This is a genomic window from Loktanella sp. 3ANDIMAR09, from assembly GCF_001420005.1.
GTDB lineage: Bacteria > Pseudomonadota > Alphaproteobacteria > Rhodobacterales > Rhodobacteraceae > Loktanella.
On sequence record NZ_LJAK01000005.1, the window covers coordinates 170,976 to 228,646 of the forward strand.

Sequence of the window (57,671 nt, forward strand, 5' to 3'; positions counted from 1 at the left end):
CCGCCCGCCGTCGCGCAGAAGAGTTGCGCCGGGACGTGGACCTTGGGATTGATCCTCTCCAGCGGCGCACAGACAAAATGAATGAACCGACCGTTCAGGATTTGCACGACCGCTACGTCTCGGATCACCTGCCAAAGAAGTCACAGGCTTCCATCGTTGGCGATTTGCAGATGTGGAAGAAGTCGATCCTGCCCGATCTCGCCCGCCGCAAGCTGTCGGACCTGACGTTCAACGAGATCGATGCGCTGCATCGCAAGATCACGCGGCGCGCACCCATCCAAGCCAACCGCACAATCGCATTACTGCGTAAGGCATTTAATCTGGCGATGCGCTGGGGCTGGATGAAAGCCAATCCGGCGGTTGGGATCGAAGCAAACCCGGAAAACAGTCGCACCAGGTATCTGAATGAGGACGAAATCAACCGCTTGCTTGCCGCACTCAAGTCGAACCCAAGCCGTACGTCCTGCGATGCGATCCTGTTCATGCTTCTGACAGGCTGTCGGCGCGGTGAAGCATTCAAAGCAACATGGGACCAATTTGATGCCGACCTTCGAATCTGGACCAAACCCGCCGCCACGACGAAACAACGTAAACTGCACCGCGTTCCAGTTTCGTCTGCTGTGACGGAACTGCTCAAGGCACGGCAGGATCGAAGCACTTCCCCGTTCATCTTTGCCTCCCATACAGGGCAAGCGCTGACAGATATAAAGAAGACATGGACCCGCATCTGCGAAACTGCCGAACTCACCGATTTCCGGCTGCACGATCTGCGCCACACGTTTGCCAGCCTGCTTGTCTCGAACGGTCAGACCCTTCCGATCATCGGCGCAATGCTCGGTCATACACAGACGCAGACAACGGCGCGCTATGCGCATCTTTTCGATGATTCTCTGTTGAATGCGGCAGAAGTCGCCTCAGGCGCGATCTATCGGTGAGACATAGAGAGACAAGCGATGCCAATTGCAGCCAAAAGCATTTTGTTGTTGACGCTTGGGCAATGAGGCAGAATATTTTCAAATACTGACACCTCAGAAAATTCAAAACACACGCTCACACGACAAAACTTCCAATCTCTAAAAACCTCTCAAAATACCACAACGCTCTGTCACGCCTAAAAAAACGCAAGACGTAAAATCTAAGCGCTCAACACAAAATCAGAAAGTCAGTCCCGTGAAACCCACACCTTTTTAGTGTGGCGTTGGCTGCTTTGCATCTGACGCCAATGTCAAACGCAAAGGAGTCGTAATGACTGATCTGCCGTCCTCGGACGAATTTTTCACGAAGCTACAAGCTGCGGCCTATCTCGGCCTGAGCACCCGCACGCTTGATCGCCGCAATGCAGAACGCACCGGGCCTCCCCGCGTCAAGCACGGCAACAAGATTGGCTACTTCAAAACGTCGCTGATCCAATGGCTCAAGTCCCATGAAGTACGACCTTGAAACGTCTCGCGCCAGCGAGCGCGCGCCGCGCTGCCCTTGGGTAGCGGGCGTGGCGCGGGGCCGCTGGCGTTTGCGCCAATGGGGGGTCTTTGTAGCACCCCCCTCCCGAAATACATCAATGAAAGAAACGACATGAAACCGATATATTGCGGCTTCGACGGCCTCGAATTTGCTGTCAAAGCCATCATCCCTACAGCGCTGGACGCTGCGTTAGCTAAAACAAAAGCAAGCGCGAAAGAGTTTCGTCAAGATCAATGTTATATCGCCAACGATGTCTGGCTCGTTGTAAAGGAAAGCGGTGCGCGCGGCGGCTACGCCTATTCGTGTTCTGAGGCCAACTCCGGAAACTGGTTCTTCAAGAAACCATCGCCCGGTGATGCTTGGGGTGTCCGCTTCTCTGCAGCATCAAGTGCTCTCGCTCTGCATGGCCTTGAAGGACTACGTTTGCGATGCGATGCGGTTCTCAAGGCACTTGGCATTCATGCACCTGTCGAGGCTTACAGCCCGTCCCGCGTCGATTTTGCAATCGACTTCCTCGCACCAGACTTCGCTGTATCCCCCAAAAACTTTGTGTTGCGGTATTCAAACACTGGCACAAGCTCCCACGACATTTTTGAAGACCGCAAGACGAACGGTCGGTCTGGCCGCACGACCTCTGTGACAGTTGGCAAGATGCCAGGGCGGCAAGCCATTATCTATGATAAGCGCGAAGAGGTCATTGTTCACCGCAAGCATGAATGGCCCGCGATCTGGGGCAGAATGATTGATGGTCCACACGCGCCGCCGCTGGACCTGACGGAGCGCGCAACCTCGCAAATTTGGCGTGTTGAACTCAGATCCGGGAAAAGACACCTCAAAGATGATTGGGCCATCAATAGTTGGGCTTCTCTCTACCAAATGCTGCCCCGCGTTTTTGAAAAATTGATGGATGATCTAAGCTACTGCGCACCAACCGCAGACACCAACCGATCTCGCTGGCCGGAACACGACATCTGGAAGGCGGTCCGCAAAGCTGTTGCAAACGACCTGTTCACCCACATCCCAAACTTGTCGCCCGAAGACTACACAGAGGTGAAACGCGCCCAAAAGCTTGACGAGTTGGAGACGCAAAAGCTTGGCCTCAGCATATCTATCGCCGCTATCGAAGGCTGTTACGCGGAGAAGTTTGAGGCTGCGCTTACGGCCAGTGCCGCAAATATGGTCCGACGTGCGAACACAGACAAGCGCAGCCTTCATGCTCGCCTAGACGAAGCAAGGATCAAGTATGCTTATCTGAGGGACTAAGAAATACCGCACGCTTGGATAAGACCCTAGCGTGCGCGTCACGTTCGGCCCTAAGCAGAATTTGAGGGAAGCCGAGGGCAAAGTCGGCAGACCACCTGAAGCGGCTGTTGCATTCAAGCAAAGCGAGCGGCTAATTCAGCCATTTTGGAAGGCTAAGTCTGGAAAACTATCCGTACCGATGTTACCATTTTCTGGAAAAAACGACCGTTAGTAAGGCTGCGCTCTAAAGCCTTGTCGTGGACGAGCAACGCCAGTCAGAAAGATACTTGATCCAATGCATATTGAGAAAATTGTCGTCAACGGCCTCCTAGGTGTGGAAGGAGAGCGAATTATCGACGTAAATAGAGATCTTAACATTCTAACCGGAAGAAACGGTTCTGGAAAAACTACCCTAATGAAATTAGCTTGGTTTATCATGAGCGGCAACATAATACTCGCATTGCGAGAAGTTGATTTCCAAACATGCGAGATTTTCACGAGTGAGTATCGCTGTAAGGTAATTAGAACAGGTCCGGTTCATTGTGTCGTTGAGCTAACTCACGATCAAACGGAGTACCTTTTTGAAGATGATGGAGATGAACATAACCCGTTTGCAGAGGCTGCCGAAGATAAAGCCAATCCTGTAATTGAGAGTATTGGCAGTAGCGTCTTCTTCCCGACTTTCCGCCGCATCGAAGGTGGCTTCTCCATGCAAAAGAAATCCACTCGTGTGTCAACTCGTACTCCAAGTCGAACGAAATCAGATATTGATGAAGCTCTTAGTAGGCTTTCGAGCACACTTGGCAATGAGGAGCACATCTTTGTATCTGCCATTTCAACTCAAGACATTGTTCAGCTTTTGCTGAAAAGATTCGCAACATTTTCGGAGGAGATTAACTCGTTTCAGACCAAAGTTTCAAAAGGAGTAATTGAAAAAATTAGGCACTACGAAGAAACTGGATCGAACCCTGTTGACGCTAGAGACTTGCTGTCTGAAACACGGAACGAAATAGAAAGTATCGAAGTCTTTCGAAAAGAGAGGATGCAGCCATTGGACGCTGTGCGTGAATTGATAGAAAAGCTTTTTCAGCACTCAGGGATCTTTTTTGGGCCTCGTTTGAATTTTGGCGACGCCGCCGAGGCTGTCAATAGCGATGTTTTGTCTGCGGGTGAGAAGCAGATGCTTAGCTTTATCTGCTACAATGCCTTTCATAAAGATGCAGTATTTTTTATCGACGAACCCGAGCTTAGTCTACATGTCGATTGGCAGCGCCAGCTCTTCAGTATTTTGGAGAGCCAAGGATCAAACAATCAATTTATTATCGCCACTCACTCTCCGTTTATATACGGAAAGTACCCAGATAAAGAGGTGGTTATTGGCTTCGACAGAGGTGAGTGAGTGTGAATAGTAAACTGCCACGCCCGACCGTTGATGAGCTGTTCCAATTACTCAAGCGAACTTCACTTCCGACTGTTCTTGTAGAGGGAGTGGATGATATTATCTTCTACCGTAAGATTGAAGAGGATCTAGCGCATCTCGGCTTGGACGTTCTGCCCGCTGGAAACAAAGAATCGGTGATAAAGCTTAAAGGAATGTTGAATGGTCTAACAAATGTTAGATTTGTTTTTGTTGTCGATAAAGATTTATGGATTCACGAGCCTAACACAGATTATCAAGGAGATAATACGCTCGTTCAGACCGATGGATACTCTGTAGAGAATGACCTTTTTTGCGATGGTGAGCTCGAAAACCTTATGAGTCTTGAAGAGAAAGAGCGCTTCTATAACGACATCACGAAATTCTTGGATTGGTATGCGCTGTCGGTTAGCCGTGTACTGAGGGGCAAAGACAGTGCTTTCCGCACCCATCCGAATAAGGTGCTTGATGATCCTGATTTCTATTTAAACGAAACGAAGTTACGGGAGGGGGAAGTTTATCCTGTTGGTTTGCGAGAGGAAATTGAGCGAGATTTCAAGCGTATGCTTCGTGGAAAGTCACTTATCGCAATTTTGCAAAGACAACTTTCAAGAAAAAATAGAGAAGTTAAGTTTAGCGGCAAGCAGCTTATTGCCTTCGGTGGCGCGCGGAGAGGCACCAATTTCATGCGATTAAGGGACTCCATTTCTCATGTTTTTAAATTATAACACGTCGCGGGGGAACGCCGGGGATATTAGAAAGGCAAATGCTTCTATTTTATTCCCTTAATTCCCGAGGTGCGTATTGCGATGCTTGGCAAGAATATCGGCGACGAATGGGAGCCTCTAATCATCACAGCGTTCAATTTAGAGAGCTGATCATCGCGTTATCTTGCTGTACTGTATGTAAGACTAGCCAGCGGATAAGCTGTCTGCGTCCTGTGCTACATCCCCCCAAATTCTCATGGCGACTGTGCGTCAACTTCGGCTAGCGGTCGATCAGGCATTAACCGCATACTTCAGTTTGCGGCGCACAGCTGCCGATAATTCGATGTGCAGCGAAGGTTCGGAATCCGCCCATCGTGTCGATCGAGCTGGCCCCGGTTTTGGTTTTCGGCTGAATGTCCGCTTTCGCGGTGTGGTCGAAATGCTTTCGCGGCCGCGGCGAACGGCAGCTCTCCGCCACAACATCAATCTTCACGCAACTTCAACAAAACTCGGTTTCTGGAATAATAGTCGAATCCCGCTTGCCCAGACATGCAACACGGACCGCAATCGACACGCACTTCCGCCAGGTAGCCGCATAAATTTCGCTCGCGGTGCATCACGATGGCGATTTACCCACAATGAATGCCTACGGACACCAGCCGGACACAGAGGTGCATCACTCTGGCGACAACGGCACCGCATCAGCTAAGCTATTGTTTTCATTTGATGATTTGGTGCCCCCACACGGACTCGAACCGCGGACCTACTGATTACAAATCAGTTGCTCTACCAGCTGAGCTATAGGGGCCGGTGGACCCTTGGGTCACCGTTGGCGTTGCTATAAAAACGCACGTCGGAAAACGCAAGCCCGCTTTGTGCCAAATCAGCGGTTTGCGCGCGCAAGAAGCAGCACCGCGCACAGGCCCACCCCGCAGATGATCAGCGCGGCCGGGGCGGCCCCTGAAATATCCTCGAGCGATGCCTTGGCGTAGACCCGCGTGGACAGGGTATCGTGACGATAGAGCATAAGTGTCGCAGGCAATTCCTTGACCGCGTCGACGAATGTCAGCAGCAGGGCTGACCCGATGCTGGCGCTGATCAGGGGCACATGCACGCGGGCCAGCGTCTGTCCTGCGGATTTCCCCAGCGAGCGTGCGGCCATCGGCAGACTGGCCGGAATGCGCCCCAGGGCTGCGTCAGCGCTCCCCTCCGAAATGGCAAAGAATCGCACCACATAGGCCAGAACGACCACGCCTGCGCTGCCTGTCAGCATCAGGCCCGGATCGGTCCCGGTCACCGCCAGGACCAGATCGGCCAGCCGGTTGTCGAAGGCCGCCAGCGGCACCAGAATGCCAAGGGCCAGCACCGCGCCGGGTGCCGCATATCCCAGCGCCGTGACAGGCAACAGCAACTGCGGCAGACGGCGGCCCGACAGACGTGTGCCATAGACCATGAAAACCCCGCCCAACACGGCCAGAACCGCAGCGCTGCCGCAAATGATCAACGTGCGCGTCATCGCCTGTGCGAGGCCGGGTGCGGCCCATTCAGCGGCATTCATCGCATGGGATGCGATCACGCTGACCGGCAGGACAAAACCCACCAGCACCGGAATGGTGCAGATCACTGTTGCCACCCAGGCCCGCCAGCCGTGCAGGGCCACGGGTTCAACCGGGCGCACATTGCGCGCCCCGGCGGCAAAGCGGGCGCGCCTGCGGCTTTTCTTTTCCAGCGTGACCAGCAGCACGATCACGGTCAGGATAACACAGGCAATCTGCGCAGCACCCCCCAGGTTTCCGCCCTGCCGCCAGACCGAAAAGATACCGGTCGTCAGCGTCTGCACCGCAAAGTAATCCACGGTGCCGAAATCGTTGACCGTTTCCATCATCACCACGGCCACCCCCGCCGCGATCGCTGGCCGCGCGAGCGGCAGGCCCACCCGGCCAAACCGCCCCCACGGCCCCACGCCCAATGCGCGGGCGACCTCGTATCCCGCACCCGATTGTTCGCGAAATGCAGCACGGGTCAGCAAGTAGACATAAGGATAAAGCGAGGCACCGATCACCACCACCGCCGCCCAGCGGGTGCGGATCTGGGGAAACCAGTAATCGCGCGACGTGGCCCAGCCGAATGTGTCGCGCAATGTGGTCTGGACAGGCCCTGCGTAATCCAGCAGATCCACCAGCGCATAGGCCCCCACATAAGCCGGCACCGCCAGCGGCATCAGCAGCGCCCATTGCAGCCAGCCACGTCCGGGAAACCGGTACATGACCACCAGCCAGGCACAGGCCGTACCGACAATACCCGTCAGCAACCCCGTGCCTGCCATCAGCAACCCCGTGTTCGTCAGGTAGCGCGGCAAGGTGGTGCGCAACAGATGCGGCCAGATGTTTTCGGTTGGGTTCAGCGCAAACCAGACGACGGCCACCAGCGGCGCAATCACGATCAATGCGATCACCAGCGCACCGACCGACCACAGGTTGACCCCGCGGCGGACCGGACGGCCCGGCTGTGACAATATCTGAGCAGTTTGGTCGGACATGCCTTGCGCTAACCGATAGCTGTTTCGCTGTCCAGATTTCCCGTTATATTGCGACAAACCGTCCAGAACTGAAAACAGGCTCTTTTATGGAAATCGCCCTGCACCTTGGCGCAAATTGCACGGACGAAGACCGCTTGATCCGCACGATCCTGAAAAACGGTGCCATCCTCAAGGAGCATGATATCGCGGCCCCCGGGCCGGGCAAATACCGCAGGCTGCTGCGCGAGACGATCCAGAACCTCAACGGTCTGCCCCCTGCCCCCGATACCCGTCAGATCATGCTGGATTCGATCCTGTCCGACGAAACGCCGGACCGCATGGTGCTGAGCAACTCGAATTTCATCTGCATTCCCAACCGCATTTTCGAAGCCGGCGTGCTGTATGCGCAGACCGAATTCAAGCTGCGGGGGATGTTGCAGCTGTTTCCGCAGGATGACCTCGATATCTTTCTTGCCATTCGCGACCCGGCGACCTTTTTGCCCGATGCGTTCCGCAAGTCGAAGTCCGAAACCTTTGACGAATTCATGGCCGGCAAGGACCCGTTCGACATCCGCTGGTCCGACATGATCGAACGCATCCTCCAGGTGGCACCGCATCTGACACTGACGGTCTGGTGCAACGAAGATACGCCACTGATCTGGGACGAGATCGTGCTCGCGCTGACCGGGTTGCCGCAGGACACCAAGATCAACGGCGCGCATGACCTGCTGGCCACGATCATGTCGAACGAGGGCATGAACCGCTACATCAACTACCTCAACGCCCATCCGCCCAAGACATTGTCCCAGAAACGAAGGGTCATCGCGGCGTTTCTGGACAAATACGCGCTGGATGAGGAAATCGAGGAAACCGTCGATCTGCCGGGCATGACCGCCGAGGACATCCAAGAGCTGAGCGACCTCTACGAAGAAGACGTCCAGAGGATCGCCGCCATGAACGGCGTGCGTTTCATCGGAGTCTGACCGGGGCCACGAGGCACCAGCGACCTGTCCCTGCATGACTGAAAAAAAGGGCGCCACAGGGGCGCCCTTTGAGGTTCGTCGATCAGGCTCGATTGGTTCACCGCTCGGAATGTTTTATGCCTGCGGCCCGATCTACGTCCGCGTCCGGTCAAACCGAAGCGGAACGCTGAAGCCCCGAATTTTCGCAGAAAATTCGGGGCTCCCTAAACTTTAGCTACAGCCGGATGTCCCGCCGCAGGTGTTGCACTTCATGCAGGTGCCGTTGCGCACCAGCGTGTAGTTGCCGCATTCGCCGCAGGGGTCACCCTCGTAGCCCTGCATCTTGGCCTTGTCGCGGGCCGAAATCGCCGTGGCGACTGCGGCGCTGCTGCTGGCCTGCCCCATCGCGGAGGCAACCTTGGCCGTCATCTCGGGCACCAGCGTCTGCAGTGCGGCGACGGTGTCGTCCATGGCGGATTGACCGCCCTGCAGCACCACCAGTTCCTGCGGCATCCGCTTGCGCAGATAACCGGTCGAGCTGATCTGCTTGAGCACCTCCAGGCTGCGGCTGGCAGCGGACTCGGTCGGCGTCTGCACGTTGGTCACACCTTCCTCGACACCACGGCCGATGTCGTCGAATGCCGCACCCTCTGGTTTGACATGCGCCAGATCGGTCCGGTCGAGGTAGGACACGGCCAGTTCGCGGAAGATGTAATCCAGGATTGAGGTCGCATTCTTGATGCTGTCGTTACCCTGCACCATGCCGGCGGGTTCGAATTTCGTGAACGTGAATGCGTCCACGAATTCCTCCAGCGGCACGCCGTATTGCAGGCCCACGGACACGGCGATGGCAAAGTTGTTCATCATCGCGCGGAAGCCGGCACCTTCCTTGTGCATGTCGATAAAGATCTCGCCCAGCTTGCCGTCCTCGTATTCACCGGTTCGCAGATAGACCTTGTGACCACCGACGATTGCCTTTTGGGTGTAACCCTTGCGGCGCTCCGGCATCTTTTCGCGGTGCGACTTGATGATCTCCTTGACGATGATCTTTTCGACGATCTTTTCGGCCAGCACCGCAGCCTTTTCGTGATGCGTGCCGGTTTCCAGGATCTCGGCGGCCTCGTCGTCGTCCTCGACCAGCGATGCGGCGAGTGGTTGGCTCAGCTTCGATCCGTCACGATAGAGCGCGTTGGCCTTGATCCCCAGCGACCACGACAGCTCGTAGGCCTTTTGACAGTCCACGATGGTGGCGTCGTTGGGCATGTTGATCGTCTTGGAAATCGCACCCGAGATGAACGACTGGGCGGCGGCCATCATGTGGATGTGGCTGTCGACGCTCAGGTAGCGTTTGCCGATCTTGCCGCAGGGGTTGGCGCAGTCGAACACGCTGTAGTGCTCTTCTTTCAGGTGGGGTGCACCTTCCAGCGTCATGGTCCCGCAGACATGGGCGTTGGCCGCGTCGATCTCGGCCTTGGAGAACCCAAGGTGGCGCAGCAGGTCAAAGGTCGGATCGTTCAGCTTGTCCGCCGGGATGCCAAGTGTGCCGGTGCAGAAATCCTCGCCCAGCGTCCATTGGTTGAACACGAACCGGATGTCGAACGCGGCCTTCAGCGCGCCTTCGATCTTGTCGATTTCAGCCTGACCAAAGCCGTGACCGACCAGCGACGTGTGGTTGATCCCCGGTGCCTGACCGATGGACCCGTGACCCACGGCATAGGCAATGATTTCTTCGATCTGGCTGGTGCGGTAGCCCAGCTTTTCCAGCGCGGCGGGCACCGACTGGTTGATGATCTTGAAATAGCCGCCACCGGCCAGTTTCTTGAATTTCACCAGCGCAAAGTCGGGCTCGATCCCCGTGGTGTCGCAATCCATGACCAGACCGATGGTGCCGGTGGGTGCGATCACGCTGACCTGTGCGTTGCGGTAGCCGTGCTTTTCACCCAGCTCCAGCGCCGTGTCCCAGGCCTCCATGGCCAGTTTCGGCAGGCGGGCGTCGGGGCAGGACTTGCGGTCCAGCGGGACCGGCTTGATGTCCAGCCCCTCGTAGCCGACCAGCTTGCCCTTGGCGGCGTTGCGGTGGTTGCGGATGACACGCAGCATGTGCTGTGCGTTCTTGGCGTAGCCGGGAAATGCACCCAACTCTCCGGCCATTTCGGCCGAGGTCGCGTAGGACACGCCGGTCAGGATCGCAGTCAGCGCACCCGCCATCGCGCGGCCTTCGTCACTGTCGTAGCCCAGACCCATGTTCATCAGCAGACCGCCGATGTTGGCATAGCCCAGACCCAGCGTGCGGAAGTCATAGGACCGCTGCGCGATTTCCTTGGACGGGAATTGTGCCATCAGCACGCTGATTTCGAGTGTGATGGTCCACAGACGCGTGGCGTGGATATAGTCCTCGGCTTGGAATTCGCCGTTTTCATAGAACGTCAGCAGGTTCATGGACGCCAGGTTACAAGCGGTATCGTCCAGGAACATGTATTCCGAACAGGGGTTCGAGCCGCGGATCGGGCCATCCTCCGGGCAGGTGTGCCAGGCGTTGACGGTGTCGTGGTACTGGATGCCGGGATCGGCGCAGGCCCATGCGGCATGGCCAACCTGTTCCCACAGATCGCGGGCCTTGATGATCTTGGCGACCTCGCCGTTGCGACGGTTGATCAGTTTCCAGTCGTCGTCGTTTTCAACAGCCTTGAGGAAGGCGTCGGTCACGCGGATGGAGTTGTTCGAGTTCTGGCCGGACACGGAGGAATAGGCCTCGGAATCCCAGTCGGTGTCATAGGTCGGGAATTCGATGCTGGTGTGGCCCTGCTTTGCGTAGTCCAGCACGCGCTTGACGTATGTTTCCGGGATCGCCACCTTTTTCGCAGCTTTTACAGCGGCTTGCAGGGCGGGGTTCACCTTGGGGTCATAGGCGTCCTCGGCCTTGCCGTCCCATGCCTTGATCGCCGCAAAGATCGCATTCAGCTTTTCTTCGTGCATCTTGGACCCGGCGACGATGCTGGCGACCTTCTGCTCTTCCAGCACCTTCCAGTTGATGAATTCCTCGATATCGGGGTGGTCGGCGTCGACGATCACCATCTTGGCCGCGCGACGTGTGGTGCCGCCCGATTTGATGGCACCTGCGGCGCGGTCACCGATTTTCAGGAAACCCATCAGGCCGGAGGATTTGCCACCACCCGACAGCGCCTCGCCCTCGCCGCGCAGGGACGAGAAGTTGGTGCCGGTGCCAGAGCCGTATTTGAACAGACGGGCCTCGCGGACCCACAGATCCATGATACCGCCTTCGTTCACCAGATCGTCACCAACAGACTGGATGAAACAGGCATGCGGCTGCGGATGCTCGTAGCTGGAGGCGGATTTGGTCAGTTCCTTGGTTTCGAAATCGACGTAGTAGTGCCCCTGTGCCGGGCCGTCGATGCCGTAGGCCCAATGCAGGCCCGTGTTGAACCACTGCGGGCTGTTGGGTGCGGCGCGCTGGGTGGCCAGCATGTGACGCATTTCGTCGAAATAGGCGCGCGCGTCCTCTTCGGTGGTGAAATAGCCACCCTTCCAGCCCCAATAGGTCCAGGCCCCTGCCAGACGGTCAAAGACCTGCTTGGCGCTGGTTTCGCCGCCAAAGGTCGCGTCGTCAGCCGGAACGGAACGCCACAGGAATGCGGGCACGCCCTTTTCCTTGACCTTTTTCACGGCTGACGGGACACCCGCCTTGCGGAAATATTTCTGGGCAATGACATCGGACGCAACCTGGGACCATGCCTTGGGAATTTCGCAGCCTTCGAGTTTGAAAACCACTGTGCCGTCCGGATTGCGAATCTCGGATGTGGCGCTCTTGAAGGCGATATCCGCGTAGGCGTCCTGTCCCTGGGTCGTAAAGTTGCGTTCAATTTTCATGGTCGATCCCTTTGTGCCCTGCCGCGCTGCGGCCCTGTCTCAATTCGTGTGCGCCCGCGTCTGCGGGTCCGTTCAGCCGATGCGTCAAAACGGGCTTGGCCAGGTTTCCACCTGGCTCTCACGCTTAACGCTTACCGCTTAAACTGCACATGCTGGACACTACATCTAGTGCGATTGGTGTCAGCCCGCACAACCTGACGTATATGGGGGGAGAGGGTCAACGGATTTATTTACACAAAATCAGCTTTTTCCTGATTGACCAAAAGCCAAAGCCGGAGGCGAAAAACAGCCCACCGATTCATGCGCGGCTTGTCCACAATTTCATCCACCGAACGGCTCGAAACTCCGTCAGGGTTTACGGTGACTTAGGGTCAGTGGTTAACGCAATGTTTACTTCTGCTGCCCACGAATCGCGCAATTTGGATACAACGGGGTGTCCGTGCAAATGGGCCACACACAAGATGATGTGTCATCCCCCGCGGGGGGAGAATCGGGACCGGGTGTCGCGACCCTGATCATTTTGTGTGGATGTTGGTCGGGGCGATAGGATTCGAACCTACGACCCTCTGTTCCCAAAACAGATGCGCTACCAGGCTGCGCTACGCCCCGAACCGTCGCCACCCATAAGGGAGGCCACGACGATTGAAAAGCCCGAAATTACGGATCGCAGGGTGCCACGGGATCGGGACCGATCGCTGGATGCTGCAACACGTCGCCCGCATCGATCCCCAACCGCTGTGCAAGCCCACCGTTGATTTCCAGGACATACTTGATGTTGTCCCCACCAAAGATGGGTGTTTCGTCCAAAGGCACCGCCTGCGGATGGATATGGCTGATCGTGCCATCCTCGGCCGCAAAGATCATGTCGAGCGAAATCAGCGTGTTGCGCATCCAGAAACTGGCCGGTTGCGGCGCATCATAGACAAAGATCATGCCTTCCATCGTGCCCATTTCGGCGACATTCATCAGCCCTTGCGCGCGTTCGGCGTCGTCATCCGCGACATCCACGGCGAACCGTGCGCGACCGAAATCACCCAGCACGGTGACAACGGCGGGATCGCAGCTTGCGGCGATGGCCCCTGTCGCCGGCATCAGCGCCAGCGCCACGATCGTCAGTGTCAGTCGCATCAGATATCCTCGCCCAGGTCCCAAGATTTAATTTCGACCGCCATGCGGCCGCGTTCGCCCTGCATGACCCTGATCGCGATCGCCTCTCCGGCAGTCAGTTCAGCCAGGCCACAGCGGCGCACCACCTCGACATGTACGAAAATATCATCGCGCGCACCAAACACGTTTGCGAAACCGAACCCCTTGGACTTGTCGAACCATTTGACCCGCGCCGGCAGCAGGGGCATCTGCGCGCGCGCGTCATCGGTCAGATGTTCCAGATCATCGAGGGGCGCACCGCCACCGCCGGCGGGAGGTGTGATCGACAGAATCCGTTCGGCCTGATCCCCGCGCGGGGTGCTGACCACGGTCATCCGCACGGCGCTGCCCTCGGAAATAGAGGCCTGCCCGTAGTTGCGCAGCACGTTCGAATGCAACAGCACGTCGGGGCCGCCACTGTCGCGGACCACGAATCCGAACCCCTTGCCCGGATCGAACCATTTGACGGTGCCCGTCATCTCCTCGCCGGTCTTGTCGACCTCCATCAGACACACTCCTGTTTCATGCCGCGCAGCATCTAAGGGAAAAGCCGTTGGATCTGCCATTCCGACGTCAACGCGGGCCGCCGCCAGGTGAACCGGTCGTGCAGGCGATGCGCGCCATCGGCCCAGAATTCGATTTCAAGCGGACGCAAACGGTAGCCACCCCAGAACGGGGGCCGGTCGGGATCATCACCCTGCGCCTGCGTCGCGGCGGCAACCCTGTCCATCAAGGCCTGACGGGATGCCACCGGTTGCGACTGCGCGGACGCCCAGGCCCCGATGCGACTGTTCAGGTCGCGACTGCGGTAATAGGCATCGGCCTGCGCGCCATCCTCGCGGGTGACCAGACCACGCACCCGGATCTGACGGCGCAGGGATTTCCAGTGCATCACGAACGCCGCCCGCCCGCTGGCGTCCAGCTCTTGCGCCTTGGTGCCTTCGTAATTGGTATAAAAGACAAAGGCGTCGTCCTCGATCTGCTTGAGCAGAACTACCCGCACATTGGGCATGCCTGTCGAATCGACCGTCGATAATGCAATGGCGTTGGGATCGTTGATCTCGGTCGCTTCGGCCTCGGACAGCCACCGCCGGGTCAGATCGAACGGATCATCGCCCGCAAAAATACCGTCCCGGTCAGTCATCGCAACGCTCCACCCTTCAAAACGCGCCCATCACATGGCCGCGGACAACGTTTTCGCCTTTGCGGCAATACTTGTCCAGCGCCCGTTCATCACCTAAACGGAACAGACGTTTCGAATTTGCGCAAGGGTGCCCAGCATGACCTCTACTTTGATGGCAGGAAAACGAGGCCTCATCATGGGTCTGGCCAACGACAAATCCATCGCCTGGGGCATCGCCAAGGCACTGGCCGATGCGGGCGCGGAACTCGCGTTTTCCTATCAGGGCGAGGCGTTGAAAAAACGTGTCGCACCGCTGGCAGAACAAGTCGGGTCCGACATCGTGCTGCCCTGTGATGTGGGCGACATGGACAGCGTGGACGCGATGTTCAACCAGCTTGGCGAACGCTGGGACAAGATGGATTTCATCGTCCATGCCATCGGGTTTTCGGACAAGAACGAATTGCGTGGCCGCTACGTCGACACCTCGCGCCAGAACTTTCTGACATCAATGGACATCTCGGTCTACTCGTTTACCGCCGTGGTGCAGCGCGCGGAAAAGATGATGACCGACGGCGGGTCGTGCCTCACGCTGTCCTACTATGGCGCGGAAAAGGTCATGCCGCATTACAACGTGATGGGTGTCGCCAAGGCCGCACTCGAGGCATCCGTGCGCTACCTCGCCGAGGATCTGGGCAAGGACAACATCCGCGTGAACGCCATCAGCGCGGGTACGATCAAGACACTGGCCGCCTCGGGCATCGGTGATTTCCGCCTGATCATGAAATGGAACGAATACAACTCGCCCCTGCGCCGCACCGTCACCCAAGAAGAGGTCGGTAAATCCGCGCTTTATCTTCTGTCGGACCTGGGCAGCGCCGTCACGGGCGAGGTTCTGCACGTCGATGCAGGCTACCACGTTGTCGGCATGAAGGCGGTCGACGCCCCCGACATCACCAAGGAATGACGATCGCCGCCTTTGCATCGGTCGTGCTGATCCATCTGGCTGCCGCCATTTCGCCGGGACCCTCGTTTGTGGTCGCGCTGCGGGTCGCGGCATCGGACGGATTTCGCGTGGCCTGTGCCCTGGCATTCGGCTTTGGCCTTGGTGCGCTTCTCTGGGCGGGGGCCGCGATGGCGGGCCTTGCACTGGTGTTCGAACTGATGCCGACGCTCTTTCTGGCCCTGAAACTGGTGGGGGCGGCATTTCTGTTCTTCATTGCAGTGATGATGTGGCGACACGCCCGCGACCCGTTGCCCGCCGCTGACAGTGGCGCACGTCCACGAACCGCCGCCTCTGCCATCCGGTTTGGCTTTCTGACCTTTGCCTCCAATCCCAAACCGGCCGTATTCTTTGGTGCGGTCTTTGTCGGCTTGGTCCCTGCCGATACGGCGCTGACCTGGAAGCTGGCGATCCTCGCCGCCGTGTTTGTCAATGAAACGCTGTGGTACGTCATCGTGGCCCGCCTTTTCTCACTCCCGCGCCCGCGCGCGGCCTATGCCCGCGCAAAGACCTGGATCGACCGGGCCTTTGGCGGTTTCCTGGCCCTGCTCGGCCTCAAGATTGCCCTGACCTGACCACCCTGAAAGGACACCCCATGCCGGACCGCCTGCCCCACGAAAAAGGCTTTCACATCAGTTGGGACCAGATCCACCGTGACAGCCGTGCGCTGGCATGGCGGCTCGATGGTCTAGGACCAGAGGGCGAGGCCGGCGAAAAGGGCGGCGGCTGGCGCGCCATCGTGGCCATCACCCGTGGTGGCATGGCCCCTGCGATGATCGTCGCAAGAGAGCTCGACATTCGCACGGTGGACACGATTTCGGTCAAATCCTACGACCATCAGGAACAATCCGAAACCAAGGTGCTCAAGATGCCCGACGCCGACATGATGGGCGACGGGACCGGCATCCTGATCGTCGACGACCTCGTCGACAGCGGCCGCACCCTCGAGGTGGTCCGCGAAATGTATCCCAAGGCCCATTTCGCAACGGTCTATGCCAAACCAAAAGGCCGCCCGCAGGTCGATACCTTCATCACCGAAGTCAGCCAGGACACCTGGATTTTCTTCCCCTGGGACATGGCCCTGCAATACGTCGAACCCTACCGCGGCAAGGATTGAGATCGCAGGAGCCTCCGGCGGGAGTATTTGGGGCAAGATGATACCAATCCGCATCATCTTGCCAAAAATACTCAAAATACCGCCGTGGCCGAAGGCCAAAGGCAAAAATCGCGTGCGGCGTAGCCGCTCTGTTTGGGAATAGTCTCATGTCACGATCACGCACGTCACTGACTTTCCCGCCACCAGTGATGGAGGCGCGGCGCTGGCTGGATGGCGTGACCCACCCCGAGGGGCGCGCTTTGCTGAACGTGAGCCAGGCCGCCCCGCTGGACGCACCGCCCGCGCGGATGCGTGCGGAAATGGCCAGGATTGTGATGGAGGACGCAGGCGCGCATCTGTATGGGCCAGTACTGGGTTTGCCCGACCTGCGGACCGAGGTGGGGATTCAGTGGTCCGGTGCCTACGGCGGCCGGATCCGCGCGGATCAGGTTGCGATCACATCGGGTTGCAACCAGGCCTTCGCGGCCGCGATTTCGACCCTGTGCGGCGAGAACGACGAGGTCATCCTGCCGGTGCCTTATTATTTCAATCACGCCATGTGGCTGGATATGTCCGGTGTCAGGACGGTTCCTCTGCAAACTGGACCTGATCTGATTCCGCGGGCTTTGGATGCGGCAAAGCTGGTCAACCGACAGACGCGCGCGATCGCACTGGTCAGTCCCAACAATCCCGGCGGCGTCGAATATCCGGCGCAGACGCTGATAGATTTTCGTGATCTTTGCAGCAGCCGCGGAATCGCGCTGATCCTGGATGAAACCTATCGTGATTTCGACGCCCGCGACGGGGCGCCGCACGACCTCTTTGCGGACGACTGGGATGAGACGCTGATCCAGCTCTATTCGTTCTCCAAGGCGTACCGTCTGACCGGCCACCGGGTAGGTGCGATAGCCGCGTCTACTGCCCGCCTTGCGGAGGTGGAAAAGTTTCTCGACACCGTCACGATCTGCCCCAACCAGCTGGGCCAACGTGCCGCCCTTTGGGGGATGCGCAATCTGGGTCCCTGGCTGGCCGGTGAACGGCGCGAGATTCTGGACCGGCGCGCGGCCATCCTCGACCATTTTCCAAAGCTTGCGGAAAAAGGCTGGCAGTTGCGCGGATGCGGGGCTTATTTTGCCTATCTGCGGCACCCGTTCGATATGTCATCCGCAGATCTCGCGCCCTGGCTGGTCAAGAACGCAGGCATCCTGTGTCTGCCCGGAACCATGTTCCGACCTGCGTCTGACCCCTTGGGGGCATCGGAAATACGGATTGCATTTGCCAATGTAGACAGGCCTGCCATCGGGGAATTGTTCGACCGACTGGCCCTGATCGCGCCCTGAGGCTTGCACGACCCGCCCGGCCCCCATATTGAAGCGCGGACCACGTATCAGGGGACCGCATCACATGGCTAAGCAGAAGAAATCACGTTTCGGCGTCTGGGTGATCCTGATCCTGCTGTTCGTGGGCTTGCTCGGTTTTGGTACCGGCGGATTTACCGGATCGATCCAGCGGCTTGGCATGGCGGGTGACACCGAGATTTCGGTGTCCAGCTACCAGAGCGCGCTGAACAACCAGTTGCGCAGCCTCGAGGCGCAGGTCGGCAACCGTGTCACGTTCCAGCAGGCGCAGGCCAGCGGTCTGGACCGGCAGGTGCTGAACCAGGTGGTGACGATCGCGACGCTGGACAACGAAACCGCCCGGCTGGGCCTGTCCATCGGTGATGACCGCGTCCGCGACGAGGTCCTGTCAACCCAGGCCTTCCAGTCCCTGTCCGGCAATTTCGACCGTGAAACATACCGTCGCGCCCTGGCCAATGCCGGCATGACCGAGGCCGCATTCGAGGCGTCCCTGCGCGCCGACGTGGCCCGCACGCTGTTGCAGGGTGCCGTGATCAGCGGCGTGGAAATGCCGCCCGTCTATGTCGATACGCTGCTGGCCTATCTGGGTGAAACCCGCGATATCGTCTTTGCACCCGTCACCGTCGATGACCTGGACACCCCGGTGCCCGGCCCGACCGAGGCCGATCTGCAGACCTTTTACGACGAAAACCCGGACATGTTCACCGCCCCCGAGGCGCGCGAAATCACCTATGTGATGCTGACCCCGGCCATGTTGGCCGATGACGTCACGATCCCCGAGGATCAGGTACGCAGCCTATATGAGGACCGCATCAGCCAGTTTCAGCAGCCCGAACGCCGGCTTGTCGAACGGCTTGTGTTTCCCGACGCCGCGGCTGCAGACGCCGCACAGCAGCAGATTGCAGCGAGCGAGACCGATTTCGACGCGCTGGTGACCCAGCGCGGTCTGTCATTGTCGGATGTCGACCTTGGCGATGTCAGCCGCGACGATCTGGGGGCCGCTGGCGATGCCGTCTTTGCCGCGGCACCGGATGATGTCGTGGGCCCGATCGAGACATCGCTGGGACCGGCATTGTTCCGCGTGAACGCGATCCTTGCCGCGGAAAACATTCCCTTTGAGGACGCAGCACCCGATCTGGAACAGGAGCTTGCGACAGCGCAGGCCCGCCGTGTGATCAACCAAAGTGCCGAGCAGATCAACGACCTGATCGCGGGCGGTGCCACGCTCGAGGATCTGGCCGACCGGACCGAACTAGAGCTGGACACCATCAGTGTCACCCCCGACACGACCGAGGGTCCCGCCGCCTACGACAGTTTCCGCGCAGCTGCGGCAGCCGTCGAGGAGGGTGCGTTCACCACCCTCGAGGAACTGGAGGACGGGGGCATCTTTGCCGTGCGTCTGGACAGTGTGACACCCCCTGCCCTGCAACCGATGGCCGAGGTCAGCGACCGTCTGGAAGCGGCATGGCGTGCGGCCGCCGAACGGCTGGCGATCATCGCCCGCGCCGAGGAACTGGCAACGCAAGTCATGCCGATGACCCGGCTGGACAGCCTTGGCCTCGACCCGGTTGAACAGCAGAACCTGACGCGCGGCAGCTTTGTCGAAGGCGCGCCTGCTGGTTTCATGCAAGAGGTGTTCGCGATGGAGACGTCACAGGTGCGGGCCCTGCCCACCCCGGACGGGGCGCTGATCGTGCGTCTGAACCGCGTGACGCCCGCCGATCCCGAAAATGAACGGGTCGCGGCACAACGCGATGCGCTGTCAGAACAGATCGCCGCCGGGCTTGCGCAGGACATCTATGATGCCTTTGCCAATGATGTGCGGATGCGGACGGATGTGGTGATCGATCAGAACGCCGTCAACGCCGTCAATTCACAGATGCAATGACCATGCGCCAGTCCCCCGATTTCGAGACCTTTGCCGCCGGTTACAATGCCGGTCAGAACCAGATTGTCTGGACCCGGCTGGCCGCCGATCTGGACACACCGGTGTCGTTGATGCTGAAACTGGGCGATGCCGGTGTGAACAGCTTCATGCTTGAAAGCGTGACGGGCGGTGAAATCCGCGGGCGCTATTCCATCGTCGGCATGAACCCCGATCTGATCTGGGATTGCCACGCAGGTGCCAGCCGGACCAACCGGACCGCACGCTATGATCCCGATGGATTCGTGGCCGATACGGTCCCCCCGCTGGAGGCATTGCGCGGATTGATCGCGGAATCGCGGATCGATCTGCCGGTGGATCTGCCGGGGGCCAGTGCCGGTCTGTTCGGCTATCTTGGCTATGACATGATCCGGCTTGTCGAACATCTGCCGGATGTGAACCCCGACCCGCTGGGCCTGCCCGATGCGGTCATGATGCGCCCGTCGGTGATCGCGGTGCTGGACGGGGTCAAGGGTGACGTGATCCTTGTGGCGCCTGCCTGGGTCAACGCGGACGTCAGTGCCAAGGCGGCCTATGCGCAGGCGGCCGAACGCGTGATGGAGGCGGAACGCGCCCTGTCGCGTGCCGTGCCGGACCGGCGCGACATGGCCGACCCGGCCCCCGTGGGCGAACCGCGATCCAATATCGGGCATGACGCCTATATTGCCTTGGTCGAACGGGCCAAGGACTATATCCGCGCAGGCGATATCTTTCAGGTGGTGCCAAGCCAACGCTGGACACTGGATTTCCCCGAACCGCCGTTTGCACTGTATCGCAGCCTGCGGCGCACCAACCCGTCGCCCTACATGTTCTATTTCAACTTTGGCGGCTACCAGGTCATCGGGGCCTCGCCGGAAATTCTGGTGCAGGTGACGGGCAGCCGCGTGACGATCCGGCCCATTGCCGGCACGCGCCCGCGCGGTGCCACCCCCGAGGAGGACGCCGCCAACGAGGCCGATCTGATGGCCGACACGAAAGAACTGGCCGAACACCTGATGCTGCTGGATCTGGGGCGCAACGACACCGGCAAGGTGTCCAAGATCGGAACGGTCCGCCCGACCGAGGAATTCAAGGTCGAATACTACAGCCACGTCATGCACATCGTGTCGAACGTCGTGGGCGAACTGGCCGACGATCAGGACGCACTGTCGGCGTTCTTTGCGGGGATGCCGGCAGGCACGGTGTCAGGCGCGCCCAAGGTGCGTGCGATGCAGATCATCGACGAGCTGGAACCCGAAAAGCGCGGTGTCTACGGTGGTGGTGTCGGCTATTTCAGTGCCAATGGTGACATGGACATGTGCATCGCGCTGCGCACGGCGGTCCTCAAGGATCAAAACCTGTATATTCAGGCCGGTGGCGGTGTCGTCTATGACAGCGACCCCGAGGCGGAATATCAGGAAACCGTCCACAAATCGAATGCGATCCGCAAGGCCGCTGCCGATGCGGCGATGTTTTCCAAGGGCGGGAACCGCTAGCGGTCAGTCATTACCGGCCAAAAGGGTCGCGGACAGCGGTGCCATCGCGACCTGCCGGGCGCGGTTGGCAGCCCCCCACAGGATCAGCGCAGACAGGGTTTCCGGCGTGAGCCGGGCCAGCAGGATCACACTGTCCTGCTGGCCCGCGCGGAATGCCGCCTGATCCATGAATCGCCGGATGACACGCGCGTCCTGATCCACATCCGTCAGATCCCGAAAGATGGCCGCGTTTGGCACATCCTGCGCATCGGCCACGGTCGCCGCACCGTTCAGGCCGCTGTCCGCCTGCACCAACCCGCGACCGTCAGCTGCCAAGGCAGCGACGACCTGTTCCGTGGCGGGATCAGACCGCCCCAGTGCGGCACCGTCGGTCTGCACCAGCGCCACGGTCTGCGGCAAGGCGTCGAACGTCGCCTCGAGCGCGACCGCAACATCCGCGGCCGTCCCGCCCTGCGGCAGGCTTGCGCGGGCTGCGACCTCGAACCCGCCTGCGCGGTAGGCGTCCATCAGCCCTGACACACCGGCACGCGACGGGTCCAGAACGATGGTGACCGGAAACGGCACCTCTTGCAGCGCGCGGGGACCGTCCGGCAAAGCGCCATCGTCGATCAGAACCACACTCATCAGCGGCAGGTCATCGGGATTGTCGAAAAACGCCGCGAATTCCACGAGCGCGGGCAGCGGGTCCGCCTCTTCTGCGGCAGGCGCAATGGGGGTATCACCTGCGGGACGCCGGATCGTGATACCGGTGGCAGGGTCCGTGGTGGTGCCGGTGGGCCCGTCGATGATGGTGACGACAGTGGGCGCGGCACCCGGCGCGCTGTCCACCGTTTCGTCAGCAGGTGCCGCACCGGGCGCTGCAGTATCGGGTGTCGTGATGTCATCAGGGGTTGCAGGCGCGGTGTCCGGGTCATCCACAGCCTCCGGGACCTGCGGGACAGGCGTATCGATCACGACCGGCGCAGATGCGATGACCTGTTCGTCGGTTGGCGCATCTGGCGCGGATGCGTCGGGTTCTGCGACATCTGTGACCGCCTCATCTTCGGTCACGGTTGCGGTTTCGGGCGCATCCTGCGGCGGTGTGTCCTCGGCTACCGGGGCAGGTTCGACCATGACGACCACGGGGTCATCGGCTGCATCATCCGATGTGGACGGCAGCGTTTCGTCGGGTTCCGGCACATTCACGACGACGGGCGGTGGGGGCGCTGTCGACAGCGTCACATCCGCCTCCGATGCGGGCACCTGCGGTGACTGGCTTTGCGGATTGGGCAGGACGGGGTCTTCGGGCGCGGTGGCAATCGATACCGTCGTGTCGGGTTGGGGCGACACCAACGCAGGTTCGATCACCGCCGGATCGGGTGGCTGCGTACTTTGCGTCTGGGGGACGGGTGTCTGGGCCTCGACCGTCGGGGACGACAGCGCGGGTTCGGTCATGTCCGCTGGCTGCGACGCCTCGGGCGCATCGATCATGGCGACATCGGGCAAAGGTTCAGGCGTGGCGTTTGCCTGCGGGGCCTCGGTCTGTGGCAAGGCCGGCGGCGTGTTGCCCACAGGCTGCGGTGCCAGCAGCGATCCCGTGGCGACAGCCATGCCGCCCACAACAACGCCCCATGCCGCGCCTTTCACGAATGCCATACCGCTAATCCCTTTGCCTGTCGGGGCCTGCCCTTGACGCCTGCCTGCATCAGCCCTCATATCGGGTGCGACTATACCGTGTGGTCCCGCCCGGACGGTAGCCCCTAATTGACCCAAGGCCCGGTGACAACATGATCCTGCTGATCGATAACTACGATAGTTTCACCTATAATCTCGTGCATTATCTGGGTGATCTGGGTGCCGATGTACAGGTGCGGCGCAACGACAAGATCGACGTGCAAGAGGCGATGGCGATGCGCCCGCAGGCCATCGTGCTGTCACCCGGCCCCTGCGACCCCGATCAGGCGGGCATCTGTCTGGCACTGACCCATGCCGCAGCCGAGACGCGCACGCCGCTGCTGGGGGTCTGCCTTGGGCATCAGACCATCGGTCAGGCCTTTGGCGGCAAGGTGGTGCGCGCGGGCGAGATCGTACACGGCAAGATGGGCACCATGCATCACGCCGGACAGGGCGTGTTCAAGGGGTTGCCTGACCCGTTTCTCGCGACGCGTTATCACAGCCTTGTGGTCGATCCCGCCACCCTGCCCGACAGCCTGGAGGTGACAGCACATCTGGAGGACGGCACGATCATGGGTCTGCAACACCGGGACCTGCCGATCCAGGGCGTGCAGTTCCACCCCGAGAGCATCCGTTCCGAGCACGGCCACCAGATGTTGCAGAACTTTCTCGATCTGGCGCAGGTGAAACCGCAGGTCGCGGCATGAGCGACGCGTTGAAGCCGCTGATCGCTGCTGCGGCCACCGGTCCGCTGACCCGCGCGCAGGCCGAGGATGCATTCGGCATCCTGTTCAACGGCGATGCCACCCCAGCGCAGATCGGCGGGTTCCTGATGGCGCTGCGCACGCGGGGCGAAACGGTGGACGAATATGCCGCCGCCGCCGCCGTGATGCGCGCCAAATGCCTGCCCGTGCGCGCACCGGCGGGTGCGATGGATATCGTGGGCACCGGTGGCGACGGCAAACATACGCTGAACATTTCGACCGCAACGGCCTTTGTCGTGGCCGGCGCAGGTGTGCCCGTCGCCAAACACGGCAACAAGAACCTGTCGTCGAAATCCGGCACGGCGGATGTGCAATCCGCCATGGGCATCAACGTGATGGTCAGCGCGGATGTGGTGGAACGCGCACTGGAGGAAGCCGGGATCGGGTTCATGATGGCCCCGATGCACCATCCCGCCATGGCCCACGTCGGCCCGGTGCGGGCGGAACTGGGCACCCGCACGATTTTCAACATCCTGGGGCCGCTGACCAACCCCGCAGGCGTCAAACGCCAGTTGACCGGCGCCTTTACCCGCGACCTGATCCGCCCCATGGCAGAGGTCCTGCTGGCCTTGGGGACCGAGGCCGCCTGGCTGGTCCACGGGTCCGACGGCACCGACGAGCTGACGATCACAGGCACCAGCTGGGTTGCCGCGATCAAGGACGGTGCCATCACCGAATTCGAGGTCACACCGCAGGACGCAGGCCTGCCGGTGCATCCCTTTGCCGAGATCGTCGGCGGCACGCCCGCCGAAAACGCCACCGCCTTTCGCGCGCTGCTGGATGGTGCGCCATCGGCCTATCGGGACGCTGTGCTGCTGAACGCTGCCGCAGCCCTGCTGATCGCGGGCAAGGCCGCGGACCTGCCCGCCGGTGTGGCGCTGGCGGCCGAAAGCATCGACAGCGGTGCTGCCCTGCGTGCGGTCGAGGCATTGGCCCGTGTCACCGCCGCCTGAGGGGCTGGGCGGCTGGGCTGACCTACCGTTCTGGGCGGACCACTGGCCCGCGATCAAGGCCACGCTGGCCGCCGAGGCGCGACCGGTCTATCCACCGCAGGACCTGATGTTCGCAGCCCTGCGCCGCACGCAACCGGACGACACCCGTGTCGTGATCCTGGGACAAGACCCCTACCACACCCCCGGCAAGGCCGACGGTCTGGCGTTCTCAATCCCCGACGGATTTGGCGGACGGCTGGATTCGCTGGGCAATATCTTCAAGGAAATTCAGGCCGATCTGGGCGCATCCCGGACCAAGACCTCGCTGGACGACTGGGCCGATCAGGGGGTCTTGCTGCTCAACACCGCGCTATCCGTGCCGCAGGGCGCGGCATCGGCGCATGCGCGGCTGGGCTGGGACGTGCTGGTCAAACAGGTCATCGCCCGGTTGGAGGACGCGCCGCGGGCCTTTGTGCTGTGGGGTGGGCCTGCGCGCCGCTTTGCCCCGCAGGCCGCACATCATCTGGTGTTGACCGCGGCACATCCCTCGCCACTGTCAGCGCATCGCGGGTTTTTCGGCTCTGGGCCATTTTCAACTGTGAACACGTGGCTTACAACCCGCAGTGAACCACCCATTCACTGGACGGACCCCGCATGACACAGACCATTCTCGACCGCATCAAGGCCTACAAACTGGACGAAATCGCGGCAGAGAAGGCCGAAGTGCCGCTGTCCGAAATGGAGGCCCGCGCCCGTGACGCAGGCCCCGTCCGCCCCTTTGCGGCCACGCTGCACCGCGCGGCACAGGACGGATATGGCCTGATCGCCGAGGTGAAAAAGGCCAGCCCGTCCAAGGGGCTGATCCGCGCCGATTTCGATCCGGCCGCCATCGCCACGTCCTATGCCGCAGGCGGTGCCGCCTGCCTGTCCGTTCTGACCGACGGCCCGTCGTTTCAGGGCGCACCCGATTATCTGGTGCAGGCCCGTGCCGCCTGCGACCTGCCGGTACTGCGCAAGGATTTCCTGTATGACACCTATCAGGTGGCACAGGCACGCGCCTGGGGTGCCGATTGCATCCTGATCATCATGGCCAGCGTCAGCGACGCACAGGCCCACGAGCTGGAGGACGCAGCCGCATCATGGGGCATGGATGTGCTGGTCGAGGTGCACAACCGCGCAGAACTGGACCGCGCCGCCGATCTGGATGCGCAGCTGCTGGGAATCAACAACCGCGACCTGAACACCTTTGAAACCACGCTGGATACCACGCGGGCGCTGTCCAAACACGTGCCGGCCGGGCGCACCATCGTATCTGAAAGCGGGCTTGCCACGCCCGAGGATCTGGCCGACCTCGCCCGCTACGGCGCGCGCACCTTCCTGATCGGCGAAACGCTGATGCGGCAGAACGATGTGGAACAGGCCACGCGCGATCTGCTGGCCAACCCCGTGAACCCGGCAGGGCTGTAATATGACGCTTTCGCATTTCGACAGCGCAGGCCATGCCCATATGGTCGATGTGTCCGACAAGGATGTGACCGCACGCATTGCCGTGGCCGAGGGGCATATCACGATGACGGCCGAAACGCTGGCGCTGGTCACCGAGGGCCGCGCGGACAAGGGCGACGTGCTGGGTACGGCGCGACTGGCGGGCATCATGGGCGCGAAACGCTGCGCCGACCTGATCCCGCTGTGCCACCCGCTGCCCATCACCAAGGTCAGCGTCGATCTGACCCCCGACCCCGCCCTGCCCGGCGTGCGTATCAGCGCCACCGTGAAAACCACCGGGAAAACGGGCGTCGAGATGGAGGCACTGACCGCCGTATCGGTCGCCGCCCTGACCGTGCACGACATGGTCAAGGCCGTGCAAAAGGACATGGTGATTTCCGGCGTGCGCGTCACGCTCAAGGATGGCGGCAAATCCGGACGGTTCACGGCTCAATGAGGGTGGGCCTGCAGACAGAGTGCGCAAACACCAACGCTTTTGCCGATTGGGAAGCCGCAAGCGTCGGTGAGGCCGCACCATGATCAGCGTGGTGGAGGCGCTGGATGCGCTCTTTGCGCTGGTTCACCCGCTGGACGTGGAATGGGTGCCGCTGGACCATGCGGCGGGCCGTGTTCTGGCACGCGACGTGGCGGCGCAACGCACGCAGCCGCCCTTTGCCGCCTCGGCGATGGATGGCTATGCGGTGCAGGATGCGGCTGTCGCTCCGGGCGCACAGTTTCACGTCATCGGAGAGGCCGCCGCAGGCCACGGTTTCGACGGTGCGATTGCCAATGGACAGGCCGTGCGCATCTTTACCGGGGCACCGCTGCCGCAAGGGGCGGACCGCGTCGTGATCCAGGAGGACGCAGAGCGCGACGGAGACGTGATTACACTGCGCGCTGATCTGGACGGCAATGCCTACGTCAGACCCGCGGGGGCGGATTTCCTGGCAGGCGACCTGCTGCGCGCGCCACGACGGCTGACCCCTGCCGATATCGCCTTGCTGGCGGCCATGAACATTGCGCGGGTGCCCGTGACGCGACGGCCCGTCGTGGCAATCGTCGCAACCGGGGACGAGCTGGTGCAGCCCGGCGAAACACCCGGGCCGGATCAGATCATCGCGTCCAACAATCATGGTCTGGCCGCATTGCTGCGGGCCCATGGTGCTGACGTGCGGCTGCTGCCCATCGCGCGGGACACGCACGCCAGTCTCGCGCTTGCCTTTGATCTGGCGCGCGGCGCTGATCTGATCGTCACGATCGGCGGTGCGTCTGTCGGAGATCATGATCTGGTGGCGGCCGCTACGGGCGCACGCGGCATGGAGCGTGCATTCTACAAGGTGGCGATGCGCCCCGGCAAACCACTGATGGCGGGGCGCGTGGATGGTGCCGCGATGGTCGGTCTGCCCGGAAATCCGGTGTCGGCCATGGTCTGCGGTCATGTTTTCCTGTTGCCGCTGATTGCGGCCATGTCCGGGCTTCCTGCCCAGCCAGCGCCGCGCAGCACCGCCCTATTGACCCATGACCTGACAGCGAACGGACCGCGCGAACACTACATGCGTGCCGTTTGCGAGGGGAACAACGTCACGATCTTTGATCGCCAGGATTCCGCCCTCTTGAGCGTGTTGTCACAGGCCAATTGCCTGGCCGTCAGGCCCGTCGGTGATCCGGCAAGGCAGGCAGGTGACCGGATTGCGGTGATTGCGATATAGCGCGCCTGCAATATTGACACAAAACGGGAACAGAGGTAGAACACCGGGGAACACATCTGTCGCTTGACCCCGGGGGCCTGCCATGTTGACCAAAAAACAGCTCGATCTGCTGGAATTCATCCACAAGCGCGTGCAGCGCGACGGCGTGCCCCCGTCATTCGACGAAATGAAGGAAGCGCTGGATCTGCGGTCGAAATCCGGGATTCACCGCCTGATCACGGCGCTGGAGGAACGCGGTTTCATCCGCAGGCTGGCACATCGCGCCCGTGCGCTGGAAATCGTGAAACTGCCCGACAGCATGATGGACAAACCGGGCTTCACGCCCCGCGTGATTGACGGTGATCGCCCTGATAATGGCCCGTCACGGGACCGCGATGTCAGCATTGCGGCAGTGGAATTGAACGTGATGGGCCGGATCGCCGCCGGTGTTCCGATTGCCGCGATTTCAGAGGTGTCGCATTCGGTGGCGGTGCCGCAGTCCATGTTGGGCAAGGGCGAACATTACGCACTGGAGGTCAGGGGCGACTCGATGATCGAGGCCGGGATCAATGACGGCGATGTTGTCGTGATCCGTGAAACCAGCACGGCCGACAATGGCGATATCGTCGTTGCATTGGTCGAAGATCAGGAAGCCACGCTCAAGCGGTTCCGGCGCACAGGATCGACCATCGCGCTGGAGGCTGCCAATCCCGCCTATGAGACGCGGCGGTTCCGCGATGATCAGGTCAAGGTGCAGGGGCGTCTCGTCGGTTTGATCCGCACCTACTGAACGCGCGCGATCTGGACGTCCACAGGGTCGCGTCGCTGTGGCGCTGTCGGTGTCCATGGCCGCTGTCCCGTGCGCATCTGCACAGTCGTCACGGTGAAACCGTCCGGATCCATGATGTCGATGGCAACCGCGCCCGCCGCGCGGAGCGTGACCGGGTCAAGGACAAGGCAGGGTCGCGTGACAGCGTCGGGCACGGTCAGGACCAGCACATCGGCGCCTCCGCATCCCTTGAGCCGGGCCAATTCGGTCTTGCCCCGGACCTGGACGATATGCAGCGGCCCGATGGTGGCTGAAACCACAGCGCCTTGGGTCAGGAACCCGGCACGGGCGGCGGCGACCGCCTGATCTGCGGGGGCACCGTCGTTTTCCAGCCAGATCGTCGCGACAAAGCCGTTGCCCGTTGGCCGCGACAGGGCGCGCCCCTCTGGTGTCATGCGCCCGATCAGACCACCGGTATCGGCAATCAGGATATCCGGTCGCGTGGTCCCGGCCCAGAGGCCGAAGGCCGCAATCACGGCCACGACCCCCGCCCAACGCGCCCGACCGCGCCACAGGATCAACCAGAGCAACCCAAGGCAGAGCAAGGGCAGCACGGATGGCCCCGGTGCGATGACATGGCTGACTGCACCGTCCCAACCCGCAACAGTGCCCGCAACCCCCAGGATCCAGCGCAATCCGAGACCCATGATCCACAGGCCGACACCTTCGAGGCCAAGCGGTGTCAGGCAGGCCGCCAGCACCGCTGCCGGCATGATGATCGCGCCCATCAGCGGCACGCTGGCCAGGTTCGCCAGCAACCCGTAGTGCGGCACCTGGTTGAAATGGGCCGCGGCAATGGGTGCGGTCGCCAACCCCGCCACGGCTGAAGAGATGACGACACCGACGATGCCACGCATCCAGCGAGGCCCGAACTGGCGCCCCCGCAGCAAACGGAACACCACAACAAGGGCGGTCGTCGCAGCAAACGACATCTGGAAACCCGGCCCGGTCAACGCATCAGGCCGCAGCACCAGCACGATCGTGGCGGCCAGCGCCACAGCCCGCAGTGTCAGTGCCCGTCTGTCCAGCAACACCGCCAGCAGCATCACGGACACCATGATAAAGGCGCGTTGGGTCGCAACCGACCCGCCCGACAGCGCAAGGTAGGCAGCACCCGACAGCAGGGCGGCAACGGCCGCGACCTTTTTCACCGGAACACGCAGTGCAAACGCAGGCCAGCACGACACCCCCACGCGGACCACAAGGAAAATAAATGTTGTAAGCAGCCCCATGTGCAGGCCCGAAATCGCTAGCAGATGCGCGAGGTTCGCATCCCGCAGATCCTGAAGCGCCGCCTGGCTGATCCCCGACCGGTCGCCCGTGATGATCGCAGTCGCAAGGGCACCAGCATCCCCGGGCAGGCGTGTCTGCACACCCTCGGAAATGGCCATGCGAATCCGAAAGACGAGGAGTGCAGTGCCGCCTTCGGGCGGGGCGGACCGCAGAACGGGGGTGCGGGTATAGCCGACAGCACCGATCGACTGAAACCAGGCGTGTCTGCGAAAATCAAAACCGCCGGGTTCCGCAGGACCATTCGGGGCGGACAGATGCCCGGTCAGCACCAGCTGGTCGCCCGGATGCCAGCCCGTGATCGGCTGTTCGCCGTGCAGTGACACACGGACACGGTGCGGCGTCCGGTCCAAGCGCACACCGTCCAGCGCCACCCGGTCCAGTGTCAGGCGCACCGCATCCGAAGACGATCTGTCGATATTCACCACACGGCCCGCAATGGGACCGTAGTATCGAAAGCTTAATACAGGGGCATCATGTGCCGCGGTCTGCACCTTGGCCAGTCCAGCCCCGGCGCAGATACAGGCAACGGCCAGTGCAAGCGGCGCATGGGCCTGCGGCAGCGCACGTGCCAACAAAAGACACCCAAGCGAAAGTCCGGCAAGCCCGATCCAGATCGGCAACCCGGGTTCAAAACGCAATGCGAAATAGCCGCCGATCCCGATCCCGAGGCAAACCGGCAACCAGTGGATCAACCCACCGCGCTGCGCCGAAAGGGCCGCTTGCACTTGTTCTTTACCCCCTGTCGCCATATCCAACACGCAACGCGGGCAGCTTGGCCTGCACTGGTAAACGACAGGTTAATTTCCATGACAGCCACCCCGCCCGTCACCCGTTTCGCGCCCTCCCCGACGGGGGCCCTGCACATCGGCGGCGCGCGCACTGCGCTGTTCAACTGGCTCTATGCGCGGGGGCATGGCGGCACGTTCCTGCTGCGGATCGAGGATACCGACAAGGCGCGGTCGAACCCGGAAAACACCCAAGTCATTCTGGACGGGCTGACATGGCTGGGTCTTGACTGGGACGGCGATCCGACCTCTCAGGCGGCCAACGCGGACCGCCATGCCGAAGTCGCATTGCAGATGCTGGCCGACGGCACGGCCTATAAATGTTTTTCCACACCCGAGGAAATCGAGGCATTCCGCGAGGACGCGCGCGCCAACAAGACATCGACCCTGTTCCGGTCGCCGTGGCGCGATGTGCCAGAGGCCGATCAGCCCGACGCGCCCTATGTGGTCCGGGTCAAGGCACCCCGCGACGGATCAACCACGCTGCATGATACGGTGCAGGGCGATGTGACCTGGTCGAACGATCAGCTGGACGACATGATCCTGCTGCGATCCGACGGCACGCCCGTCTACATGCTGGCCGTGGTTGTCGACGATCACGACATGGGCGTGACCCATGTCATCCGGGGTGACGATCATCTGGCCAACAGTTTCCGCCAGAACCTGATTTATGACGCGATGGGTTGGGACAAGCCCACCCTTGCGCATATCCCGCTGATTTTCGGCGCCGACGGCAAGAAACTGTCGAAACGCCACGGGGCGACAGCCGCCGCCGACTACCAGAAAATGGGCTATCCGGCCGCCGGCATGCGCAATTACCTCGCCCGTCTGGGGTGGAGCCATGGCGACGACGAATTTTTCACCGATGCACAGGCGCGCGACTGGTTCGATCTGGACGGGATCGGCAAATCGCCCGCCCGGTTCGATCTTAAAAAACTGGAACATATCAGCGGCCAGCATATCGCCATCATGGATGATGCCGCCCTGGTCGACGAAATTCAGGGCTACCTTGCGGCGACGGGTGCGCTTGCGTTGACCGAACGTCAGGCGGATGGTTTGCTGCGCGCGATGCCCGCACTCAAGGAACGGTCCAAAACCTTTCCCGAACTGCTGGAAAAGGCGCATTTCGTGCTGACGGAACGCCCTATCGTGCCCGATGAAAAGGCCGCCAAGGCGCTTGATGCTACGGCGCAGCAATATTTCGCAGAATTGACGCCGCACCTGCAAAATGTTACGTGGGACCGGAATACGTTAGAGGAGGCGATCGCCGACTTTGCGACCGCCCGCGACACCAAGTTGGGCAAGCTGGCCGGGCCGCTGCGGGCGGCACTGGCGGGCCGGTCGGTTTCCCCAAGTGTTTTCGACATGATGCTGGTGCTCGGCCGCGAGGAATCGCTGGCCCGGATCACCGCCGCTGCGGCCTGATCATCCAAGGGTGAAAGCGCCGTCCCAATATGGTCGCCCCGGCGACGAGTGAAAGTAAGGACTGACTATGACCGAAAAAAGCGCAAAGCTGACGATCGACGGCAAGGACTATGACCTGCCAATCTTCACGCCGACCTCTGGTCCCGATGTCCTCGATATTCGCAAGCTTTATGCGCAGGCTGGCGTGTTTACCTATGACCCCGGTTTCACGTCGACAGCCTCGACGGACAGCACAATCACCTTCATCGACGGTGACAAGGGCGAGCTTTTGCACCGTGGCTATCCCATCGACCAGCTGGCGGCAAAATCCCACTACCTCGAGGTGTGCTATCTGCTGCTGAACGGCGAGTTGCCAAATGCAGAACAGCTTGAGGAATTCGAATTCATCGTGACGCATCACACGATGCTGCACGAGCAGATGATGAACTTTTTCCGTGGTTTCCGCCGTGACGCGCATCCGATGGCCATCATGGTCGGTGTCGTCGGTGCCATGTCGGCATTTTATCACGACAGCACCGACATTCACGACGAAAAGCAGCGCGAAATCGCAGCATTCCGCCTGATCGCCAAGATGCCGACGATCGCAGCGATGGCCTACAAATACCACGTGGGCCAGCCCTTCGTGTATCCGCGCAACGATCTGGATTACGCGTCGAACTTCTTGAACATGTGTTTCAGCGTTCCGGCCGCGAACTATAACGTCGATCCGGTGTTGTCGCGCGCGATGGACCGCATTTTCACGCTGCACGCGGACCACGAACAGAACGCATCGACATCCACCGTGCGTCTGGCATCGTCGTCGGGGGCAAACCCATTCGCCTGCATCGCAGCAGGGATTGCCTGCCTGTGGGGACCGGCACACGGCGGTGCGAACCAGGCCTGTCTGGAAATGCTGCGCGAAATCGGCACGGTCGACCGCATTCCCGAGTTCATCGCCCGCGCCAAGGACAAGAACGACCCGTTCCGCCTGATGGGCTTTGGCCACCGCGTGTACAAGAACTTTGACCCGCGCGCGACGGTGATGAAGGAATCCGCCGACGAGGTTCTGGACCTGCTCGGGATCGAGAACAACGAAACGCTCAAGGTCGCCAAGGCGCTGGAAAAGGCCGCACTAGAAGATCCGTATTTCGCCGAGAAAAAGCTGTTCCCGAACGTCGATTTCTATTCGGGCATCATCCTCGAGGCGATGGGTTTCCCCACATCGATGTTCACGCCGATCTTTGCGGTGAGCCGGACCATCGGTTGGGTGTCGCAGTGGCAGGAACAACTGTCCGATCCGCAGCTGAAAATCGGTCGTCCGCGCCAGCTGTACATGGGTGAAACCACCCGTGACTACGTTGACATCGAAAACCGCTGATCCTGTTCTGGTGACGGCGCGGCTGGTGCTGCGCCGTCCCGCATCTGGCGATCTGGACGATCTGTTCGCCATCTATTCGGACCCATGCGCAATGCGCTATTGGTCCACCCTGCCCCATGACAGTCCCGCGGTGACATCCCGCAGTTTGGACGGGATGATGGCACAATCCCCGTTGACCTATTTTGCGCTGGACCTGAACGGCAGGGTTATCGGCTGCGCCGGTCTCTATCGCGACCAAGAGGTCGGGTTCATCCTGCATCCCGATCACTGGCGACAGGGCTATGTGACAGAGGCGATGAACGCCATCATTCCCTATCTGTTTGCCACCACGCAGGTCCCGCATCTGATGGCCGATATCGACCCGCGCAATATCGCATCTGCCGCGGCCTTGACCGGGCTGGGGTTCACCGAAACACATCGCGCTACGCGGACCTATTGCATCGGCGGTGTCTGGTCGGACAGCGCGTATTACAGGCTGCATCGGCCCGACACCTGACACGAAAAGGGGCACCCTGTCGGGTGCCCCTGATCCGTCAGCCGGCCTCGTGGTCGTCAAGGAACGGATAATCGGTATATCCCTTTTCGTCGCCGCCGTAGAAGGTATCGGGATCGGGTGCGTTCAGGGCCGCATCCAGATTGAACCGGCGTGGCAGATCCGGGTTCGCGATGAACGGGCGGCCAAAGGTCACGGCATCCGCGCGGCCGCTGGTAATGACCTCGCGGGCGCGGGCCGCGTCATAGCCACCGTTTGCCATGTAAAAGCCGTCGTAGTGGCCGCGCAGGGCGTCGATCAGATCCTGCCCTTCTCCGTTGTCGCTACCCGGAAAGCTTTGGAGGACGTGCAGGTAGGCCAGTTTGCGGTCGCTCAGCATCTTGTAGATCGCGCTGTAGTGCGTCAGCGGATCGCTGTCACCACCGTCGTTGGCCTGACCCAGCGGTGACAGGCGCACGCCGATGCGGTCGGCGTCCCAGTGTTCACCCACGGCGTCCAGCGCCTCTTGCAGGAAACGCATCCGGTTCTCGACGCTGCCACCGTAGGCGTCGGTGCGGTCGTTCACGCTGTCTTGCAGGAATTGCTCGATCAGATAGCCGTTTGCTGCGTGAACCTCGACGCCGTCGAACCCTGCGACCTTGGCCAGACGTGCGGCCTCGCGGTAGTCGTTGATGGTTTCCTTGATCCCGTCCGCATCCAGTGCCACCGGATCAGAGCAATCCACGAAACCATCGTGGGTAAAGGTCTGTGCCTTTGCCGGTTTGGCGGTCGCGGAAACGGGCTGTCGGCCATCGGGCAGGACGGATGTGTGGCTGATCCGTCCGACATGCCAAAGCTGGATGAAAATACGCCCGCCCTCGGCATGGACGGCGTCGGTGATTTCGCGCCACTTGGCGGCCTGCGCCTCGGTATGGATGCCGGGGGTGTTGATATACCCCTTGCCCATTTCTGAAATCTGCGTGGCCTCGGTCAGGATCAGGCCCGCGCTGGCCCGTTGGCGATAATACGGCACCGCCATATCCGACGGCATGCCATCGGGTTGGGCGCGGTTGCGGGTCAGCGGGGCCATCAGCACGCGGTTGGGCAAGGTGATCGTGCCCATCTCGATGGGGCTGAACAGCATGTCTTGGTCGGTCATGGGTTGGTTCCTTCTTGGTTCGGGAACCAACCCGGACTTGGCCTGCCTGTTCCGTTACCGCCCCTGAAATCGTGCTGTGCGTTTTTCAACAAAGGCCGCGACACCTTCGCCGAAATCACGTGTCTTGCCACATTTACCCTGCAATTCGGCCTCCAGCGCAAGTTGTGTATCGAGGTCGTTGTCAAAACTGGCGCGCAGGGCCTGTTTGATGTGATGATAGGTCTGCGTCGGACCCTGCGCCAATTGCGCGGCGCGCGCCTGCCAATGGGCTGCGAAATCATCTGCCGGTGCGGATTCGTAGATCATGCCCCAGTCGGCGGCCTGTTTTGCGCTGATCTTGTCCGCGAACAACGATGCCCCCATCGCACGGGCGAATCCGACCTGACGCGGCAGGAACCATGTACCGCCCGCGTCTGGGATCAGACCGATCTTGGCAAAGGCCTGCACGAAATAGGCCTCTTCGCTGGCCAGCACCACGTCGAACACCAGCGCAAGGTTCGCCCCCGCCCCTGCCGCCACACCATTCACGGCAGCGATCGTTGGCAGCGGACAATCCACGATGGCCCGCAACATCGGCACATATTCATCACGCAACACCGCCTCGAGGTCGAGGTTCGCCGCCTCGCCAAAGCTGAGTTCCTGACCGGAACAGAACGCACGGCCCGCCCCGGTCAGCACCAACACGCGCCCGTGGTTGGGTGCGTCCATGACAGCATGGGTCAGTTCGGACCGCATCGCTGCATTCAGCGCGTTCATCTTTTCGGGGCGGTTCATGGTGATCGTGACGACATCGTCGCTGACGTTCACGGTGATGGCGGTATAGTCCATGGGGCAGTCCTGATGATGGTTTTGCGCAGCCTAACCGACGGCCGCGGCAAAGCCATGGAAACCAAACGTCAGGATCGCAGGATTTTCTCCAGCTCGGCGCGTTCGTGCTCTGTCAGTTGCGCATCAGCCATGCCCGGTTTGCGCCGGATCGCCGTCCAGCCCATCCCCAGCGCCAGCAGCAACAGGGCGGGCGCGGCCCACCACAGGATGATGTTCACCCCGCTGCGGTCGGGTTCCAGCAACACGAATTCCCCGAACCGCGCGACCAGAAAGTCCCGCACCTCGGCGTCACTGTCGCCTGCAACCAGCCGTTCACGCAGCAACACGCGCAATTCCCGGCTGATGGGCGCGTTGGATTCGTCGATGCTCTCGTTCTGGCAGACCGGGCAACGCAACCCCTTGCTCAGCTCGCGTGCGCGTTCCTCCAGCACGGGGTCATCCAGCACCTCGCTTGGATCAACCGCAAAGGCAGGCAGCGCCCACAGGCACAGGATCAGGGCGAGCCACCTCATTCTGCGGCGACCGCCTGCGGTTTGCGTGCGCCGACGGCAAATCGCAGACGCCGGTCCGTCAGCGAGATCAGACCACCCAGGGACATCAGGATCGCACCACCCCAGATCCAGTTGGCAAAGGGCTTGAGATAGACGCGCACAGCATAGCCGCCACCGGCCTGCGGATCACCGATCACCGCATAGACATCGCGCAAGAACCCGTTGTCGATTGCGGCCTCGGTCGTGGGCATCTGCGCCACCGGGTAGAACCGTTTTTCCGGCGTCAGGACAAACGGTGCGGCACCGTTGTGGCTGATCGACAGGCTCGCCATCGTGGACAGATAGTTCGGCCCCTCGATATCGTCGATTGATGTCAGCGTGACGGCGTAATCACCGACCTGATAGGTGTCGCCCACGTTTACCACGCGAATATCCTCGACGTTCCATGCGGTCATCGCAGCGATGCCGAACACGGTGACACCCATACCCAGATGAGCGACCGATTTGCCCCAATCGGCCCGCGGCAGCCGCGTGATGCGCCGCAGGCGATCACCGACCGGGCCGCGCCCGGCCCGCAGCCACAGGTCCAGCAGCGCACCACCGACGACCCAGACGCCCAGGGCCACGCCCACGGGGCCGACCATCGACCGGCCCGAATAGACCGCATAGGCCAGACCGGCGAGGGCCACCGACAGGATCACCAGCCCGACCAGCGGTCCAGTGGCACGGCCCAGCTTGCCGCGTTTCCATGCCAAGAGCGACCCCAGCGGCAGTGCAATGGACAAGATGACCATGAACGGCGTGAACGCGGCATCAAAGAACGGCGGCCCGACCGACAATGTCCGGTCGAACACCATTTCGGCCACCAGCGGCCAGATCGTCCCGATGAACACCACGAATGCGCTGACAGCCAGCAGGATATTGTTCAACACCAGCGCTGATTCCCGACTGACCGTGCCGAACGCGCCTTGCGACTGCATGGCACCCGCACGTGCTGCAAACAGGGTCAGCGCACCGCCCAGATACAGACCGAGGATCAGCAGAATGAACATCCCGCGTTCAGGATCATTGGCAAAGGCGTGCACCGACGTCAGCACCCCTGAGCGCACGATGAATGCGCCCAGCAATGAAAATCCGAAGGCAAGGATGGCAAGCAGGATCGTCCAGCTTTTGAGCGTTTCGCGTTTTTCCACCACGATGGCGCTGTGCAACAGGGCTGCCGCGATCAACCACGGCATAAAGCTTGCGTTTTCGACCGGATCCCAGAACCAGAAACCGCCCCAGCCCAGTTCATAATAGGCCCACCAGGACCCCAGCGCGATGCCCACGGTAAGGAACATCCAGGCCGCGAGCGTCCAGGGCCGCACCCAGCGCCCCCAGGCGGCATCAACGCGCCCTTCGATCAACGCGGCCACGGCAAAGCTGAAGGTCATGCTGAGGCCGACATAGCCAAGGTAGAGGAACGGCGGGTGGAACGCCAAACCCGGATCCTGCAACAGCGGGTTGAGGTCACGTCCGTCCAACGGCGGCACGGCCAGGCGTGCGAACGGGTTGGAGGTGAACAGAATGAACGCGATAAAGGCGACTGAAATGCTGCCTTGCACCGCCAGCACCCGGGCCTTGAGCGTGGCAGGCAGGTTGCCACCGAACCAGGCCGCACTTGCCCCGAACAGCGCGAGAATCAGCACCCACAAGAGCATCGACCCCTCGTGGTTGCCCCAGACGCCGGTGACCTTGTACAGCATCGGTTTCAACGTGTGGCTGTTGGAATAAACCAGCGCGACCGAAAAATCGGACACGACAAAGGCCCAGGTCAGGACCGCAAAGGCGAATGTCACGAGGATCAGTTGCGAAGTGGCCGCCGGATCGGCAAAGGCCATCCAGCCACGCCATCCCTTGGCGGCGCCCACCATGGGCACGACGGTTTGCGCAATGGCCACGACAAAGGCCAGGATCAGGGCGAAGTGTGCAAGTTCAATAAACATGTCCGGAATATAGCCCATCGCAGGGGCCACCGACATAGGATTCGCAACAAATTCATCTGCGGCACAACGCCCTTGTCAGACAGCCAGCCCGCCCTGGACGACATAGGTGATCCCAGCCACCACCAGCCCGCCGACAATCAGCCGCACCAGCCATTTCAGCGTGTCCTCGATCGCGCTGAGCCGTTCGGACACATTCAGCATCTGGACCGCGGCAACCGCATTATGCGTCTCGAGCGCGACAAGGCGTTTTTCAACGAAATCGGGCCAGTCAGATTGCATTGCGGGACCTCCACCAGTCCGCAAGGGCCGCATTGTCGGCATAACCCTCGGGCAGTGCGATCGTGTCCGGGGGCGGTGCGACCGCGTCCTTGATCACCGCTTCGCCCCGGATCACGGATTCCGCGACCGACCGCTGGAATTCCTGACCTTTCACCTGATAGCGTGCGCCGAAATAGAAACTGACGATCGCCCCCATCAACCACCACAGTGGTTCGGGGATCAGCGCGACACCCGCCATGCGGCTGGCAAACCACGCGGGGCTGGTCATCGCCGCGACAAACAACCCAATCGTTCCCAGCGCCAGCAGGGGACGCGGCAACCGGTTCAGCCCGTCGATCATCCGGTCAAACAGCCCCTTGCGCGGTTGCGCAAATTCGGCGGCGAATTGGGCCAATGCGGCCGCCTTTTCATCGGTCATCCGCTGGGCGCGGCCTTCGCTGTTCTCGCGGAACACCTCGACCGTTTCGGCCACGACATTGCGCCCTTCACCAAAAACCCACCCCATCACCCGGTCGATCAGTCCCATGCCCGTGTCCTTTCGCGGTGCTGCGCGTCACTCAGATGATAGCGTGGCGCGATGAAGGTCTCCGCCCGCGTGATCCAGCCGCCTCTGCCGCCATCGCGACGGCGGGCGTATTTCCGGCTGGCGGGGCGCTGGTCCGCCAGCGCGTAATAGTAGTTGCGCCGGGCGATTCCGTAGGCATCGACCAGATGATCCGGCGCTGCCTCCATCGCCCGGATGGCCGCGGCCGCGGTCTGTGGGCCGATGACACCATCAACCTGAACATCCAGCCGCATACGATTGAAAAGACGTTGCAAAATCTTGATCGCGTTGTTGCCGGCATTGACATACATGTCAAAGACACTGGCGTGCAAGGCAGCCGGCAGGGCTCCGATCCGGGGGGCCTCGAAATAATGCTGAATATAGATTTGCACGGCACGGTCGCGGCTGATCCGTCGCACGTCGGCTGCATCCACATCACCGTCACCGTCCAGATCAAGCCCCAGCCGCCGCAGCGTGTGGATCGTCACACCGTGCTGCGTGGCCCCGCCGGGATCGTCTGGATCATCAACGAAACCACCCTCGCGGGCGACGATTTCAGCCGCAATCTGTTCAACGCTCTGCATCCGCGATCCTCCTGCTGGGGTGCAGGCAGGATCAGCGGTCAAAGGTTAATTGGTTGCGACCTCAGCGCCCGGTTCCACATAGGTGCCCTGTTCCTTGAGCGCGTCAATCACCTCTTGCGGCATGTATTCCTCGTCATGTCGCGCAAGGATTTCAATGGCTTCGAAGGTGCCATTGATGTAACGCCCCTGCCCGACCATGCCCTGACCTTCTTCAAAGAGGTCCGGCAGGATACCGGTGTAGACGACCGGAATCGATGCACCACCATCGGTCACGTTGAACGCAACCTGCGTGCCGGTGCCGCGCACCAGCGTGCCGACCTCGACCAGACCGCCGATGCGAAAGAGCTCTGTCTCGCGCGGCGGGTCGGCGGCGACTTCTGATGGCGCACGAAAGAACTGGAACGATTCCTCTGGCAGCACCGCAAGCAGGCCAAGGACCGCCACGACGCAAACACCAGACAGCGCCATCACCTGGATGCGCCGTTTCTTCTTGAGACCCTTCATGGGAACACCGGGGCCATCATCAGACCCTCCGTTTCCGGCAGTCCCAGCATCAGGTTGGCATTCTGCAACGCCTGCCCCGACGATCCCTTGGTCAGGTTGTCCAGTGACGCGATGACCTGCGCGCGCCCGGCGATGCGGTCAGCCACAACGCCGATATGGCAGAAATTGCTGGCGCGGATGTGTTTGATGGACGGATGCTGTCCCATTGGCAAAACCTCGATGAATGGCTCTTTGGCATAGGCGTCAGAGAGGGTTTGGTGGATCGCTGCGGCATCGCCCTTGACCGAAACGGTGGCAAGGATACCGCGGTTTGCGGGGATCAGATGCGGCGTGAACTGCACGCGCACCTCGCGCCCTGCGATGGCGGAAAATTCCTGATCGAATTCACCCAGATGCCGGTGGGTGCCGCCGACGGCGTAGGCATGCGCCCCTTCGGACAATTCCGCGTGCAACAGGTTTTCCTTGAGCGCGCGCCCCGCCCCCGACACAGCCGCCAACAGGTTGATGTTGATGTCATCCAGATCGATGACACCCGCCGCGATCAGCGGACGCAGGGCATATTGGCCCGTTGCCGCATTGCATCCGGTGCCCGCCACCAGACGCGCAGTGCGGATCTGGTCCCGGTAAAATTCTGTCAGGCCGTAAACAGCCTCTTTTTGCAGATCGGGCGCGGCATGGGGCTTGCCGTACCATTTTTCATAGGCCGCGGGGTCACGCAGACGGAAATCGGCAGACAGGTCGACGATTTTCAGATGCGACGGCAGCGCCTTGATCACCGCCTGAGAGGTCGCATGAGGCAGCGCACAGAACACCAGATCGACGCCGGACAGATCCATGTCCTCGATCGTCGTCAGGCGCGGCAGATCAAGATGACGCAGATGCGGAAACACGTCCGCCATCGCCATCCCGGCCTTGGAATTGCCCGACAGGCCGGTGATTGCCAACGACGGATGCGTGGCGATAAGGCGCACAAGCTCTGCACCAGTATATCCGGATGCGCCCAGAATGGCGACGTTTTGGGTCATGTCATGGTCTCCCTCGTGGGATCAAATAGGGGCGCTGTGCGCCTGCTTCAATTCACGCTTTGGCAAAGGTGATCGGATGTCGCAGGAACTGCATCGCACGGTCCGATACCTTTTTCGGATCACCGGATGTCAGGAATTTCGAGGTCATGCCCTTGCCCACCATTTCGGGGCGTCGGTCGAGATAATGCGCAAGGCTCTCGGCCACCAGATTTGCCTGGCTGAACACCTTGACCCCGGCACCCAGCGCATCCTGAAACACCTCGGCCATCAGGGGGTAGTGGGTGCAGCCCAGCATCGCGGCATCAGGGTCCGGCATCTTGCGTTTCAGCGCATCCACATGGCTGCGCACCAGCGCCTCGGCCAGAATGAAATCGCCGTCCTCGATGGCGTCGACGACTCCGCCGCAGGCCTGTGCCTCGACATCAACGCCAATGGCGCGGAATGCCAACTCGCGCTGGAATGCACGACTGCGCACCGTGGCAGGCGTGGCAAAAAGTGCCACATGTTTGACCTCGACCTCACGCGGTGGGGAATTGTCGCCCCATTCGCGTTCGGTCAGCGCCTCGATCAGCGGCACGAACACACCCAGCACGCGCTTGTCCTTGGGCACCCAGCCTTCTTGCATCCGGCGCAGTGCCGCAGCACTGGCCGTGTTGCAGGCGAGGATGACCAAATCGCACCCCTCGTCGAACAGCCGCTGGGTGGCACGGGTGGTCAGGTCATAGATATCGTCCGCGTCGCGCACGCCGTATGGCGCATTGGCGCTGTCGCCCAGATAGACAAGCGGCAGATCGGGCAACCGCTTGGAAATTGCGTCAAGAACGGTCAACCCGCCCAGTCCGCTGTCGAAAATACCCACTGCCATTGCCGTACCCTCTGTGCCGGGCCCGCGCCAATCATGGCGCGGACGTGTTTGCATCAGCCATACGTCGGTTGACGTCAGAAATCCATGCAGGGTTTTGCACGGTGACGGGAAAATGCGGACGGCAGCAACCTATTCCGCGGCCACCTGCTGATCTGGACGGGCGATGGCCGCCAGCAGCATCTCGCGCGTCTTTTCCGCCTTGGCCGCATTGGCATGTTTGACGGGACCGAAACCGCGAATGTCCAGCGGCAGACGTGCCAGCGCGATCATGGCGTCGGTGACCGGCAGGTCAGCGATACGGTCCATATCCGCCTCGTATTGCGCAATCAGCGCCCGTTCCATGCGGCGTTCCGCGGTGCGCCCGAATGGATCGAACGGCGTGCCGCGCAGCACCTTGAGCCGCGCAAGCAGCGGAAAGGCACGCGCCATCCTGGCCCCAAACGCGCGCTTGACGGGTCGCCCGTCAGCACCGGTTTTCGTCAGCATCGGCGGCGCGAGGTGATAGGTCAGCGACACATCCCCGTCAAAGGCCACGCGCGCTTTGGCCTCGGTGTCGCACAACAAGCGGGCCACTTCGTATTCGTCTTTGTAGGCCAGCAGTTTGTGATAACCCAGCGCCACCGCCTCGCGCATCGCAGGCTCGCTGAAACGATCCAGCATCCGCAGATAGCGTTTCGCCAGCCGCTTGTTCTGGTAGGCGGTCAGGTGATCGACACGGAACGCGATCCGGTCGTCCAGCGACTTGGGCAATGCGACAACCTGCGGCTCTGACACCCGCGCGGCCCGTTCAGGGTGCAGCACCGCCCAGCGCCCAAGGTCGAACGCCTGTTTGTTGCGGTCCACGGCCGCGCCGTTCAGTTCAATGGCACGCAAAATGGCCTCCAGCGACACCGGGATCGCGCCCATCTGCCAGGCCGCACCAAAGATCATCATGTTGGAATAGATGCTGTCGCCCATCGCTGCCTTGGCAAGTTCGGTCGCGTCGAACAACGCCACCTTGTCCTGCAACCGCCGCTTCAGGCTCAGTTTCAGTTCATCCACGGGCAGTTGAAATTCCGTGTTGCGGGTGAAATCGCCGGTGATGATTTCATGCGCGTTCACGACGCCGCGCGTGCGCCCGGTTTTCATCAGGCCGAGTGTCTTGGCCCCTGCACTGACCACCAGATCGCCACCGATCAAGGCATCGCATTCGCCCGTGGCCACGCGGATCGCGCTAATATCCTCGGGCCGTTCCGCGAGGCGGCAATGGATGTGCACGGCCCCACCCTTTTGTGCAAGGCCCGCCATTTCCATCATGCCAGCGCCCTTGCCGTCCAGATGCGCCGCCATCGCCAGCACGGCCCCGATCGTGACGACACCCGTGCCGCCCACGCCGGTGATCACGACGTTATGGGTGCCATTGATTGCAGGCAGGTCCGCCAACGGCAGGTCACCCACATCCACGGTCGTCGTCGCGGCCTTTTTCAACTGCGCGCCTGCAACGGTTACAAATGACGGGCAGAACCCTTTGACGCAGGAAAAATCCTTGTTGCAGGACGATTGGTCGATGGCGCGTTTGCGGCCCAGTTCGGTTTCGACCGGTACGATCGATACGCAGTTCGATTGCACACCGCAGTCGCCGCAGCCTTCGCAGACGTCCGTGTTGATGAACACGCGCTTGTCGGGGTCGGGAAACTGGCCACGCTTGCGGCGCCTGCGTTTTTCAGCGGCACAGGTCTGGATGTAGACCAAGGCGCTGACGCCAGACACCTTTGCCAGTTCCGCCTGCACGCGCGGCAGTTCCGACCGTTCCGCCAGCGGCACGCCGCTGGGAAATTGGGACGCATCCACGTCCTCTTTTTCGTCATAGACCACGCGCACGTCGCGCACGCCCATCGCCAGCAGTTCACGCACGATCTGGTCCGCGGTCAGACCACCGTCGTTCCCCTGCCCGCCGGTCATGGCGACCGCGTCATTATAGAGGATCTTGTAGGTGATCGTCGTCCCCGCCATCAGGGCAAAGCGGATCGCCTGCACGCCAGAGTGGTTGTATGTCCCGTCGCCAAGGTTCTGGAACACATGGCCCGTCTTGCTGAACGGTGCCTCACCTACCCAGTTCGCGCCCTCGCCGCCCATCTGGGTAAAGCCAACGGTCTCGCGATCCATCCATTGCACCATGTAGTGACAGCCGATGCCCGCATAGGCGCGCGATCCCTCCGGCACCCTGGTGCTGGAATTATGCGGACAGCCCGAACAGAAATACGGCAGGCGTGCCGCGATTTCCGGCACATTGTCGGCGCGGCGCGCCTCGGCCAGCGCATCCAACCCCTGCATCACACCGTCCGAGGCGCAGCCTTCTTCGACCAGGATGCCGCCCAGTTTTTCCGCGATCCAGATAGGGTCAAGCGCATGGCGCGTCGGAAAAATCTCTTCGCGGCGGCCGGCGGAATGTTCATCGCCCTTGTGCCAGCCGTAAACGCGGGTGTTGGTGTCGTCGAACAACGCCTCCTTGACCTGCACCTCGATCAGCTTGCGTTTTTCCTCGACCACGACCACGAGATCGAGACCCGCCGCAAAATCGTGAAACCCCGCCATGTCCAGTGGCCAGACCTGACCGACCTTGTATGTCGTGATGCCCAGACGTTCCGCCTCGGCCGCATCGATGCCCAGCAGTGACAGGGCGTGCTGCAAATCCAGCCAGTTCTTGCCGGCCGCGACAAAACCGATCCTGGCACCGTGCTTGCCCCATTTGCGCTGATCCATCTTGTTGGCGCGGCTGAACGCCTCTGCCGCGAACCGTTTATGGTCGATCATCCGTGCCTCTTGGGCGACGGGCGTATCGACAAGACGGATGTTCAGACCTTCTGGCGGCAGGGCCAGGTCGGGAGTCACGAATGACAACCGGTGCGGATCGCCATCCACGACAGAGGTGACTTCGATCGTGTCCTTCATCGTCTTGAGACCGACCCAGACACCTGCATAGCGCGACAGCGCCCAGGCATAGAGGCCGTAGTCCAGCACCTCCTGGACGCCAGCTGGGCTGACGATCGGCATATAGGCGTCGATCATCGCGAAATCGGACTGATGCAGCGTGGTGCTGGATTCACCCGTATGGTCGTCGCCCATCGCCATGATCACACCGCCATGGGGCGAGGTGCCCGCCATGTTGGCATGCCGCATCACATCGCCGGACCGGTCCACGCCCGGCCCCTTGCCGTACCACAGGCCGAACACGCCGTCGTATTTCCCCTCGCCGCGCAGTTCTGCCTGCTGGCTGCCCCAGAGTGCGGTTGCCGCCAGATCCTCGTTCAGGCCGGGCTGGAACGTCACCTGTGCATCAGTCAGCGGTTTGGCCGCACGCGCCATCTGCATGTCCACAGCCCCCAGCGGCGAGCCACGATACCCGGTCACATAACCGGCAGTATTCAGCCCCGCGCGTGCATCACGTGCCCGCTGCATGAGCATCAACCGCACCAGTGCCTGTGTTCCGTTCAGCAACACATGCCGCTTGGACAGATCGAACCGATCGTTCAGCGAAATATCTTGACGTGTCATGCAAACCTCCCTGCAATACAGGTATCTTAGGTCACATTTGCTGACCTACAAAGAATAATTCCGAGGGCGGCTTTGATTGTATATTTAACAGAGTCAGCGTAACCAAGTTTCAAACTACAAATAATTTAAGGCACTACGGGCGGGTCATGGACTGGGATAAGCTTCGAATATTTCACGCGGTTGCAGATGCGGGGTCACTGACCCATGCAGGCGATGTCCTGCACCTGTCGCAATCGGCGGTCAGCCGCCAGATCCGCGCCCTCGAAGAGACGCTGAACACCACGCTTTTCCACCGTCACGCGCGCGGACTGATTCTCACCGAACAGGGTGAGCTGCTGTTCGATGCCACGAAATCCATGAACCGTCGCCTCGACGCGGCCGCCGCCCGCATTCGTGACAGCGAGGAAGAGGTGTTCGGGGAATTGCGCGTCACCACGACAACCGGTTTCGGCACCCTATGGCTCGCCCCGCGGCTGCCCAAACTCTACGAGATGTATCCCGACATCAAGATCGACCTGATGCTCGAGGAACGTGTATTGGATCTGCCCATGCGCGAGGCAGACGTCGCCATCCGCATGAAAGAGCCGTCACAGGCGGACCTGATCCGCAAACGTCTGATGAGCGTGCGGATGCGTCTGTATGCGACCCAGGCCTACCTCGACCAGCGCCGCCCGCTGGAAAACATCACCGACATTTCGAACCATCGTCTGATTTGCCAGCAACTGTCGTCGACCCAGGTCAGCGCCGGTGCCACGCTGATCCATCATCTGCTGTCCCACGAGGTGACGTCGATCTTTACGGTGAACAACTATTACGGCGTCCTGCAGGGCGTCATCAACAATCTGGGCGTCGGTGTCCTGCCTGACTACGTGGTGCAGGATTTCCCCCACCTCGTGCGTTGCCTGCCATCCCTCGAAAGCGGCGAGGTCCCCGTATTCCTCGCCTACCCCGAGGAATTGCGGCAGTCGAAACGGATCATGGCGTTTCGCGATTTCGTGCAGGATGAAATTTTTGCCCACCGCAGATCACTGGCAGAGCTGGGGCGCGACGACTAAACCCCAGCGAGTGTTGCGCCATGCACGCATCACATAGCGGGTCTGCACGCGCGCGCATGGTTTTTTCTTGATCGCTTAATCCTTGCGCCCTATCTGCTGAAACAGAGGCAAAAACATCATTTGGTGTGCCTCTACCTCCCTGTTGGACTGCGCCGGGCCTTTGTGCCCGGCATTTTTTTTGGCTGAAGCACGGCCCAAGGATCGCCTTCCCCTTCGTCCACGCCTCCCCTAAAAGGCACAGAACAGCTCGTGGGGAATCTTTTATGTCCGATCCGATCATCACCGCCGACGTCATCGCAGCACACGGGTTTTCGCCCGACGAATGGCAGGAGGTGCTGAAAATCCTCGGGCGCGATCCGACGTTTACGGAAATGGGCATCTTTTCCGCGATGTGGAACGAACATTGTTCCTACAAGTCATCCAAACGCTGGCTGCGCACCCTGCCCACCACCGGCCCTCAGGTCATTTGTGGTCCTGGCGAAAACGCGGGCGTCGTGGATATCGGCGACGGTCAGGCTGTGGTGTTCAAGATGGAAAGCCACAATCACCCATCCTACATCGAACCCTATCAGGGTGCGGCCACTGGCGTTGGCGGCATCCTGCGCGATGTTTTCACCATGGGTGCCCGCCCCATCGCCGCGATGAATTCGCTGTCCTTTGGCGAACCCAGCCACCCCAAGACGAAATCGCTGGTCAGCGGTGTCGTGGCGGGTGTCGGTGGCTATGGCAATTGTTTCGGCGTGCCCACTGTCGGCGGCGAAGTCCGCTTTGACAAATCCTACAACGGCAACTGCCTTGTGAACGCATTTGCGGCCGGGCTCGCTGACGCGGACAAGATCTTCTACTCCGCAGCTTCGGGCGTCGGGATGCCCGTCGTCTATCTGGGGGCCAAAACCGGCCGCGACGGCGTGGGCGGTGCCACCATGGCAAGCGCCGAATTCGACGACACGATCGAGGACAAGCGCCCCACCGTGCAGGTTGGCGACCCCTTCACCGAAAAGCGCCTGATGGAAGCGACGCTGGAACTGATGGCCACGGGGGCCGTGATTTCCATTCAGGACATGGGGGCCGCCGGCCTGACCTGTTCCGCGGTCGAGATGGGCGACAAGGGCGGTTTGGGCGTCAAGCTCAACCTCGAGGACGTGCCACAACGCGAAACCGGCATGACCGCGTACGAGATGATGCTGTCGGAATCCCAGGAACGGATGCTGATGGTGCTCAAACCAGAGCTGGAGGCAGAGGCCCGCGCGGTTTTTGTCAAATGGGACCTCGATTTCGCCATCGTGGGCGAAACCATTGCAGAGGACCGGTTCCTGATCCTCCACAACGGCGAGGTAAAGGCCGACCTGCCGCTCTCCAAGCTGTCGTCCACAGCCCCCGAATACGACCGCCCATGGGAAGAAACGCCTGCCGCCGCACCCGTGGGTGACGTGCCGCAGGTCGACCCGATCGACGGTCTGCGCAGCCTGATCGGCAGCCCGAACTACGCCAGCAAGGCGTGGGTCTATGAACAATACGACAGTCAGGTGATGGCCGATACGCTGCGCACCCCCGGCGCAGGGTCAGGCATCATCCGCGTACACGGCACGCAAAAGGCGCTGGCCTTCACCTCTGACGTGACGCCGCGCTATGTTTTTGCAAACCCCTATCAGGGTGGCGCACAGGCTGTGGCAGAGGCCTATCGTAACCTGACTGCCGTGGGTGCCACACCACTGGCGACCACCGACAACATGAACTTTGGCAATCCCGAAAAACCCCGGATCATGGGCCAGTTCGTCGGTGCCATCAAAGGTATCGGGGACGCCGTCAAGGCGCTGGACATGCCCATCGTGTCGGGCAACGTGTCGCTGTACAACGAAACCGACGGAAAAGGCATTCTGCCCACGCCGACCATCGGCGCTGTCGGCCTGATTGCGGATTACACGCAGGCCATCACAGGTCAGCCGGAATCCGGTCACATGCTGCTGCTGCTGGGCGAAACGGCAGGTCATATGGGCCAGACCGCGCTGCTGGCCGAACACCTGGGCCGCGTCGAAGGCGATGCACCCACGGTTGATCTGGCGGCCGAACGCGCGCATGGCAATTTCATCCGTGCCAACCGCAGCGCCATCACGGCCTGTACCGACCTGTCGGACGGCGGGCTTGCGCTTGCGGCATTCGAAATGGCGGTGGCAGCCGATGTCGGCATCACCGTCGAAACCGATGACACCGTGCAGTTGTTTGCAGAGGATCAGGCGCGTTATCTGATCGCCGCGTCCTTTGACGGTGCAGAGGCATTGTTTGCGGCTGCAGACGCCGCTGGCGTGCCGCTTTCCCGCGTGGGTCATGCCGGCGGCAGCGACGTCACATTCGGCGCGTCCAGTGCACCGCTGGCCGATCTTGCAGCGGTCTATCACGGGGCCTTTGCCAGCCATCTGACCTGATCCCGCGCTGCCGCGGCGCTGACAAACGCGCCGCGGGACACACACTGGCCCTTGCCCCCGCTGCGGCGCGTTCATAGGTTATGCAAAAGCCTGCAAGGAGCCGACAATGCCCATCACAGCCCACGAAATCGAAGCCCTGATCCGCGCGGAATTCCCCGACGCCAGGATTACGGTGCAGGGTGACGATGGCGCACATTTCGCAGCCGAAGTGGTCGATGCCAGTTTTGCCGGCAAAAATCGCGTGCAGCAGCAACGCGCCGTCTATGCCGCCCTCAAGGGCAAGATGGATGGCAGCAACGGCGAGCTGCATGCCCTCGCCCTGACCACACGCGCACCAGATTGATCCGCGCGCAAATTTTCGCAGAAAATTTGATCCCCTTCAAAAAGGACCAGACCATGACCGCCGAAGACCAAATCAAGCAAACCGTCACCAGCAACGACGTCGTCCTGTTCATGAAGGGCACGAAAACGATGCCGCAGTGCGGTTTTTCCAGCCGCGTCGCCGGTGTGCTGAACTTTATGGGCATCGAATACACCGACGTGAACGTGTTGGCCGATGACGGCGTGCGTCAGGGCATCAAGGATTATTCCGACTGGCCGACGATCCCGCAGCTTTACGTCAAGGGCGAATTCGTCGGCGGTTGCGATATCATCACCGAAATGACGCTTTCGGGTGAACTCGATACCTTGCTCACCGAAAATGACATCGCGTTTGACAAGGCCGCTGCCGACAAGATCCGCGAAGCCAACGCCTGACCCTCAGGCCACGCGCCCGTCAATCGGTGCGTATTCAGGCAGGCATGGGCCGACCCTAGGACGGGTCGGCCTTTTGCGTGTTATCCAGCGAATCTGCCAATGCCTCGGCGCGGGCCGCGATCTCGGCAAAGGCATCGGTCACCTCGGCTGGGATGACCGGCACCTCGATCCGCTCGGCCGGGCGTGATTGGGCTTCGGCAAACTGGGCCTGCAGGCCTTCCAGTTCCAACTCGACCTCGCGCAGACGTTCTGCGATCCCGGCGGTCCGGTCGGCCAGCATCAGCCCTGACATCAGCAGCATACGGGATTCAGGCATGCGCCCGATCTGGTTCGACAGATGCTGCGCCTCTTCGTCCAGCATGGCAGAGGCCGTGCGCAGGAAATGTTCCTCGCCGTCCTGACAGGCCACTTCGAACACGCGGCCACCGATCGTGATCTCGACTTGCGGCATGATCAGCCCTCCTGTTGCAATGCAGGTTTCAACTCGCCCAACAAGGCGGCCACCTCGGCTGCTTCGGCCGCACGATCAGCCTGCAGCGCCTCGACCTCTGCGATCAGCGCGCGATTTATATCAGCCGCATCGGGCACACCGTCCATCGCGGCCTGCCGCAGCGCATCCGCCTCTTCGCGCAGATCGGCATTCGCGGCGCGCAGGCGCTGCAAGGCGCCGTCCAGCTCTGTCATGCGGTCGGCATGTGCGGCGACCTCGGCCTCCAGCTTGGCGATCTTGTCGTCCTGACGCGCCTTGAGTGCAGCGACCCGGTCCTCGAGGGCTGCATTCGCAGCCTGCTGCGTGGCCAGTTGCGCCCGCAAGTCAGATTGGCCCGCCTGTTCGCCGACATGGGATCTGATCCGGTCCAATGCCGTATTGATCCGGTATTCCAAGCTCTTGAGATCGTTCATCTCTTCAACGGTCCTTTATCACACGATTCGGCGTTGTTCCGCGCCAAACCCTAAGTCATCGGTCGCATCCACACAAATGGCGCGCTTGAATTGACCGGTTCGCCTGATATGACACGACCAACTTTGTTTTGCACCCGTCAGGAACACCACATGGATATCGAAACCCTCAAGTCCGCACATCCCACCCATTGGAAAAAGGCCGCAGCGATCCGCGCGCTGACCCTTGATGCCGTGGCCGGCGCGAACTCGGGCCATTCCGGCATGCCGATGGGCATGGCCGACGTGGCGACCGTGTTGTTCGAAAAGCATCTGAATTTCGACCCCAAGACACCGCATTGGCCCGACCGCGACCGTTTCATCCTGTCCGCCGGTCACGGCTCGATGCTGCTGTATTCGCTGCTGCACCTGACGGGCTATGCTGATTTCCCGCTGGAGCAGATCAAGAACTTTCGCCAGTGGGGGGCCTATACCGCTGGCCACCCCGAATACGGCCATGGCGCCGGCGTCGAGGTCACGACCGGACCATTGGGTCAGGGCATTTCCAATGCCGTAGGCTTTGCCATCGCAGAGGCCCATCAGCGCGCCGTCTGGGGCGACAAGATCGTCAACCACTACACCTATGTCATGGCCGGTGACGGCTGCCTGATGGAAGGCATCAGCCAAGAGGCCATCGGCCTTGCCGGGATGCAGGAACTCGGCCACCTCATCGTGTTCTTCGACAACAACGACATCACCATCGACGGGCATGTGGGCATCGCCGACATCACTGACCAGACCGCACGCTTTGCGGCCTCCGGCTGGCATGTGCTGTCCATCGACGGTCATGACCCCGACGCAATCGACGCAGCCATCATCGCGGCCAAGGCCGATCCGCGCCCGTCCATGATCGCCTGCAAGACCCATATCGCACTGGGTCATGCCGCACAGGACACGTCCAAAGGTCACGGTGCCCTGACCGATCCCGCCCAGCTGACCGACGCCAAGCAGGTCTACGACTGGCCCTACGGCCCCTATGAGGTGCCCGCCGAAGTCAAGAAACAATGGGAAGACATGGCGACCCGCGGCCAGAGCGCCCATGCCGCATGGCACGACCGTTTTGCCAAACTGTCAGACGCCAAGCAAAAGGAATTCACCCGCGCCTATGACCTCGAGGCCCCGAAAAAGCTTGCTTCGACCATTCGCGCGTTCAAGAAACAGGCCACAGAAACACTGCCCAAGGTCGCGACCCGCAAGGCGTCGGAAAACGTGCTCGAGGTGATCAACCCGATCATGCCCGAAACCATCGGCGGCTCTGCCGATCTGACCGGGTCCAACAACACGAAATCCTCCGACATGGGCGTGTTCAGCCCTGCCAACCGCAAGGGTCGCTATATCCACTTTGGCATCCGCGAACACGGCATGGCCGCGGCGATGAACGGCATGGTCCTGCACGGCGGCGTGCGACCCTACGGCGGCACTTTCATGTGCTTTACCGATTACGCCCGCGGTGCGATGCGCCTGTCGGCGCTGATGGCGGTGCCTGCGGTCTATGTGATGACCCACGACAGCATCGGTCTGGGCGAGGACGGCCCGACCCATCAGCCGGTCGAACATCTGTCGATGCTGCGCGCCACACCGAACACCTACGTGTTCCGCCCTGCCGACACGGTCGAAACCGCCGAGGCCTGGGAACTGGCGCTGACGGACACGAAAACACCCTCTGTCCTGGCGCTGTCACGGCAGAACCTGCCCGCCGTCCGGACAGAACACAAAACCAAGAACCTGACGGCCTTTGGCGGCTACGTGCTGGCCGAGGCCGAGGGCAAGCGCCGCGTGATCCTGATCGCCACCGGATCCGAGGTGCATCTGGCCATGCAGGCACGCGACGCACTCCAGGCCGAAGGGATCGGCACGCGCGTGGTCTCCATGCCCTGCATGGAATTGTTCATGCAGCAGGACGAGGCCTATCGCCGCCGCGTGCTGCCCGCAGGCCCCGCCCGCGTTGCGGTCGAGGCGGGCGTACGCCAGTCCTGGGACATGATCCTGATGGGTGAACGCGGTGCTGCGAAAAAATCCGCCTTTGTCGGCATGGACAGCTTTGGCGCCTCTGCCCCGGCCGAAGAGCTGTTCGAAAAATTCGGCATCACCGCCAAAGCCGTCGCCGCCGCCGCGCGCGACCTGCTTTAAACCGATCACAGGGGGCCGCATCGCGCTGCCCCCTGTCTTCTTCTGGTCAGAAATATCCGCCCCGCCGGCGAGGCGTCCCGCACTCACCGTCGGCAGGAGGCCCGATCAGACAGCGCCATCCGTTTCAATATGCATGATCGTTCCGCAATGCTTGCAATGGCTTGCGTCGCGGTCGTGTTTCGTCAGCCCGCATTCGTCGCATTCGATCCGCACCTTGTTGGGGCGGAACAGCACCCGCGCGAGTTGCAGGAACAGTGTCACGCCAAAAATCATCACCACGACCGACAGCAACCGCCCCCACCAGCCCTGTGCCACGATGTCACCGAACCCCGTCGTGGTCAGTGTCGAGACCGTGAAATAAAACGCATCCGCATAATTGTTGATGGCATCGTTGACCTGCACCTGTGACGCATAGATCAGGCCCGTCATGACAAAAACGAAAACACCCAGATGGACGGTCGCCAGAAACACCTCTTCGTGGCGCCGGAAATAGTCGAAATCCCGTCTGAGCCTGCGCACCGTCTCATAACTCTTGAGCAGCCGCAGGGTGCGCAGCACGCGCAGGAACCCCAGCCCTTGGGCGAACAGAGGCCCCAGAAAACTGATGACCGCGATGATGTCCGCCCAGGTTGCCATCCGCGTCAGCGCCCGCCCCCAGCTGGGTGTAAGCCATGCGCGGATACAGAAATCCACCAGGATGATCGTCCCGAAAAACAGGTCTGCCGCGAAAATGACCGGCGACGACTCAAAGAAGGACGTGACGATCACATAAGCCAACGTCACCAGATCAAAGGCGAGCAGACCATAGCGAAACGCGACCGCGCGCGGGCTTTCACCTTTGTAGAGGTCGCGCAGCCACTCACGCATGGGGATGATCCGGTTTCCAGGCCCAGGCACCTGACCCCGCCACCGCAAGCGCGAGACAGCCCCCCGCAATGGCCCAGTTCTTGACGAATATGGTCAACTGCCACGGATCGTCCTGCGCGAGGAAAACCTGCAGATGGAAAAAACTGGTCACCGCGCAATAAATGGCGGCCGTGACGGCAACCGGGCGCACCGCGATGCCCAGCCACAGGGCACCGCCGGCCAGCAGATTATAGGCCAGCGCAGGCCAGACCAGCCAGAACGGCAGGCCCGCAGCGACCAGCAACCCACCTGCGCCATCGGGCCCAAGCCCCTTGTTTACGGCGCCGCCGATCATCAAAAACCCGATCAGGAACCGGGCGATGAACAGGGCCGCATGTGTCATTTGGGCATGACCGCAGCCATTGCCGGTTTGATGACGGATGCCACGATCGGAATCAGGATCAATCCCCAGACAAAGCCCAGCACGCCGTCGCATCCTGCCGTCACGGCCCATTCCACGATCCCCTGCCATGCGGCCCCCACACCGCCAGCGGCAGCCACGGCCCAACCGTGGATCAGGTCCTCGGGTGCGTGCCAGCCAAGCTGACCGAGACTGTGCACGATGATCTGACCACCGACCCACAACATCGCCGCCGTGCCGACCCAGGTCAGCACGAACAGGAATTTCGGCATGCCTGCCACGACCCCTCGCCCCAGCAGACGCGTGATGGAAAACCGGCCCTTCTTGGCCATCAACAGGCCGACGTCATCGGCCTTCACGATCAATGCGACGGCACCATAGACGACAGCGGTGATCCCCACGGCAACCACGAACAGCACGGCCGCGCGGGTCCACAGGTTATCCGTCTCGATGGCGGCAAGTGCGATGGTCATGATTTCGGCCGAGAGGATGAAATCGGTCTTGATCGCGCCTTTCACCTTTTCTTCCTCGAGGTGGGCCGGATCGCCTGTCGCCTTGGAATGGGGGTCCTTGTGGCCAAAGGCATGGACGATCTTTTCGGCCCCTTCATAGCACAGATAGCTGCCGCCCAGAATCAGCAGTGGCGCGATCAACCAGGGGGCAAAGACCGACAGCAACATCGCGGCCGGCAGCAGGATCAGGATCTTGTTGCGGATCGAACCCCAGGCAATCTTGCCGACGATCGGCAATTCGCGCGCAGGCGCAAAGCCCTGTACGTATTTGGGGCTGACAGCGGCATCGTCGATCACGGCCCCTGCGGCCTTGGCCCCTGCCTTGGTCGCCTGACCGATCACGTCGTCCACGCTGGCCGCCGCGACCTTTGCGATGGCTGCGACATCATCCAGCAACGCCAATAATCCGCTCATGGTCTCTCCTTCGACTGCGCCAATCACGCTTTTGCGAACCCTAGCGCGTCGGCGCGTGATCGCAACCCCGACCGTTGGCGCAAACGGTTAGCGTTAACCACCGGCTGTTATCGTTATCATTTTGATTTTGATGGATTTTCCCTTTTTCGTTGACCTAGCTTCCCCTAAGGCTGGCGCAACTGGGAATACCATAGGATACCGTCATGACCATCACGCTGGGGATCAATGGCTTTGGCCGCATCGGGCGCTGCACGCTGGGCCATATCGCAGAGAGCCTGCGCGATGATGTGCGTGTAACGCGGATCAATGCGACGGGCCCGATCGAAACAACCGCCCACCTGATGAAATACGACAGTGTGCATGGCCGGTTTGCCCGCCCCGTGACGGTCGATGGGCAAACGCTGGACGTGGGCACAGGCCCGATCCAGGTCATGTCCACCTATGATCCCGCAGCACTGGACTGGTCAGGCGTGGACGTGGTTCTGGAATGCACCGGAAAATTCAACGACGGTCACAAGGCGTCGGTGCACCTGGCGCAGGGCGCGAAAAAGGTCCTGATTTCCGCACCTGCCAAAAACGTCGACCGCACGGTGGTTTACGGCGTGAACCACCGTGACCTGTCAGGCGGCGAACGGATGATTTCCAACGGGTCCTGCACGACGAATTGCCTGGCCCCGCTGGTCAAGACGCTGAACGACACCATCGGCATTGACCGTGGCATCATGACGACGATCCACAGCTACACCGGCGACCAGCCCACGCTGGATCGCCGCCACGACGACCTGTACCGCGCGCGCGCCGCAGCCCTTGCAATGATCCCGACCTCGACCGGTGCGGCCAAGGCGCTGGGCGAGGTACTGCCGGAAATGGCCGGCAAGCTGGACGGCACGGCGATCCGCGTGCCCACACCCAATGTGTCCGCCGTCGACCTGACATTCGAGGCGGGCCGGTCCACATCGGTGGCCGAGGTCAACATGATCCTGGCCGAGGCCGCACAGGGCGCGCTGTTGGGCGTCATGGCCTATGACGCCGAGGCCAAGGTCAGCATCGATTTCAACCATACCACCGAAAGCTGCACCGTCGCCCCCGACCAGACCAAGGTCATCGGCGGCCGTACGGTCCGCGTGCTGGCGTGGTATGACAACGAATGGGGATTTTCCGCACGTATGGCGGATGTGGCAGCAACCATGGGTCGCCTGAACTAAGCGCGCTTTACCTGCATCCCGCCGGACGTTACGACATCCACATGACCAATGCCGTCGCCGTCGGAATCCTGATCGCCATCGCCGCATTCTTTGCGCTGGATCATTTTGTCCTGCAGTGGGACGCACCGCTGTTTGTGGCCCGCAAGTTCGTGGAATTGCTGCAATGGCTGGCATTCTGGCGCTGATTACCGCCTGATTCCGCCCACTTGCGCTTGACCTTTCGGTGAAAAAGACAATGTTTGCGCTAACTGCGCACCCCTCTGGTGCGCTCTTACGCAAATGGAGTCTCTCATGGCCGTCAAAGTCGCAATCAACGGGTTCGGACGTATCGGGCGCAACGTGCTGCGCGCGATTGTCGAATCCGGTCGCACGGATATCGAGGTCATCGCGATCAACGATCTGGGCCCGGTAGAAACAAACGCGCACCTGCTGCGTTTTGACAGCGTGCACGGCAAATTCCCCGCAACCGTGACGACAACCGAGGATTCGATCGACGTGGGCCGTGGCCCGATCCGCGTCACCGCGATCCGCAATCCCGCCGACCTGCCTTGGTCCGACGTGGATATCGTGATGGAATGCACCGGCATTTTCACCTCCAAGGAAAAATGCCAGGCCCATCTGGACAACGGGTCCAAGCGGGTGCTGATTTCCGCCCCCGGTTCGGACGCTGACAAGACCATCGTCTATGGTGTGAACCACGACACGCTGACCGCCGACGATATCATCGTCAGCAACGCGTCCTGCACCACCAACTGCCTGTCACCGGTGGCCAAGGTGCTGAACGACGCTGTCGGCATCACCAAGGGTTTCATGACGACGATCCACAGCTACACCGGCGACCAGCCGACGCTGGATACCATGCACAAGGACCTGTACCGCGCCCGTGCCGCTGCCCTGTCCATGATCCCCACCTCGACCGGTGCGGCCAAGGCAGTGGGTCTGGTGCTGCCCGAACTGAACGGCAAACTGGACGGCGTCGCGATCCGCGTCCCCACCCCCAACGTGTCGGTCGTCGACCTGACGTTCGAGGCCAGCCGCGACACCACCGTGCAGGAAATCAACGACGCGATCCGCGCAGCGGCAGACGGCCCGATGAAAGGCATCCTGGCCTATACCGACCTGCCGATGGTCAGCATCGATTTCAACCACGACCCGGCATCCAGCACGTTCCA

General features: G+C 61.3%; 53 protein-coding genes and 2 tRNA genes (2 of these 55 cut by a window edge). 30 read left to right on the forward strand and 25 right to left on the reverse strand.

The features are described from left to right. The 5 genes from AN189_RS09730 to AN189_RS09750 form a co-directional block, all read left to right on the forward strand. A protein-coding gene (locus tag AN189_RS09730; protein WP_056034743.1) for a site-specific integrase crosses the window boundary here: on the forward strand, positions 1–935 show its 3' portion. It extends 250 nt beyond the left edge of the window; 935 of the gene's 1,185 nt are visible here — the last part of the coding sequence; the start codon falls outside the window, past its left edge; the stop codon is at positions 933–935. A gap of 310 nt (positions 936–1,245) precedes the next feature. Next, complete coding sequence (locus AN189_RS09735; protein WP_056034746.1) at positions 1,246–1,440, forward strand: hypothetical protein; 195 nt, start codon at positions 1,246–1,248, stop codon at positions 1,438–1,440. A 132-nt stretch (positions 1,441–1,572) separates the two neighbouring features. Further along, positions 1,573–2,724, forward strand: a complete 1,152-nt coding sequence (locus AN189_RS09740; protein WP_157057443.1) for a hypothetical protein — start codon at positions 1,573–1,575, stop codon at positions 2,722–2,724. 274 nt (positions 2,725–2,998) lie between these two features. Further along, the gene (locus AN189_RS09745; protein ID WP_056034750.1) at positions 2,999–4,102 is read left to right on the forward strand and encodes an AAA family ATPase; all 1,104 of its coding nucleotides are present in this window, start codon (positions 2,999–3,001) and stop codon (positions 4,100–4,102) included. A 2-nt stretch (positions 4,103–4,104) separates the two neighbouring features. Continuing rightward, positions 4,105–4,848, forward strand: coding sequence for a DUF4435 domain-containing protein (locus AN189_RS09750; RefSeq protein WP_056034754.1), 744 nt, complete (start codon positions 4,105–4,107; stop codon positions 4,846–4,848). Between the two features lie 711 nt (positions 4,849–5,559). Here the strand turns inward: AN189_RS09750 and AN189_RS09755 are convergent. After that, positions 5,560–5,635 (reverse strand) — tRNA-Thr (locus tag AN189_RS09755). A gap of 75 nt (positions 5,636–5,710) precedes the next feature. Further along, positions 5,711–7,366 (reverse strand): iron ABC transporter permease, encoded by a 1,656-nt coding sequence (locus AN189_RS09760; protein WP_056034757.1) that lies wholly within the window; start codon positions 7,364–7,366, stop codon positions 5,711–5,713. A gap of 86 nt (positions 7,367–7,452) precedes the next feature. Here AN189_RS09760 and AN189_RS09765 point away from each other — a divergent pair, with 86 nt between their 5' ends. Then, on the forward strand, positions 7,453–8,328 hold the full coding sequence (locus AN189_RS09765) for a hypothetical protein (RefSeq protein ID WP_056034760.1): 876 nt from the start codon (positions 7,453–7,455) through the stop codon (positions 8,326–8,328). 210 nt (positions 8,329–8,538) lie between these two features. On the opposite strand, the gene AN189_RS09770 is transcribed toward AN189_RS09765, so the two are convergent. The 5 genes from AN189_RS09770 to pdxH form a co-directional block, all read right to left on the reverse strand. Beyond that, a complete protein-coding gene (locus AN189_RS09770) occupies positions 8,539–12,195 on the reverse strand; it encodes a vitamin B12-dependent ribonucleotide reductase (RefSeq protein ID WP_056034763.1) in 3,657 nt (1,218 codons plus the stop codon). A 532-nt stretch (positions 12,196–12,727) separates the two neighbouring features. Further along, a tRNA-Pro gene (locus AN189_RS09775) sits at positions 12,728–12,804 on the reverse strand. Positions 12,805–12,852: 48 nt separating this feature from the next. Beyond that, positions 12,853–13,323, reverse strand: coding sequence for a DUF192 domain-containing protein (locus AN189_RS09780; protein WP_056034766.1), 471 nt, complete (start codon positions 13,321–13,323; stop codon positions 12,853–12,855). Next, positions 13,323–13,847 carry a cold-shock protein gene (locus AN189_RS09785; RefSeq protein ID WP_056034768.1) on the reverse strand — a complete coding sequence of 175 codons (525 nt, stop codon included), beginning with the start codon at positions 13,845–13,847 and terminating at the stop codon, positions 13,323–13,325. Before AN189_RS09785 ends, AN189_RS09780 begins: the two co-directional genes overlap by 1 nt. Positions 13,848–13,879: 32 nt before the next feature. After that, positions 13,880–14,485: a pyridoxamine 5'-phosphate oxidase gene (gene pdxH / locus AN189_RS09790; protein WP_056034772.1), complete on the reverse strand. Its 606-nt coding sequence runs from the start codon at positions 14,483–14,485 to the stop codon at positions 13,880–13,882. A 136-nt stretch (positions 14,486–14,621) separates the two neighbouring features. Here pdxH and fabI point away from each other — a divergent pair, with 136 nt between their 5' ends. The 6 genes from fabI to trpE all read left to right on the forward strand — a co-directional run bounded on the left by fabI (position 14,622) and on the right by trpE (position 21,317). Beyond that, positions 14,622–15,428, forward strand: coding sequence for an enoyl-ACP reductase FabI (gene fabI / locus AN189_RS09795; protein ID WP_056034775.1), 807 nt, complete (start codon positions 14,622–14,624; stop codon positions 15,426–15,428). After that, positions 15,425–16,039, forward strand: coding sequence for a LysE family translocator (locus AN189_RS09800; RefSeq protein ID WP_056034778.1), 615 nt, complete (start codon positions 15,425–15,427; stop codon positions 16,037–16,039). Before fabI ends, AN189_RS09800 begins: the two co-directional genes overlap by 4 nt. A 20-nt stretch (positions 16,040–16,059) precedes the next feature. Next, positions 16,060–16,581, forward strand: a complete 522-nt coding sequence (gene gpt / locus AN189_RS09805) for a xanthine phosphoribosyltransferase (protein WP_056034782.1) — start codon at positions 16,060–16,062, stop codon at positions 16,579–16,581. Between the two features lie 146 nt (positions 16,582–16,727). After that, a complete protein-coding gene (locus AN189_RS09810; RefSeq protein WP_056034785.1) occupies positions 16,728–17,900 on the forward strand; it encodes an aminotransferase in 1,173 nt (390 codons plus the stop codon). A 64-nt stretch (positions 17,901–17,964) separates the two neighbouring features. After that, positions 17,965–19,806, forward strand: a complete 1,842-nt coding sequence (locus tag AN189_RS09815; RefSeq protein WP_056034788.1) for a peptidylprolyl isomerase — start codon at positions 17,965–17,967, stop codon at positions 19,804–19,806. Between the two features lie 2 nt (positions 19,807–19,808). Further along, positions 19,809–21,317, forward strand: coding sequence for an anthranilate synthase component I (gene trpE, locus AN189_RS09820; protein WP_056035059.1), 1,509 nt, complete (start codon positions 19,809–19,811; stop codon positions 21,315–21,317). Positions 21,318–21,320: 3 nt separating this feature from the next. Here the strand turns inward: trpE and AN189_RS09825 are convergent, their stop codons facing one another. Next, on the reverse strand, positions 21,321–22,952 hold the full coding sequence (locus AN189_RS09825) for a divergent polysaccharide deacetylase family protein (RefSeq protein ID WP_056034791.1): 1,632 nt from the start codon (positions 22,950–22,952) through the stop codon (positions 21,321–21,323). A gap of 131 nt (positions 22,953–23,083) precedes the next feature. Here AN189_RS09825 and AN189_RS09830 point away from each other — a divergent pair, with 131 nt between their 5' ends. The 7 genes from AN189_RS09830 to lexA all read left to right on the forward strand — a co-directional run bounded on the left by AN189_RS09830 (position 23,084) and on the right by lexA (position 28,629). Continuing rightward, positions 23,084–23,677, forward strand: coding sequence for an aminodeoxychorismate/anthranilate synthase component II (locus tag AN189_RS09830; RefSeq protein WP_056034794.1), 594 nt, complete (start codon positions 23,084–23,086; stop codon positions 23,675–23,677). Continuing rightward, positions 23,674–24,687, forward strand: coding sequence for an anthranilate phosphoribosyltransferase (gene trpD / locus AN189_RS09835; RefSeq protein ID WP_056034797.1), 1,014 nt, complete (start codon positions 23,674–23,676; stop codon positions 24,685–24,687). The genes AN189_RS09830 and trpD overlap by 4 nt, the downstream gene beginning before the upstream one ends. Beyond that, on the forward strand, positions 24,671–25,324 hold the full coding sequence (locus tag AN189_RS09840; protein WP_056034798.1) for a uracil-DNA glycosylase: 654 nt from the start codon (positions 24,671–24,673) through the stop codon (positions 25,322–25,324). Before trpD ends, AN189_RS09840 begins: the two co-directional genes overlap by 17 nt. After that, positions 25,321–26,133, forward strand: coding sequence for an indole-3-glycerol phosphate synthase TrpC (gene trpC, locus AN189_RS09845; RefSeq protein ID WP_056034802.1), 813 nt, complete (start codon positions 25,321–25,323; stop codon positions 26,131–26,133). Before AN189_RS09840 ends, trpC begins: the two co-directional genes overlap by 4 nt. Position 26,134: 1 nt before the next feature. Then, on the forward strand, positions 26,135–26,608 hold the full coding sequence (gene moaC / locus AN189_RS09850; protein ID WP_056034805.1) for a cyclic pyranopterin monophosphate synthase MoaC: 474 nt from the start codon (positions 26,135–26,137) through the stop codon (positions 26,606–26,608). A gap of 79 nt (positions 26,609–26,687) precedes the next feature. Then, positions 26,688–27,860, forward strand: coding sequence for a gephyrin-like molybdotransferase Glp (glp, locus tag AN189_RS09855; RefSeq protein WP_056034808.1), 1,173 nt, complete (start codon positions 26,688–26,690; stop codon positions 27,858–27,860). An 82-nt stretch (positions 27,861–27,942) separates the two neighbouring features. Further along, entirely contained in the window at positions 27,943–28,629 is a 687-nt protein-coding gene (gene lexA, locus AN189_RS09860) for a transcriptional repressor LexA (RefSeq protein ID WP_056034811.1), read from the forward strand. Here the strand turns inward: lexA and AN189_RS09865 are convergent. Then, positions 28,623–30,686, reverse strand: a complete 2,064-nt coding sequence (locus AN189_RS09865) for a ComEC/Rec2 family competence protein (protein ID WP_367379434.1) — start codon at positions 30,684–30,686, stop codon at positions 28,623–28,625. The genes lexA and AN189_RS09865 overlap by 7 nt on opposite strands. 81 nt (positions 30,687–30,767) lie before the next feature. On the opposite strand from AN189_RS09865, the gene gltX reads away from it, so the two are divergent. From gltX to AN189_RS09880, 3 genes are all read left to right on the forward strand, one after another. Then, the gene (gene gltX / locus AN189_RS09870; RefSeq protein ID WP_056034819.1) at positions 30,768–32,171 is read left to right on the forward strand and encodes a glutamate--tRNA ligase; all 1,404 of its coding nucleotides are present in this window, start codon (positions 30,768–30,770) and stop codon (positions 32,169–32,171) included. Positions 32,172–32,232: 61 nt separating this feature from the next. Then, positions 32,233–33,528 carry a citrate synthase gene (locus AN189_RS09875; protein WP_157057444.1) on the forward strand — a complete coding sequence of 432 codons (1,296 nt, stop codon included), beginning with the start codon at positions 32,233–32,235 and terminating at the stop codon, positions 33,526–33,528. After that, entirely contained in the window at positions 33,500–34,024 is a 525-nt protein-coding gene (locus AN189_RS09880) for a GNAT family N-acetyltransferase (RefSeq protein ID WP_253279595.1), read from the forward strand. The genes AN189_RS09875 and AN189_RS09880 overlap by 29 nt, the downstream gene beginning before the upstream one ends. A 37-nt stretch (positions 34,025–34,061) precedes the next feature. On the opposite strand, the gene AN189_RS09885 is transcribed toward AN189_RS09880, so the two are convergent. The 11 genes from AN189_RS09885 to AN189_RS09935 all read right to left on the reverse strand — a co-directional run bounded on the left by AN189_RS09885 (position 34,062) and on the right by AN189_RS09935 (position 45,798). Further along, on the reverse strand, positions 34,062–35,159 hold the full coding sequence (locus AN189_RS09885; RefSeq protein WP_056034833.1) for an alkene reductase: 1,098 nt from the start codon (positions 35,157–35,159) through the stop codon (positions 34,062–34,064). 54 nt (positions 35,160–35,213) lie between these two features. Next, the gene (locus AN189_RS09890; protein WP_056034838.1) at positions 35,214–35,987 is read right to left on the reverse strand and encodes an enoyl-CoA hydratase-related protein; all 774 of its coding nucleotides are present in this window, start codon (positions 35,985–35,987) and stop codon (positions 35,214–35,216) included. Between the two features lie 68 nt (positions 35,988–36,055). Beyond that, positions 36,056–36,499 carry a cytochrome c-type biogenesis protein gene (locus AN189_RS09895; RefSeq protein WP_056034841.1) on the reverse strand — a complete coding sequence of 148 codons (444 nt, stop codon included), beginning with the start codon at positions 36,497–36,499 and terminating at the stop codon, positions 36,056–36,058. Continuing rightward, positions 36,496–38,463, reverse strand: a complete 1,968-nt coding sequence (locus AN189_RS09900; RefSeq protein ID WP_056035063.1) for a heme lyase CcmF/NrfE family subunit — start codon at positions 38,461–38,463, stop codon at positions 36,496–36,498. Before AN189_RS09900 ends, AN189_RS09895 begins: the two co-directional genes overlap by 4 nt. 75 nt (positions 38,464–38,538) lie before the next feature. Continuing rightward, positions 38,539–38,742, reverse strand: coding sequence for a hemolysin XhlA family protein (locus AN189_RS09905; protein WP_056034843.1), 204 nt, complete (start codon positions 38,740–38,742; stop codon positions 38,539–38,541). Next, a complete protein-coding gene (locus tag AN189_RS09910; protein ID WP_056034847.1) occupies positions 38,732–39,268 on the reverse strand; it encodes a holin family protein in 537 nt (178 codons plus the stop codon). The genes AN189_RS09905 and AN189_RS09910 overlap by 11 nt, the downstream gene beginning before the upstream one ends. After that, on the reverse strand, positions 39,259–39,870 hold the full coding sequence (locus AN189_RS09915; protein WP_056034849.1) for a holin-associated N-acetylmuramidase: 612 nt from the start codon (positions 39,868–39,870) through the stop codon (positions 39,259–39,261). The genes AN189_RS09910 and AN189_RS09915 overlap by 10 nt, the downstream gene beginning before the upstream one ends. A 45-nt stretch (positions 39,871–39,915) precedes the next feature. Beyond that, positions 39,916–40,374, reverse strand: a complete 459-nt coding sequence (gene ccmE, locus AN189_RS09920) for a cytochrome c maturation protein CcmE (RefSeq protein ID WP_056034854.1) — start codon at positions 40,372–40,374, stop codon at positions 39,916–39,918. Then, positions 40,371–41,399, reverse strand: a complete 1,029-nt coding sequence (gene argC, locus AN189_RS09925) for an N-acetyl-gamma-glutamyl-phosphate reductase (RefSeq protein ID WP_056034857.1) — start codon at positions 41,397–41,399, stop codon at positions 40,371–40,373. Before argC ends, ccmE begins: the two co-directional genes overlap by 4 nt. Positions 41,400–41,451: 52 nt before the next feature. Next, positions 41,452–42,264 carry a glutamate racemase gene (gene murI, locus AN189_RS09930; RefSeq protein WP_056035066.1) on the reverse strand — a complete coding sequence of 271 codons (813 nt, stop codon included), beginning with the start codon at positions 42,262–42,264 and terminating at the stop codon, positions 41,452–41,454. A 129-nt stretch (positions 42,265–42,393) separates the two neighbouring features. Next, positions 42,394–45,798, reverse strand: a complete 3,405-nt coding sequence (locus AN189_RS09935; RefSeq protein ID WP_056034860.1) for an indolepyruvate ferredoxin oxidoreductase family protein — start codon at positions 45,796–45,798, stop codon at positions 42,394–42,396. A 146-nt stretch (positions 45,799–45,944) separates the two neighbouring features. On the opposite strand from AN189_RS09935, the gene AN189_RS09940 reads away from it, so the two are divergent. The 4 genes from AN189_RS09940 to grxD all read left to right on the forward strand — a co-directional run bounded on the left by AN189_RS09940 (position 45,945) and on the right by grxD (position 50,032). After that, positions 45,945–46,853, forward strand: coding sequence for a LysR family transcriptional regulator (locus tag AN189_RS09940; RefSeq protein ID WP_056034863.1), 909 nt, complete (start codon positions 45,945–45,947; stop codon positions 46,851–46,853). 263 nt (positions 46,854–47,116) lie between these two features. Then, entirely contained in the window at positions 47,117–49,276 is a 2,160-nt protein-coding gene (purL, locus tag AN189_RS09945) for a phosphoribosylformylglycinamidine synthase subunit PurL (protein ID WP_056034866.1), read from the forward strand. 106 nt (positions 49,277–49,382) lie between these two features. Next, positions 49,383–49,619, forward strand: a complete 237-nt coding sequence (locus AN189_RS09950; protein WP_056034869.1) for a BolA family protein — start codon at positions 49,383–49,385, stop codon at positions 49,617–49,619. Positions 49,620–49,672: 53 nt separating this feature from the next. Then, on the forward strand, positions 49,673–50,032 hold the full coding sequence (grxD, locus tag AN189_RS09955) for a Grx4 family monothiol glutaredoxin (protein WP_056035069.1): 360 nt from the start codon (positions 49,673–49,675) through the stop codon (positions 50,030–50,032). Between the two features lie 55 nt (positions 50,033–50,087). Here grxD and AN189_RS09960 read toward each other — a convergent pair whose 3' ends face one another. Together AN189_RS09960 and AN189_RS09965 are read right to left on the reverse strand one after the other, a co-directional pair. Then, the gene (locus AN189_RS09960; RefSeq protein ID WP_056034872.1) at positions 50,088–50,483 is read right to left on the reverse strand and encodes a cell division protein ZapA; all 396 of its coding nucleotides are present in this window, start codon (positions 50,481–50,483) and stop codon (positions 50,088–50,090) included. A 2-nt stretch (positions 50,484–50,485) separates the two neighbouring features. Further along, on the reverse strand, positions 50,486–50,935 hold the full coding sequence (locus AN189_RS09965) for a hypothetical protein (protein ID WP_056034876.1): 450 nt from the start codon (positions 50,933–50,935) through the stop codon (positions 50,486–50,488). Positions 50,936–51,085: 150 nt separating this feature from the next. Here AN189_RS09965 and tkt point away from each other — a divergent pair, with 150 nt between their 5' ends. Beyond that, entirely contained in the window at positions 51,086–53,101 is a 2,016-nt protein-coding gene (gene tkt, locus AN189_RS09970) for a transketolase (RefSeq protein WP_056034880.1), read from the forward strand. A 105-nt stretch (positions 53,102–53,206) separates the two neighbouring features. Here the strand turns inward: tkt and AN189_RS09975 are convergent, their stop codons facing one another. Genes AN189_RS09975 through AN189_RS09985 form a run of 3 tightly spaced genes read right to left on the reverse strand, consistent with a single transcriptional unit; the run spans position 53,207 to position 55,294 of the window. Further along, positions 53,207–53,968, reverse strand: a complete 762-nt coding sequence (locus AN189_RS09975; RefSeq protein WP_056034883.1) for an ion channel — start codon at positions 53,966–53,968, stop codon at positions 53,207–53,209. Continuing rightward, the gene (locus AN189_RS09980; protein ID WP_056034887.1) at positions 53,961–54,350 is read right to left on the reverse strand and encodes a DoxX family protein; all 390 of its coding nucleotides are present in this window, start codon (positions 54,348–54,350) and stop codon (positions 53,961–53,963) included. The genes AN189_RS09975 and AN189_RS09980 overlap by 8 nt, the downstream gene beginning before the upstream one ends. Next, positions 54,347–55,294: a DUF808 domain-containing protein gene (locus AN189_RS09985; protein WP_056034890.1), complete on the reverse strand. Its 948-nt coding sequence runs from the start codon at positions 55,292–55,294 to the stop codon at positions 54,347–54,349. Before AN189_RS09985 ends, AN189_RS09980 begins: the two co-directional genes overlap by 4 nt. A gap of 203 nt (positions 55,295–55,497) precedes the next feature. Between AN189_RS09985 and gap (AN189_RS09990) the strand changes: the two genes are divergently transcribed. From gap (AN189_RS09990) to gap (AN189_RS10000), 3 genes are all read left to right on the forward strand, one after another. After that, the gene (gene gap, locus AN189_RS09990; protein WP_056034893.1) at positions 55,498–56,499 is read left to right on the forward strand and encodes a type I glyceraldehyde-3-phosphate dehydrogenase; all 1,002 of its coding nucleotides are present in this window, start codon (positions 55,498–55,500) and stop codon (positions 56,497–56,499) included. 41 nt (positions 56,500–56,540) lie between these two features. Next, complete coding sequence (locus AN189_RS19145) at positions 56,541–56,684, forward strand: hypothetical protein (RefSeq protein ID WP_056034896.1); 144 nt, start codon at positions 56,541–56,543, stop codon at positions 56,682–56,684. A gap of 106 nt (positions 56,685–56,790) precedes the next feature. Then, a protein-coding gene (gap, locus tag AN189_RS10000) for a type I glyceraldehyde-3-phosphate dehydrogenase (protein ID WP_056034899.1) crosses the window boundary here: on the forward strand, positions 56,791–57,671 show its 5' portion. Its footprint extends 121 nt past the window's final position; 881 of the gene's 1,002 nt are visible here — the first part of the coding sequence; it begins with the start codon at positions 56,791–56,793; its stop codon lies beyond the right edge, outside the window.

Coding starts and splice junctions, on each gene's coding strand:
- AN189_RS09735 (WP_056034746.1), top strand. CDS start 1,246: ATGACTGATCTGCCGTCCTCGGACGAATTTTTCACGAAGCTACAAGCT.
- AN189_RS09740 (WP_157057443.1), top strand. CDS start 1,573: ATGAAACCGATATATTGCGGCTTCGACGGCCTCGAATTTGCTGTCAAA.
- AN189_RS09745 (WP_056034750.1), top strand. CDS start 2,999: ATGCATATTGAGAAAATTGTCGTCAACGGCCTCCTAGGTGTGGAAGGA.
- AN189_RS09760 (WP_056034757.1), bottom strand. CDS start 7,366: ATGTCCGACCAAACTGCTCAGATATTGTCACAGCCGGGCCGTCCGGTC.
- AN189_RS09765 (WP_056034760.1), top strand. CDS start 7,453: ATGGAAATCGCCCTGCACCTTGGCGCAAATTGCACGGACGAAGACCGC.
- AN189_RS09770 (WP_056034763.1), bottom strand. CDS start 12,195: ATGAAAATTGAACGCAACTTTACGACCCAGGGACAGGACGCCTACGCG.
- AN189_RS09780 (WP_056034766.1), bottom strand. CDS start 13,323: ATGCGACTGACACTGACGATCGTGGCGCTGGCGCTGATGCCGGCGACA.
- AN189_RS09785 (WP_056034768.1), bottom strand. CDS start 13,847: ATGGAGGTCGACAAGACCGGCGAGGAGATGACGGGCACCGTCAAATGG.
- pdxH (WP_056034772.1), bottom strand. CDS start 14,485: ATGACTGACCGGGACGGTATTTTTGCGGGCGATGATCCGTTCGATCTG.
- fabI (WP_056034775.1), top strand. CDS start 14,622: ATGACCTCTACTTTGATGGCAGGAAAACGAGGCCTCATCATGGGTCTG.
- AN189_RS09800 (WP_056034778.1), top strand. CDS start 15,425: ATGACGATCGCCGCCTTTGCATCGGTCGTGCTGATCCATCTGGCTGCC.
- gpt (WP_056034782.1), top strand. CDS start 16,060: ATGCCGGACCGCCTGCCCCACGAAAAAGGCTTTCACATCAGTTGGGAC.
- AN189_RS09810 (WP_056034785.1), top strand. CDS start 16,728: ATGTCACGATCACGCACGTCACTGACTTTCCCGCCACCAGTGATGGAG.
- AN189_RS09815 (WP_056034788.1), top strand. CDS start 17,965: ATGGCTAAGCAGAAGAAATCACGTTTCGGCGTCTGGGTGATCCTGATC.
- trpE (WP_056035059.1), top strand. CDS start 19,809: ATGCGCCAGTCCCCCGATTTCGAGACCTTTGCCGCCGGTTACAATGCC.
- AN189_RS09825 (WP_056034791.1), bottom strand. CDS start 22,952: ATGGCATTCGTGAAAGGCGCGGCATGGGGCGTTGTTGTGGGCGGCATG.
- AN189_RS09830 (WP_056034794.1), top strand. CDS start 23,084: ATGATCCTGCTGATCGATAACTACGATAGTTTCACCTATAATCTCGTG.
- trpD (WP_056034797.1), top strand. CDS start 23,674: ATGAGCGACGCGTTGAAGCCGCTGATCGCTGCTGCGGCCACCGGTCCG.
- trpC (WP_056034802.1), top strand. CDS start 25,321: ATGACACAGACCATTCTCGACCGCATCAAGGCCTACAAACTGGACGAA.
- moaC (WP_056034805.1), top strand. CDS start 26,135: ATGACGCTTTCGCATTTCGACAGCGCAGGCCATGCCCATATGGTCGAT.
- glp (WP_056034808.1), top strand. CDS start 26,688: ATGATCAGCGTGGTGGAGGCGCTGGATGCGCTCTTTGCGCTGGTTCAC.
- lexA (WP_056034811.1), top strand. CDS start 27,943: ATGTTGACCAAAAAACAGCTCGATCTGCTGGAATTCATCCACAAGCGC.
- gltX (WP_056034819.1), top strand. CDS start 30,768: ATGACAGCCACCCCGCCCGTCACCCGTTTCGCGCCCTCCCCGACGGGG.
- AN189_RS09885 (WP_056034833.1), bottom strand. CDS start 35,159: ATGACCGACCAAGACATGCTGTTCAGCCCCATCGAGATGGGCACGATC.
- AN189_RS09890 (WP_056034838.1), bottom strand. CDS start 35,987: ATGGACTATACCGCCATCACCGTGAACGTCAGCGACGATGTCGTCACG.
- AN189_RS09895 (WP_056034841.1), bottom strand. CDS start 36,499: ATGAGGTGGCTCGCCCTGATCCTGTGCCTGTGGGCGCTGCCTGCCTTT.
- AN189_RS09900 (WP_056035063.1), bottom strand. CDS start 38,463: ATGTTTATTGAACTTGCACACTTCGCCCTGATCCTGGCCTTTGTCGTG.
- AN189_RS09905 (WP_056034843.1), bottom strand. CDS start 38,742: ATGCAATCTGACTGGCCCGATTTCGTTGAAAAACGCCTTGTCGCGCTC.
- AN189_RS09910 (WP_056034847.1), bottom strand. CDS start 39,268: ATGGGACTGATCGACCGGGTGATGGGGTGGGTTTTTGGTGAAGGGCGC.
- AN189_RS09915 (WP_056034849.1), bottom strand. CDS start 39,870: ATGCAGAGCGTTGAACAGATTGCGGCTGAAATCGTCGCCCGCGAGGGT.
- ccmE (WP_056034854.1), bottom strand. CDS start 40,374: ATGAAGGGTCTCAAGAAGAAACGGCGCATCCAGGTGATGGCGCTGTCT.
- argC (WP_056034857.1), bottom strand. CDS start 41,399: ATGACCCAAAACGTCGCCATTCTGGGCGCATCCGGATATACTGGTGCA.
- murI (WP_056035066.1), bottom strand. CDS start 42,264: ATGGCAGTGGGTATTTTCGACAGCGGACTGGGCGGGTTGACCGTTCTT.
- AN189_RS09935 (WP_056034860.1), bottom strand. CDS start 45,798: ATGACACGTCAAGATATTTCGCTGAACGATCGGTTCGATCTGTCCAAG.
- AN189_RS09940 (WP_056034863.1), top strand. CDS start 45,945: ATGGACTGGGATAAGCTTCGAATATTTCACGCGGTTGCAGATGCGGGG.
- purL (WP_056034866.1), top strand. CDS start 47,117: ATGTCCGATCCGATCATCACCGCCGACGTCATCGCAGCACACGGGTTT.
- AN189_RS09950 (WP_056034869.1), top strand. CDS start 49,383: ATGCCCATCACAGCCCACGAAATCGAAGCCCTGATCCGCGCGGAATTC.
- grxD (WP_056035069.1), top strand. CDS start 49,673: ATGACCGCCGAAGACCAAATCAAGCAAACCGTCACCAGCAACGACGTC.
- AN189_RS09960 (WP_056034872.1), bottom strand. CDS start 50,483: ATGCCGCAAGTCGAGATCACGATCGGTGGCCGCGTGTTCGAAGTGGCC.
- AN189_RS09965 (WP_056034876.1), bottom strand. CDS start 50,935: ATGAACGATCTCAAGAGCTTGGAATACCGGATCAATACGGCATTGGAC.
- tkt (WP_056034880.1), top strand. CDS start 51,086: ATGGATATCGAAACCCTCAAGTCCGCACATCCCACCCATTGGAAAAAG.
- AN189_RS09975 (WP_056034883.1), bottom strand. CDS start 53,968: ATGCGTGAGTGGCTGCGCGACCTCTACAAAGGTGAAAGCCCGCGCGCG.
- AN189_RS09980 (WP_056034887.1), bottom strand. CDS start 54,350: ATGACACATGCGGCCCTGTTCATCGCCCGGTTCCTGATCGGGTTTTTG.
- AN189_RS09985 (WP_056034890.1), bottom strand. CDS start 55,294: ATGAGCGGATTATTGGCGTTGCTGGATGATGTCGCAGCCATCGCAAAG.
- gap (WP_056034893.1), top strand. CDS start 55,498: ATGACCATCACGCTGGGGATCAATGGCTTTGGCCGCATCGGGCGCTGC.
- AN189_RS19145 (WP_056034896.1), top strand. CDS start 56,541: ATGACCAATGCCGTCGCCGTCGGAATCCTGATCGCCATCGCCGCATTC.